Here is a 48,529-nt window from a genome sequence, read left to right on the forward strand (position 1 = left end):
ATCGACTCGGAGTGCTTGACGAAACGCCGGATGCGTGACCCGCATGTCCGGTGTTGTGAGAGGCCGTAGGGCGACCCTACGGTCTACTCGATCCCGAGGCGGATCCGCATCCATTGGCCCTTGACGACCACAAGATCACAGGAGTAGAATGAGACACGATCATGTGCGCGAAGGGGTTGTGTTTTGTGAGTGTTGTCGTTCGGAGCGGGAAGGTGACAACCGCATAGCCCATCCGAACGGCGTAACCATGCCCCTTGCATCACCCGAAAGTGACGAGGAGCTGTGAGGCACGCCCTTGCAGCTCTTTCTGTGTCCGGGGTTCGGCCTTCCCGCGCGCGGGCAGGCTTCCCTGTGACACGGCTCGTTTTCAGGCCGCGGGCAAGTACGCCCGCGGCCCTTTTTCATGCCCGCCTTGCGAAGGAGGAGGTCCCCCATGCACCAGCCCACCCTGACAGCCCTCGAGTTCCCCCGCATCCAGCAGGAGCTGGCCGCCCGGACGTCCTGCCGGCTCGGCGCCGAGCTGGCCCTCGCCGCCGGCCCGCTGCCCTCGCTCGAGGCCGCCCGCGCCGTCCAGCAGGAGACCACGGAGGCCCGCGCTCTGCTGGACGCCGGCCGCGCCATCCCCTTCGGCGGCATCCAGGACGTGCGCGGACCGGTCGAGCGGGCCGCCGCCGGAGGCGTCCTGACGGTCGAGCAGCTGACGGCTGTTGCCGACACGATCTACGGCTGCCGGACCCTGCACCGGTTCCTGACGCAGCACGCGGGGTCCGCCCCCCGCCTCGCCCGCTACGCCGAGCAGTTCGGCCAGTTCGATCCCATCGAGGAGGAGATCCGCCGTTGCATCGAGCGGGGGACGGTCTCCGACCGGGCGTCGAGGGCCCTGCGGGAGATCCGGGGCGAGATCGCCACGCTGGAGGGGCGCATCCAGGACCGGCTGCAGTCGCTGCTCAGGCAGCACCGGTCCCATCTGCAGGAGGCGCTGATCACCACCCGCAACGGCCGGTACGTCATCCCCATCAAGGCGAGCGCGCGGTCGCAGGTGCCCGGGACGGTGCACGGCGCCTCGGCCAGCGGCGCCACGCTCTTCGTCGAGCCCGAGGCCGTGGCGCGCCTCTCCGCCGAGCTGGAGACCTGGCGGGCGATGGAGGCGGCCGAGGTGGAGCAGGTGCTGACCAGGCTCTCGGGCCTGGTGGCCGAGCAGGCGGAGCGGCTGGCGGCGACGCTGGAAGCCGTGGCGCAACTGGACCTGATCGTCGCCCGGGGGAGGCTCAGCCAGGCCTGGGACGCCCGCCCGGTGCGCTGGAACGAGGCGGGGGAGGTGGACCTGATCGACGCCCGCCACCCGCTGCTGGGACCGCGGGCCATCGGCAACCGCATCCGCCTCAGCCCCGACCGCCGGATGCTCATCGTCACCGGCCCCAACACCGGCGGCAAGACGCTGCTGCTCAAGACCCTGGGGCTGCTGGTCGCCATCGCCCAGTCGGGGATGCACGTCCCGGTGGGGGAGGGGTCCACCCTCTGCTTCTTCGACCAGCTCTTCGCCGACATCGGCGACCAGCAATCGCTGGAACAGTCGCTCAGCACCTTCTCCGGGCACATCGCCAACGTGGCGCCGATGCTGGCCGTGGCCGACCGGCGGACGCTGGTGCTGCTGGACGAGCTGGGCTCCGGCACCGACCCCCACGAGGGGACGGCGCTGGGCATCGCGCTGCTGGAGGCCTTCCAGGCGAAGGGGGCCTACGTGCTGGTGACCACGCATCTGCGGGAGATCAAGGAGTTCGGCCGCACCACCCCGGGCTGCCAGATCGCCGGCATGGGCTTCGACGGCGAGAGCCTGAAGCCCACCTATCGGCTGGTCTACGGCACGCTGGGTGAGAGCCACGGCCTGGAGATCGCCGGCCGGGCGGGGCTGCCCGCGGCGGTGGTGCAGCGGGCTCGGGAGCTGCTCTATGGGCGCCCCGGGGGCGGGTCCGAATCCCCTGCGCGGGAGGTTCGGCCTGCATCGGCCGTCCTGGTAACGCCGGGGGCTCCGTCCGAAGCCTCCACCCCGATGCAGCCGACAACTCAGCTGGCACCCGCAACCGCAAGGCCGCCCAGGGCTCCGTCCGAAGCCTCCACCCCGATGCAGCCGGCAACTCAGCTGGCATCCATGACCGCAACGTCGTGGGACGTCCGGCGTGAAACGGCCGTATCGACGCCGCTCGGGCCAGACCCTACCGGCACCTCCCTGACGCGTGCTCCCGCGTCAATCCTGGTTGCCTCCCCCGCCATGACGTCGGCGCCCCCACCGGACGCTACGGCGAGCGCGGCACCATCCCCTGGGTCCGGCCCGCTGGTCCTGGAGGCCGTATCCCCTCGCCGCTGCCGGACCTGGGACGGCGAGGCGGAGCGGGAGGTCACCGTGGCGGAGTCGCTGCGGCGTGAGCTGCCCGACGGGCTTCTGCCGGGTGACCTGCCGGTCCTCCGGGGAGGGCAGATCGTCGCGGTCCGGCCCAGGCGCAACGCCCCGGCCTGGCGGGATGCGGACACCCAGCGGGAGACGCCTCTGGCGGCCAACGTCACCCGCCTGCTCATCCTGCTCTCCGCCCACAAGCCCGACTTTCACGCGTCCGTCCTCGCCCGGCACCTACTCTACGCCGAGTACCACGGGCTGGATGCGGCGGTGTGCATCACGAAGGCGGATATGGTCCAGCGGGGTCAGCTGGAGCGCTGGCTGGCGCCCTTCCGGAACGCCGGTGTGGAAACCCTGGCGGTCGACCTGACCAGCGACTCGGGGCTGGATGATCTCCGCCGCCTGCTGGTCGGAGGACAGACGGAGAGCGGGGTCCCGGCCATCCTGGCGAATCCGGGTGCGGGCAAGTCCACGCTCTACCAGCGGCTGGGCGCGGCTGAACCCAGACGGGCGAAGGGTCCCTCGTACGAGGCGCGGGCGGTGCGGCTGCCCGGGACCGGATGGGTGATCGACCTGCCGTCGCTGCGGGACCTGGGGATGTGGAAACCGGACCTCCACGCGGGCCTGCGGGACTTCCGCCCCTTCGCCGCCCGTTGCCTTTCGCCGGGCTGCCTGCACCGAAACGAGAAGGGATGCGCAGTCCGGGCCGCGACCGAGGACGGCGAACTGAATGCCCGCCGGTATCACTTGTATCTCCAGTTGCTGAAGGCCCTGGGGTGGGGGTAGGACGGGGGGCCAGGGAAATATGGGGAAAATCTCCTCGTAATTTTCACGAAATGCAGGGAGCTGCTCCCCCTATTCTGGCTGGAAGGCGGCTCCGAAGCTCCTCGGCACGGCACGCGGGCGACAATCGCCGTCGAAGGTTGTCTGCCCGTGTCGAGCCATGTCGCCGCTGCGGTCTTCCCGACGCTGCGCGCAGCAGCTGCCGGGGAGATATGGGGAGATTTTCCCTGTATCTCGTGAAAAATAGGGTTCCGTTTTCCCCCTATCGCGCGACGGACCGGCTGGTTGACAGACGGCCCGGGGCGGTCGACATAACGGCAGTACCGGCTCCCCCACGGCGACGGTGGGGGAGCCGGGCTTTTCCCGGCGCCGCGTTCGTCCCGACCGTGGGCGGGCCGCGAATGCCGTGGAGACTCCCTCCTGGGCCTGCGGCGTGGGTGCAGCGTTGCGCCGACGCCGCCCTGACGGCAGCGATGGAACGTTGCCTCCGATGCTGCCCCATCTGGAAGAGGACTTGTGTGAAACGCCCCCTCGGCGCGGCGGCGGAGCCACAGCGCTTCGCTTGATGCGACGCCACCGGCTCGACGAGGCTGGCGCAGCGCTTCGCCTGATGCTGCGCCACCGGCCCGGCGAGGGCTGGCGCAGCGCTTCGCCTGATGCTGCGCCACCGGCCCGGCGAGGCTGGCGCAGCGCTTCGCCTGATGCCGCGCCACCGGCCCGGCGAGGCGGGCGCAGCGTCTCCCCCGCCCCCGAAGGCAGAGGCGCCCTGACGTGGCCCCCGCCTCGGGGGCCGTCCTACCCCTGGCACCACGAAACGTTTGCCGAACCGGCGCCGCCGGGGTAAACTCAAAGGTAGACCTTATCTCCAATGGAATCGCTTCGAACGGGAGGGCCCCTATTGCAGGAACCCGGCTACATGCCGCTGAAGATTGCCGACCCGGCGCTGCTGTTCGAGGCGCTGGGCAAGACGCCCCTGGTGGGCATGACGCCTGACGAGATGGCCGACCTGCTGGCGGAGCTGGGGGAGCCCCGGTTCCGGGCCAGGCAGCTGTTCCAGTGGGTCTACCAGAAGGGCGTCAAGGACTTTGCTGCGATGACGAACCTGCCGGCCAGGCTGCGGGAGCGGCTGGCCGAGCGGACCATCCTCCGGCTCCTCGAGACCGAGACCGCCCAGTACGACCAGAAGACCAGCACCACCAAGTTCCTCTTCCGCCTGCACGACGGGTCGAAGGTGGAATCGGTGCTGATGCGGCAGTCGTGGGGCAACTCGGTCTGCATCACCACCCAGGTGGGCTGCCGGATGGGCTGCACCTTCTGCGCCTCCACCGTGGGCGGGCTGGTGCGGAACTTGACGGCGGGGGAGATCGTCGATCAGATTGTGATGATGCAGCGGGAGCTGCCGGAGGGCGAGCGGGTCAGCTCGGTGGTGCTGATGGGCTCCGGCGAGCCGCTCGAGAACTACGACCACGTGCTGAGGGCGATCCGCCTCATGCACGAGCCCGACGGCCTGAACATCGGCTACCGCCACATCACGATCTCCACGTCGGGCATCGTGCCCGGCATGCTGAAGCTGGCGGAGGAGGGGCTGCCCATCACCCTGGCGCTCTCCCTGCACGCACCCACCAACGAGCTGCGCCGGCAGCTGATGCCGGTGGCCCGCATCTGGCCCATCGAGGAGGTGCTCGCAGCCGCCCGGGCGTACGGCGAGAAGACCGGCAGACGGGTGACCTACGAGTACATCCTCATCGAAGAGGTCAACGACGGCCCGGAGGAGGCGGCGGCCCTCGCCCGCCTGCTGAAGGGCTCGCTGGCCCACGTGAACCTGATTCCCATGAACCCCGTGGACGAACGGCCGCAGTACCGGCGGCCGGGTCAGGAACGCGTCAACCGGTTCAAGGCGATCCTCGAGTCCAGCGGAGTTGCCACCACGGTGCGCCGGTCGATGGGCGGTGAGATCGACGCCGCCTGTGGCCAGCTGCGGAACCGTGCGCAGCGCAGGCAGCAGAGGAGATGAGACCACGGTGAGGCTGGTGTTCAGCGAGCGGACCGATCCCGGCAGAGTCAGGCCCAGCAACCAGGATGCCTACGTGTTCGACCCGCTCTGCGTTCCCGGCGGGGGCGCCCTGATGGCGGTCGCGGACGGGATGGGCGGCTACGACGGCGGCGAGGTGGCCTCACAACTGGCCATCACGACGCTGCGTAACCACGTGCTGCCCCGGGTCGAGGCGTGGGCCCGCGAGGGAACGATCGGCCAGGGCCTGACCGAGGCCATCCACGCGGCCAACCGGGCCATTCTGGACGCGCAGCTGACCCACGCCGAACTGGCCCAGATGGGCACGACCATCACCGCGGTCATCGCCGCGTCGGGACGCCTGTACGTCGGCCACGTGGGCGACAGCAAGGCGTTCCTGATCAGCGGCGAGCACGCCCGCCAGATCACCTCGGACCACAACGTCGCCGGGGAGCTGCTCCAGCGCGGCCACCTGACCCTCGAGGAGGCGGCCATCCACCCCCAGCGCCACGTGCTCACCCGCGCCCTCGGCGTGCGGGACGACCTCCGCGTGGACCAGCTGGAGCTGGAGTGGGCCCCGGGTGACATCCTGCTGCTCTGCACCGACGGGCTCTCGAGCCTGGTGAGCCTCCGCGAGATCCAGGAAGCAGCCAATCAGCATGACCCCGAGGCGCTGGCCGACTGGCTGGTCAGCCTGGCCAACAGCCGCGGGGGCCACGACAACATCACTGTGCTTGCCGCCAGGTGGGAGGGATAACTGCCCTTGATCGGCAGAGTACTCGGCAACCGCTACAGACTTGAAGAGCGCATCGGCGGCGGCGGTATGGCCCTGGTCTTCCGGGCGACCGATCTACAGCTGGGCCGGGAGGTGGCCGTCAAGATCCTGCGCGGCCAGTTCGGCGCAGACGACGAGTTCGTGCGCCGCTTCCGCCGGGAGGCGCAGAACGCTGCCAGCCTGTCGCACCCCAACATCGTGCAGACCTTCGATGTGGGCGAGGATGGCGACACGTACTATATTGTGATGGAACTGGTCACGGGCAGGACGCTCAAGGCGCTCATCCAGGAGCAGGGGCCGCTACCCGTGGCTGAAGCCGCGCGCATCGGCATCGCCATCGCCGATGCGCTGGCCCACGCCCACGCCCAGCGCATCGTCCACCGGGACATCAAGCCCCACAACATCCTGCTGGGGCAGGACGGGCGCGTGAAGGTCGCCGACTTCGGCATCGCCCGGGCCGTCACCACCGACACCGTCACCCGCACCGGGGCCATGATGGGCTCCGCGCACTACTTCAGCCCCGAGCAGGCCGACGGCCAGCCGGCCGGGGAGAAGTCCGACCTCTACTCGCTGGGCGTCGTCCTCTACGAGATGGTCACCGGCACCCTCCCGTTCCAGGGGGAGAGCCCCATCACGGTGGCGCTCAAGCACCTCAGGGAGCGCGTTCAGCCTCCCTCGCAGCTGAACCCCGAGGTGCCCGCCGAGATGGACGAGATCATCCTGCGGGCGATGGAGAAGGAGCCGGACGACCGGTTCGACAGCGCCGTGCAGATGCGGGACGCCCTGGCCGACTTCCTCCAGCTGCACCTGGCGGGGCAGTCGCACATCCAGAGCGGCGACTTCCCCACCATGGACGTGCGGGCGACCCGGGGCCGGCGGGCGACGGCGAAGCAGAAGCGCGACCCGGAGGCTGCCGCCCGGCGCGCACGGCGCCGCACCATCGTCATCGTGTCGCTCGTGCTCGTCGTGCTGCTCGGCGGGCTGGGGGCCGCCGGCTGGGCCCTCTGGAACTTCCTCGACGTGCCCGAGGTGCAGGTGCCGCCCATCGTGGGCGTGCACATCACCCAGGCGGAGGAGCTGCTGCGCGCGGCGAACCTGCAGCGCACCATCGTCTCCGAGCGCCACAGCGACCTCGAGCTCAACTACATCCTCGAGGCCCGCCCCGAGCCCGGCTCCATGGTGAAGCAGGGCGCCGTGATCGAGCTGGTCGTCTCCAAGGGGCCCGAGACCGTGGAGCTGCCCGACGTGGTCGGCATGCACATCGACCAGGCCCGGGCCACGCTGAAGTCCGAGCGGTTCGACGTCGACAAGGTGACGGAGGAGTACTCCAACCGGCCGGCCGGCGAGGTGATCTTCCAGGCGCCGGCGGCGCGGACGCCCCTGAAGGTCGGCTCGAAGGTGAACCTGACCGTCTCGCTGGGCCCGCTGAAGGTGCCCAAGGTGGTCGGCATGACCCGGGAGGATGCCGTGAAGGCGCTGACGGACGCGGGGCTGCAGCCCGGCACCGTCGACGAGCAGCCCAACGCCGCGCCGGCGGGCACGGTCCTGTCGACCGTCCCTGCCGAGGGGACGCAGGTGACGGCCGGCCAGCGCGTCGACCTGGTGGTCTCCTCCGGGCCTGAACTCCTGGGTACGACGTTCGTGCAGCCCCTGACGGTGCCCGTCGCACCCACGCAGACGGCCCGCTTCACCGTGGTCCTGGTGGACCAGATCGACGGCGAGGCGGAGCCCGAGGAGCGGGTCCTGGTGGACGAGGAGATGCAGGGCGGCCGGCAGGTCATCGTCTCCGACAAGTACTACGGCGATGCCTATCTGATTGTCTACGTCGATGGTGTGGAACGTGTGCGTGTACCGCTCAGGTGAAAGAGGTGGGGTCCTGGTGTGCCAGTAGGTCAGGTCATTCGCTCGCATTCCAACATCTACTACGTCCTGGTGGAAGGCAGGGAGGTCGAGTGCCGCCCGCGGGGCAAGTTCCGGCTCGACCAGACCCAGGTGCGGGCGGGCGATCAGGTGGAGGTGCGGCTTGAGCCCGACGGCGAGGGCCGCATCGAGAAGGTCCTGCCCCGCCGCAACTGCCTGGAGCGCCCCCCCGTGGCCAACGTGGACCAGTGCCTGGTGGTCTTCACCCTCGCGGAGCCCGAGGCGGATTACCTCTTCCTCGACCGGGTGCTGGTGCACGTGGAGCAGGCCGGGGTGGACGTGCTGATCCTGCTGAACAAGATCGACCTGGTGGAGCCGGAGGCCGTGGATGCCTTCGTGCGCACCTACCGCAACCTGGTGGGCTACCCGGTACTGCCGATCTCGGCCCAACAGGGGCTGGGGCTGGACGAGCTGCGCCCGCACCTGGTGGGCAGGATCTCGGTGCTGGCCGGCCATTCGGGCGTGGGCAAGTCCCGCCTGATCCGCGCCCTGGAGCCGGGGCGGGAGGACGTGCGGGTCGGCGAGGTGTCGGCCAAGTCCCGCAAGGGGCGCCACACCACCCGCCACGTGGAGCTGATCCCCCTCTCCAGCGGCGGGCTGGTGGCCGATGCGCCCGGATTCACCTACCTGGAGTTTCAGGACATCGACAAGTGGACCCTGCGGGACTACTTTCCCGAGTTCGTCCGCCGCCAGGCGGACTGCCGCTACGGCGACTGCCTGCACCGGAAGGAGCCGGACTGCGCCGTGCGGGATGCGGTGGAGGCGGGGGAAATCCCCGAGACCCGGTACAAGAATTACCTGCTGCTCCTGGAAGAAGTAGAGGCCATGAAGAGGTGGTAGTACCCGTGTTCGATCCCGCACGCGTGAAGGTCGCCCCGTCGCTGCTCTCCGCCGACTTCGCCGACCTGGGGGGCGAGCTGGCCGCCATCGCGGCCGCCGGGGCCGACTGGGCCCACCTGGACGTGATGGACGGCCACTTCGTGCCCAACATCACCTTCGGTCCCCCGGTCATCGCCAAGCTCCGGCCCCGGTCGCAGCTCTTCTTCGACGCCCACCTGATGATCCGCCAGCCCGAGCGCTACGTGGGCGACTTCGTGAAGGCGGGAGCGGACCTGATCACCGTCCACGCCGAGGCGTGCGACCACCTGCACCGGGTGCTGGGGCAGATCCGCGAGGCGGGCGTCAAGGCGGGGGTGGCCCTGAACCCCCACACCCCGGTGGGCGTGCTGGCCCACGTGCTGGACCTGGTGGACCTGATCCTGATCATGACCGTCAACCCCGGCTTCGGCGGCCAGCGGTTCATCGAGGCCTGCCTGCCGAAGATCAGCGAGGCGAGGGAGATGCTCGCCCGGGCCGGGCTGGAGGGCCGGGTGGAGATCCAGGTGGACGGCGGGGTCGACCCCGTCACCGCCCCGCGCTGCGTGGCCGCGGGCGCCACGGTGCTCGTGGCCGGCACGGCGGTGTTCGGGAAGGGCGACTACGCGCAGGCGATCGCGGCGCTGCGGGGGTAAGAGAGAGCAGCGGAGGTGGCAGCATGGCGGAAGCGAGCCAGTACGTGATTTTTCGCATGGATGATCAGCTGTACGGTGCCGATATCGCGGTCGTGCGCGAGGTGAGCTACCGCACGCCGGTCACCCGCCTCCCCAACGCCCCCCACTACGTGGAGGGGGTCATCGACCTGCGGGGCGAGGTGATGCCCATCATCGACCTGCGCAAGCGCCTGGGCCTGCCCGGCAGGCCGGCCGACGGGGACACCCGCATCATGGTGCTCAGCGCCGGCGGCATCACCGCCGCTGTGATCGTGGACGGGGTGGAGCAGGTGATCAGCATCGACGCCGACACCATCGCCCAGCCCGACTCGTCGGTCGCCGTCGCGGGGCAGGACTACGTCTACGGCGTGGCCCGCATGGACGGCCGGCTCGTGGTGCTCATCGACCTGTCGCGGCTCCTTTCCATCGCGGTCGCCTGACTTTCTGGCCTGACCCCCCGTTTCCGGAGGCAAGTTTTCACCCCGGGCTACGTATGTTGGGTGAAGAATGGGTTCGCCGGGACGAGGAGGGGTCACCGTGCGGATGGGGCTGGGGAGACGCAGGCCGCCGCCGAAGACGCTGGCGGGCTTCGCACTGATCCTCGTGGGGGTGTCGATCATACTCACGGCGCTGCCCGGCTTCGTTTACGCCGCGGTGATCGGGGTACTGATCGCCTACCTTGGCTACACGCTCATCGGCCGGTGAGCCTTCGGTCAGGAAGGGGGGCACCTGTGTGCGCATCACCGTCATCCGTCTGCCGCGACCCTTGGGGCGAATGTTAATGGCGATCATGCGAATGTTCTCGGGCAAGCGGGGGGAAGGCAGGGACGCCGCATAGCGTGCACTGGGCCACCCGCGGACCTTGCCCCGGCCGCGTCGACTTGCCGCTGCGCTGGCACCCCGGCGGACCGTTGCCGCCGGGGTCACTGCTTGGCTATAATAGGGAAGACTTGCCGCATGGAGGTTGTACACAGACATGGCTGACTATCTGGTGCGGGCGATCGGCGCCGGGGGGAACGTGCGCGCGTTTGCGGCCGTCACCACCGCGCTGGTGGACGAGGCCCGGCGCCGTCACGATACCTGGCCCACCGCCACCGCGGCCCTGGGCCGCGCCCTCACCGCCACCGCGCTGCTGGGGGCCATGCTCAAGGACCCCAACGAGTCGGTGACGCTGCGGGTGGCCGGCGACGGGCCGCTGCAGGGCATCATCTGCGACGCGGACGAGCAGGGCCAGGTGCGGGGTTACGTCAACCAGCCCCACGTGGACCTGGACCGCACGCCGCAGGGCAAGCTGAACGTGGGCGGGGCGGTGGGCTCCGGCATGCTCCACGTCACCCGCCAGCTGGCGCTGCAGGGCATCTACACCGGCTCCGCCGAGCTGGTCTCAGGCGAGATCGGCGAGGACCTGGCGTACTACCTCACCCGGTCGGAGCAGACGCCCTCGGCCGTCGGGCTGGGGGTGCGGGTCGACACCGACGGCTCGGTGGTCGCCGCCGGCGGCTACCTGCTGCAGCTCCTGCCGGCCACGCCCGACGCGGACCGGGACAGGCTGGAGGAGAACCTGGTGAAGCTGGGCTCGGTCAGCCTGGCGGTCGAGCGGGGGATGACGCCGGAGGAGATCCTGGCCGCCGTGCTGGAGGGCATCGAGTACCAGGTCCTCGAGCGGCGCGACCTGCACTTCGCCTGCCGCTGCAGCCGGGAGCGGGCCCTGGGCGCCATCGCGCTGCTGGACGACGCCGATCTCTCCGCCCTGGTGGAGGAGGACCACGGGGCGGAGCTCACCTGCCACTTCTGCAACGAGGTCTACCGCTTCACCGAGGAAGAGATCCGCGCCGTCCGCAAGGGCATGGAAACGCAGCAATGAGGCAAGAACCCGGCCACCGTTCAGGCGGCCGGGTTTGCTGGCACACGGTATGGAACGAGTACGGCAGGCTAGATCGCCCGCTGGACCTTACCGCTGCGCAGGCAGCGGGTGCAGACGGTGATCCGCATGACGCGGCCGTTCACCACCGCCCGGACGGTCTGGACGTTGGGCGACCAGGACCGCTTGGTCTTGTTCTCGGCATGGCTGACGTTGTTGCCACGCGCCACGCGCTTGGAGCAAACCTCGCAAAGGCGAGCCATGGTCTGACACCTCCTCGTGGCCAGGATCAACTTCTACCTCATCAAAGCACAATCCACATCATAGCACATTGGCCCCACCGGTGACAAGCGGCAGAGAAACCGGCAGACTTAGGGTCCTGGCAGGAGTTTTCGTCTCGTTGGACGAACTTAACGCCGCTGGAAGGGGGGAGCCCCGGTGGGTAAGGAAATCCATACCGAGCTGGGGCGCATCTACGTCGCCGATGACGTCATCGCCACCATGGCCGGCATCGCCACCACGGAGTGCTACGGCATCGTCGGCATGGCATCCTCCCGCCTCCAGGACGGCATCTCGGAGCTGCTGGGGCGCGAGAACCTGGCCCGGGGCGTCCTGGTCGAGGTCGACGGCGATTCGGTGGAGATCGACCTCTATATTGTGGTGGGGTATGGCACCCGCATCTCGGAGATCGGCAGGAACGTCACCGACAAGGTGCGGTACGTGGTGGAGAGCTACACCGGGCTGAAGGTGCGGGGAGTACACATCCACGTGCGCGGCGTCAAGCTCGGGAATGCCTGAGCTGATGCCTTTTCGGTTCCCGAAAACGAGCCCCGCTGCGGGTAGCTGCCGGGGATGAGGAGGCACCCTTTGTTGAGCATCCAGACCATCGACGGTAAGGCCCTGAAACAGATGATCCTCCACGCCGCCGCGCGGCTCGAGGCACAGAAGGACGCAGTCAACGCCCTCAACGTCTTCCCCGTTCCGGACGGCGACACCGGCACCAACATGTCGATGACGCTCAGCTCGGCCACCCGCGAGGTGGAGCGGGCGGGCGACCGCACCGTGGGCGAGGTGGCGGCGGCCCTTGCGCAGGGCTCGCTGATGGGCGCGCGCGGCAACTCCGGCGTGATCCTCTCGCAGCTGTTCCGCGGCTTCGCCAAGTACCTGGACGGCAAGACCACCGTCGACGGGCGGGAGCTGGCCCGTGCGCTCCAGGAAGGCGTCGACACCGCCTACAAGGCCGTGATGAAGCCCGTCGAGGGCACCATCCTCACCGTCGCCCGGGAGGCCGCGGCGGCGGCGCAGCAGGCCGGCCGGAAGAGCCCCGACGCCACCAGCGTGATGCGGGCTGCAGTCGAGGCGGCCGAGGAGGCGCTGGCGAAGACGCCCGAGCTCCTGCCCGTGCTGAAGAAGGCCGGCGTGGTCGACTCCGGCGGCAAGGGGCTCACGGTGATCTACCACGGCTACTACGAGGTCCTGTCCGGCAAGGCGTCCGACGTGGCGACCACGGCGGTGAAGGTGGAGCCGGCCGCGGAGGCCCCGGCCCCCGGGCGGCACGATACCTCCCCGGCGTCCCGGGTGGACTTCGCCGTGGACGAGGAGATCTCCGACATCCGCTTCCCCTACGACTGCGAGTTCTTCATCCGGCGGTACCGGGACGGCGGCCCGATCCCGATGGACAACCTCGCCCGGGAGCTGGAGCAGTGGGGCGACTCGGTCTACGTCGTGGGCAGCGAGGACCTGGCGAAGGTCCACGTCCACGCCTCCAACCCCGGTCCGGTGCTCTCGCTGGCCATCCAGTACGGCGACCTCATCGATATCGTCATCCACAACATGCGGGAGCAGCACGCGGACCTGCTGCGCAACGCCCAGCCGGCGCCGGCCGGGGCGCACGGCGGCGCTGCGGCGAACCCGAGCGGCAACCCGGGTGCGAACTCCGGGGCGAATCCTGGTGCAAGCGCCGGCGTCAACCCCACCGGTGCCACGTCGGCTCCGGCCGACTCGCCGGCCGAGGAGGAGCGCCCCACGGCCGTCGTGGCGGTTGCGGCGGGCGAGGGCATGGCCGAGATCTTCCGGTCCCTCGGCGTCAGCGCCGTGATCCAGGGCGGGCAGACGATGAACCCGTCCACGCAGGACCTGCTGGACGCCATCGAGCGCTGCCCCAGCCGGCAGGTGTTCGTCCTGCCCAACAACAAGAACATCATCCTCGCCGCCGAGCAGGCCGCGACGCTCACCCAGAAGAAGGTCTACGTGGTGCCGACCCGGTCGGTGCCCCAGGGCATCTCGGCGATGGTGGCCTGGATGCCCGACGAGGAGGACGGCGAGCGGCTGTTCAGCAGCATGAAGCAGGTCATCGAGGGCGTCCACACCGGCGAGATCACCTACGCCGTGCGCGACACGACTTACGGCGACCTGCAGATCAAGGAGGGCGACATCCTCGGCCTCTGGAACGGCAAGATCCACCTGACGGGCAAGGAGCCGGAGGGGGTGCTCGTCGACCTGCTCTCCGCCATGGTGGAGGAGGCGGGCGGCGAGGTGATCACGGTCTACTACGGCGAGGGTGTCGCGGCCGACCGGGCCGAGGCCGTGGGCGAGGAGCTGCGGCGGCGGTTCCCGGACCACGAGGTCGAGATCCAGTTCGGCGGCCAGCCGCTCTATTACTACGTTTTCTCGCTGGAATAGTACTTTGGGTTGTGAGCCGGGTGTGCGATAAGGCGCACCCGGCTCTCTGCGTGCTTCTGTGGGGCCGAGGAGAGGGTAACAACTCGGTAACATCTGCTCGTGTAAATGTGAATACAAGAACAAATATAAGGGGCGTGATTCGAGTGAGAAGAGTTACGGCACTGATGCTCTCCTTCATGCTGTTGTTGAGCATGCTGGGCAACGCCACGGCTGCGCCGGAACCCTTGACTGAATCCGCCCTTTGGCAGGTCATCCGGGAAACCTATCCAGACGTACTGGAGCGCATGAACCCTGATTTTGATCCTTATGTCAAGTTGTCTGATGAATATGCTGTCATCGCCTTCGAGGTAGAACCGGTGGACGCCCACAAACTCCCTTGGTTCTACTATCACCTGGCTGTGTTCCAGTTCGAAGGCCGGGAACTGGTGAGTGCCGTCGAACTCGAGAAGGGCCCGGAGGGTCCATCCACGCTGATCGCCACGGACCTGATTTCGGGAGCAGTGACGCGTGAGGTGATCCGGTGCCAGAAGGCCGTGAGCCCTCTTCCCGAACTCCAGAGCGAGATCGAGTCGCAGCCTCCGGAGATGTGTCAGGTCTGTGCCCGTTACGAAACGGGCGGCGGGTATATAGATGACACCTGTCTCTGGTTGTGCACTGCGGGCTGTGCCCTGCTCTCGGGACCTGCGGCGGCCGCCTGTATCCTGGCCTGCGGTGGGCTCTGTTGGGTTCCGTCCTGGAGTATTTGCGTCGAGTGGGAATGGGTGGAGTGTGGTTACCCCGAGTAAGCGATAGTGTCCGGTGATCCCATCTGCCATGCACAAGGGGCGGCCTGCAGCCGCCCCTTGTGTGCCGGGCGTTGCGCTCCCAATCGGAATTGTGGCGCCGTGGCCGAACCGCGCGTTGCGCTCACGGGTAGATAAGGTGAGGGGTGATCCCGCGATGGAGGAGACCGGTCTGATAAGGGCAGCGCAGCGACAGGATGTCTCAGCCATGGAAGCCCTCTACAGGCAGTATCGCACCATGGTGTACCAGACTGCGCTGATTCTGCTCAGGGACCCCCATCGGGCCGAGGATGTGGTCCAGGAGGCCTTCGTGCGGGCTTTCAGGTCGATCGACAGGTTCGACCCGGAACGGCCGTTCAGTCCCTGGCTGACTCGGATCGTCATCAACTGCTGCCGCAGTCTCCGCAAACGGGACAGACGGTGGATCCCATACGGCGATATGTCACCGGCCGTGACCATGGACGAAAGGTTTCACCACGCGGAGATCCATGCCGACGTCTGGCGTGCCCTGATCATGCTGCCTGAGCGCCAGCGGGAGATCCTGATGCTCCGCTACTTCCACGACTTCGCAATACCCGAGATCGGGCAGATCCTCGGCGTGCCCGCGGGTACTGTCAAGTCCCGCCTGCACCAGGCCCGACGGCGGCTCAAGGAACTCCTCTGCAACCTGCCGTCAACAGGGGAAGGAAAGGGGCGACTTATTAATGAATGACGCGGATTTCGACCAGGTGATTCGTGAGGGGTTCCGCTACGGCGTCCGCGGCTGTCTTCCACCAGACCGCTGGAGCCAGATCGCCGACGCGATCGCACGGGACCGCCGCGGAAACGACCGGTTGAGACGCTATCGGCCGTATATCATCCCGGGGGCCGCCGCCGCGCTTCTGCTTCTGAGTCTGCTCCTCCCGCCGGTGCGGGCGACGGCAGCTGAGGGTTTCAGGATGCTATGGAACACCCTTTGGGAGGGTCAGGTCGGCGGCCGGCCTGCCAGGGTCGTAACGCTTCCTGCGACGGAGACGGAGGCGGTTGCACCGGGCCCAGAAGACTCCGGTAAGCGGACGGACGTCACGCGGGTGGCGACCGGTGACCTTGACGAAGCCGCGGCCCTGGCCGGGTTCGCACCGCCCGCGGTCCACCAGGAAGGAGCGGTGATGCGGGAAGTCCGGGTGGCTGTCAGTCCGTTGTCGTCCGCCGGCGAGATGAGGGTAGTGGAAGTGGTGTACGACTGGAACGGGCAGCTATACACGCTCTCGGCCATGGCGGCCTTTCTCGCCGGTGAGGACGGGGGTCTGGCGCCGACACCGATCCCTATCCCACAGATGAACCTCTACTCGCCCCCAGGGGAGAAGGTCGGAGATGCCGAGGTCGTCGACCTTGGTGATGTGGAGGCGCTGTGTCTCCAGCGCGACTTTGGCAGCGGTCGGTCGCTGGTTCACTGCGATTGGACCATGGGTGCCGTCAGGGTGAGCCTGAACGGCCCTGATCTCCAGTCGGTGGTCCAGTTGGCCAGAACGGTTGTGATCCCGTAGCGACCGCGGGGGATGCTTGGGTTGCGCATACAGGGTGCCGCCAGCCGGATGTGCCAGAGCGCACCCGGCCCTGCGCGTCCCGGTGAACCAGGGGGCATACTCCTGTAGTCAGAATAGTGGTGACAAGGGGGTGTGGGGATGAGAGAGTCCACCTATCGAGTCGACCGCCGCACGCTGGCCGCCGACTGGCCGCTCCTGGTCCTCATGCTGCTCACCATCGGCGTGACCGCATGGGCCTTCCCGCGCCTGCCTGGCCAGTCGCCCGTTCACTGGGGGGTCAGCGGCACCGCTGACCGCTTTGCAGGCCCATGGTTCGTCGCACTCTGGTGGCCCGTCTTCGCCGCAGGGCTCTACCTGCTGCTGCTCTACCTGCCGCTGCTCGATCCCAAGCGGCAGAACTACGCCGACTTCGGGAGGACCTACAGCCTGATCCGGCAGGCGATACCGGGCCTCATCCTGGTGCTCCACCTTGCGCAGCTGGCGGAGGCCCTCGGCATGGGCGTCTCTACGGTCTCGGTGCTGCTGCTGGCGATATCGGCCCTCTTCCTGGGCCTGGGGCTCGCCATGTCCCGGTTCCGGCCCAACTACTTCGTCGGGATCCGCACGCCGTGGACCCTCGCCAGCGCGGAGGTCTGGCGGCGGACGCACCAGTTCACCGGCCGGGCCTGGGTGGCCCTGAGCCTCCTGCAGGCGGCGGCGGTGCTGCTCTTGCCGCTCCGCGTCCGGTTCCTTGCGTCGATGGCCGTGGCGGCGGTGATGGTGATCCTGCCGGTGGTCTACTCCTACCGGGTCTACCGCCAGGTGAACGGATGACCTGCCTGCGAGCCGCGCCGCCCCCCGTCCGCCCGGATCGCAGCGAGACACGAGCTCCCAGGCGCATGCGAACCCACACAGGGGTCGTCCCGGTGCTGCCCACGATGATCCGGGGCGGCCCCTTTGGCGTGCCTCGGTGCGCCTGCCTCGGGTCTGCTACGCGCCCGGAGTCCGGCGGATGAGGGCGTACGGACGCAGCCGGTACGCCTCGTAGGGCACCGTCCGTCCCGCCATCGCGTCCAGGACCCGCGCCCGGAAGTGCGGGCGGGTGACGAACTTGGCCAGGTTGGCCTCGCTGAGGCTGATGAACGCGACCTCGAGGGTCTCGGCGGATGTGGCGAGGCTGCCACCCACCGCGGCGCCGCGGAAGACCAGGTTGCAGACGCCGCCCCGGGATGTGGAGTAGGACACGCCTGCCAGCGCGTGGATCTCCGCCTCGATCCCGGTCTCCTCCCTGATTTCGCGCACCAGGGCCGCCACCGGCTCCTCGCCCTCCTCGACCTGCCCCCCCGGCAGCTCCCACGTGTCGCTGCGCCAGGCCGTCCGCACCAGGAGCACGCGGCCGTCCGGGTCGGTGATGTAGCCCGAGACCGCCAGGATGTGGCGTGGCGGTGCATACTGGCCGGTGGGCTGCAGGAAGTCCGCCCGGCGGTCGGTCACAAGCCGGTCCAGTTCGCGTGGGTCGTGCCGCAAGGTAGCCTCGGCCTGCTCGCACTCCTCCCGGTCTGCATAGGCCCAGATGGCGACGGCCTCATCCTGGCTCTCGGAAACCCACCGCCCGACCAGGGTGGCCCCATGCCTGAGCCGGTCGGGGAGAAGACACTCCTCGAAGTACCGGGTCAGCTGGTCCGCCATGCCGGGGCGGATGCGGTACGTCTCGCGGCGGTAGATCACGGCGCTCACCTCCCGGATGGGTATACCTATGAGACTGCGCGGGGACGGGCAGGCGTCGCGCCGGTAACGGCGCCGCGGCGCGGGGGGCCATCCCCCGTCCAACGTACAGGAAATGTTCGCCGCGACAGCGAACACGTCTCGGAGAGGTGAGTTGGGTGACGCCAGCCAGCGGCAGCGATTCAAAGGGCAAGCCCAAGGGCTACTTCGGCGATCCCCTGAACATGCCGGTCCAGTACCTGAAGGGCATCGGCCCCGCCAGGGCCAAGGACCTGGCCAAGCAGGGCATCGCCACCGTCCGCGACCTGATCGAACGCGTTCCCCGGGCCTACCGGGATTACTCCAGGTTCAAGCACATCGCCGAGGCGCAGAACGGCCAGCTGGAGTCGCTGATGGGCACCGTCGTGATGGTGCAGGACCAGCGGGTGCGGGGGCACCTCAACCTGACCAAGGTCTACATCTCCGACGGCTCCGGCACGGCCGCGGGGGTCTGGTTCAACCAGCCCTGGCAGGCCAAGCGCTTCCCCGTCGGCACCAAGGTCCTCTTCGCCGGCACCGTGGAGCGGCGCGGCGCCCAGATCCAGATCGTCAACCCCGAGTGGGAGATCATCGACGAGGAGTCGTCCTCGGACCCGCTGCACGCCGGCCGCATCGTGCCGGTCTATCCCCTCACCGGGTCGCTCAACCCCCGGGACGTGCGCCGGGCGGTCCACTTCGCCCTGCAGTCCGCCGTCCACCTGATGCCCGACACCCTGCCCCCGGCCGTCCGGGAGCGGCAGGGCCTGATGGCGATGCAGGAGGCCTGGCGGTCGATTCACTTCCCCGACTCCGAGGCCCAGAAGGAGCGGGCCCGCACCACCCTCGCCTTCGAGGAGCTGCTGGTGCTGCAGACCGGCCTGGCCCTCGTGCGCCGGCAGACGGTCGCGGAGCAGGTGGGCATCGCCCACGGGCCGGAGGGCGAGGTGACCCGCAGGTTCCGGGCGAGCCTGCCCTTCCGGCTGACCGCGGCGCAGGAGCGGGTGATCCGCCAGGTGGCGGCCGACATGGAGTCGCCCCGGCCCATGAACCGGCTGGTCCAGGGCGACGTGGGCTCCGGCAAGACGATGGTCGCCGTGGCCGCACTGGCCAAGGCCGTGGACTCCGGCCACCAGGGCGCCCTGATGGCGCCCACCGAGATCCTGGCCGAGCAGCACTACATCAACCTGCGCCGCATCTTCGCCCCTCTTGGGGTCGAGGTGGTCCTCCTGACCGGCAGCCTCACCAAGCGGGAGCGGGATGCCAACCTGGGGCTCCTGCAGATGGGCGCGGCGCAGATCGCCGTGGGCACCCACGCCCTCATCGAGGACCGGGTCGCCTTCCGGGACCTGAGCCTGGTCATCACCGACGAGCAGCACCGCTTCGGCGTGCGCCAGCGGGCCCGCCTGCAGCAGAAGGGCGAGGTGGTGCCGGACGTCCTGGTGATGACCGCCACGCCCATCCCCCGTACCCTGGCGCTCACCCTCTACGGCGACCTGGACGTCTCCGTCATCGACGAGCTGCCGCCCGGGCGGCGGCCGGTGGGCACCTACTGGCGGCCGGAGGCGTCCCGCAAGCAGGTCTACGATCATCTGATGCGCACCGAGGTGCCGGCGGGCCGGCAGGGTTACGTGGTCTGCCCGCTGGTGGAGGAGTCGGACAAGCTCCAGGCCCAGGCCGCCACGGAGTGGTACGAGCGGCTGCGGGCGGAGTACCCGGAGGTCCGCCTCGGCCTGCTCCACGGCCGGCTGCGGCCGGCGGAGAAGGAGGCGGTGATGGAGGCCTTCCGCCGGGGCGAGATCCAGGTGCTGGTGGCCACCACGGTGATCGAGGTCGGCGTGGACGTGCCCAACGCCTCGATGATGATCATCGAGGGGGCAGACCGCTTCGGCCTCTCGCAGCTGCACCAGCTGCGCGGCCGGGTGGGCCGCGGCAACCACCAGTCCTACTGCGTGCTGATCGCCGACCCCAAGAACGCCGAGGCCCGGGAGCGGCTGCAGATCATGCAGAAGTACAGCGACGGCTTCTCCCTGGCCGAGAAGGATCTGGAGCTCAGGGGGCCCGGCGAGTTCTTCGGCACCCGGCAGCACGGCATGCCCGACCTGAAGGTGGCCAACCCCATCGCCGACCTGCCCATCCTGGAGCGGGCGCGGGCAGAGGCCATGCGGATCGTGGAGGAGGACCCGCAGCTCCTGCGCCCCGAGCACCAGGCCCTGCGCGCGGCGGTCAAGGCCCGGCTGGGCGAGCAGTTCGGGTTTATCCTGGTCAGTTAAGGTCGAGCTTTATAAATGTCGCGGGTTCGGGTTACAAAGTTGAAGGGAGGCCGGCAGGTGGTGCGTCTAACCGGGTGTCGGCATTCGGCGGTGCTCCTGCTCGTCACGCTGTTGCTGGGACTGTTGCCGGGCACCGCCCGGGCCAACGCCGGGCCGCCCCGGATCGGGGGTGACACCGGCGGCCCGCTGCTGCCGGGGAAGAGCGACCAGGTCCACGTGCTCGGCGAGGTGCTCCGGTTCGACCTGCACCCCGACCTGGAGACGGCGTCCGTGACCGCCAGGTACACCCTGGAGAACCGGGGCCCGGCCCTGAAGGGTCAGCCCTTCGTCTTCGTGGTGCAGGACGCCGGCGACGGCGCCGACCTGACGGCCTCCTGGCAGGGCGAGCCCCTGGCGGTGGAGGCCGTGGACACGGCCGGGTTCACGGCGGACGAGCTGGCCCGGATGGCCGGCGCCTGGACGACTGTGAACGCCTGGATGGACCCCGTCACCGGCGAGCCGTACACCCCCGGCGAATTCTACGGCCGCGAGGCTTCCGCGCGTTACTTCCGCTTTGCGGTCGACCTGCCGGAGGGCGCCTCGGGCGAACTGACCGTCACCTACGAGCAGACCGCGGCCTGGGACCGGACGCGCTACGCGCTCCGGGTCCACCACTACCAGTACCTGCTCCTGCCCGCGGAGGGGTGGGCCTCCTTCGGCCCGCTGGAGATCCGGGTGGCGCCGGCGCCGGGAAGCCGCCTCTACTTCGCCGGCAACCTCGACTTCCGGCAGGAGGGCGGCGAGTACGTGGCCGCGTACCCGGGCCTGCCCGGGGAGAACCTGGCCTTCGCCGTGATGGACCGGTCTGGCCTCTTCCTCGGCCCCCGCACGGCCCCGTACTACTGGCTGGGCTTCGCGGGTGTGCTGGTCCTCGCGGCGGCCGTCGGCGCCGGGACCGGCTGGCTGGCCGGCCGGCTTCCCCACCAGGGCTGGGCGGTCCGCGCCGGCGTGGTGGGCGGGCTCCTGCCCGGCGGTGCCCTGATCGTATGGCTGGCCATGCACCTGCTGATGGCCATCCCCGCCCTGCGGGAGCAGTCGTACGGCCCGGCCTTCGCCGGCATCGGCCAGGGGCTGGTGGGCGCGATGCTGAGCGGTGCCGTCGCCGGCTGGACGGCGCGGCGGATGTGGCGGCACCGGCGGTCAGGAGCGGGTGCGGTGTAGCCCTGGCGGGGCTGCGGCGAACGAGTTTCTGATCTCACGAACTTTCCGGGCTCGCAAAGGGATCTTTGGTAGCGAGATGACCCGATGGGAGAGGGGAGGCTGGCGGATTGCGCCCGGCGTGGCTGGAGGAGTTGACGTTCAAGTACCGGAGCTCGATTGCCAATCTGTTTGTACTCCACTTCAACGTGAACGACTACGCAGGGCCCGACAACCGGCGGGTGCGGGACGTGGTGATCCAGGACTTCCTGGAGAACCCGGCGTACGCGCCCCAGGGCAAGCCCCGCCGCGTGGTGGCCATCTACAACCGGGCGGAGGGCATCACCTTCTCCCGGCCGGGGATGCGGGAGGAGTTCATCCGCATCCTGACCGGCGAGCGGATCCGGCCCGAGGACGACATCAAGCTCCCCATCGCGCCGGGGCAGGCCTTCGCCCTGCTCGACAAGCTGATCTACAGCGAGCCGAGCGCCGTGGTGATCGAACAGGCCGAGACCATCCTGCCGATGGAGGAGCTGGCCTCCATGGACCAGGAGGAGCTGCGGGCGCTCACCTTCGTGAAGAAGTGGGCGGGCGACGTGCGGCTCAACCGGATGGGCAGCCCGGTGGTGATGCTGGCCGGTTCGCTGGCCGAGCTCCACCCGCACCTGCGCCTCGCCTCGACGAAGATCGAGTCGATCATGGTGCCGCTGCCCGACCTCGAGGCCCGGCAGGCCTACATCGAGGCGATGGTCGAAAAGAGGCAGCTGCAGCTGGCCATCGAGCCCCGGGAACTGGCCAACGCCACGGCAGGGCTCTCCCGCATCCTCATCGAGGACATCGGCCTCCGGGCCGAGGCCACCGGCCAGCCGATCACCATCGACTTCGCCCGTGACCGCAAGGAGTCGCTGATCCGGGCCGAGTTCGGCGACGTGCTGGAGATCGCCGAGCCCCGGTTCGACTTCACCGCCCTCGGCGGCCTCACCGAGGCGAAGCTCTTCGCCGCCAGGAACATCGTGGCGCCCCTGCGCACCGGCAACTACCGGCGGGTGCCGCTGGGGGTGCTGCTCACCGGCCCCTCGGGCACCGGCAAGTCGGCCTTCTTCTACGCCCTGGTGGCCGAGGCCGGCGTGAACGGCGTGAAGCTCAACTTCGGCAAGATCCTCGGGCCGTACGTGGGGCTCTCCGAGCAGAACCTGGAGAAGGCCCTGCTGGGCATCGAATCGCTGGCCCCGTGCCTGGTCCTGATCGACGAGATCGACCAGCTGCTGCAGCGGGGGGGCGGCGGCGACTCGGGGGTGCAGCAGCGGCTCTTCGCCCGCATGCTGGACTTCATGTCCAACCCGCACAACCGGGGCCGGATCGTCTTCATCGCCGCGACCAACCGCCCCGACCTGATGGACCCCGCCCTCAAGCGGCCTGGCCGCTTCGACCGGAAGATCCCCTTCCTGCTGCCGGGCTGGGCCGAGCGGGTCGCCATCCTGCAGGCGGTGCACCGCCGGTACGGGATGACCGGGGAGCCCGACTGGGAGGAGGCGGCTCACAGGACGCACGGCTACACCGGCGCCGAGCTGGAGTCGGTGGTGCTGAAGGCCTGGGAGCTGGCCGAGGACGCCGGGCGGGGCGAGATCACGCAGGAGGACATCGACGGCGCCCTGGAGCGGATCCGCCCGTCCACCGCCCAGGTGGAGTTCATGAGCGACCTGGCGATCCTCGAGTGCGACGACAAGGATGTGTTGCCGCCCGAGTTCCGGGACCTGCTGGACGACCGGAAGGCCCTGGAGGAGCGGGTGCAGCGCTTTAAGTTGATGAACCTTCGTTAAGCAGTATGAAGGAGGATGAGTCTGATGGGCTTCTTCGCACGTTTGGGCCGGTTGATCCGCGGCTTCTTCTCTCTGTTCATCGGCGGCCTCGAGGAAAAGAACCCGAAGGCGATGCTGGAGGACCTCAAGAACCAGCTGAACGCCGCCAAGGTCCGGTACAACACGACCACGGCCAACATCATCGCGCGTGAGAAGGTCGCGGCGGCCAAGCTGAAGTCCGCCGAGAAGGAGCTGGAGGAGTGCCGCCGGCTGATCCAGGAGGCGAAGCGGCAGAACGACCGGGAGCTGGCTCTGCAGCTGCTCATCCAGGAGGAGCACCTGGAGGCCGCCTACAACACCGCCCTGGAGGCCTACAACTCCATCAAGGCCGAGGCGGACCACGCCCGCCAGGAGTTCGAGAACTTCCAGGCCGAGATGTTCCAGAAGATGAGCCAGATCGAGCAGCTGAAGGTCCAGGCCGACCTGGCCGACCTGAAGAAGGAGATGAACACGCTCCGCTCCAACTTCGCCACCGAGTCCGGCGCCGGCCGGATCAACGAGGGGCTGAAGCAGGCGGAGGAGCTGATCCAGAGCAAGCTGGCCAAGGAGGAGGCCATCGCCGAGCTGGGCAAGAACTCCATCGACTCCCGCATGCGCAGCCTCAAGACCTCGGCTGCGAAGAGCCGGGCGGAGGAGAAGCTGCGGGCGCTCTTCGGCGACGAGCCCGCCCAGACCGAGGAGGAGGGCCGGGTCGTCAAGGAGCGGACCCAGAACTAGCCCGCCGCCCGAGCGGACCTGACAGACGTGAACAGGGCGGTCCCGCCATCATGGTGGGACCGCCCTGTTCATCTGCCTCCGTCGCCCACGGGCCAGCTGTCCGGGGTGTGGTGTGGGGTCGGCGCTCGCCGGCGGCCTCGGGTCCACGGGCCTGCCGAGGTGGCTGAAGAACACCCGCTCGAGGGCGGCAGGGCATCTTCCGTCCACCACCCGCTGCGGTTCCTTGCCGCGGCCTTGCTGGCGGCCTGACGGGGGGTGCTGCACTCGACCACCGCCAATCCACGCTGGCCCGCGGCGGCCAGCGCCATGGGGGCCGGTCCCCACCACGGCGCGCCCGTCTTGTCCGAGGGGGTTGGTCCGCGCCTGTGCAGGGGGACACAGGATTCGATGTTGACAGACTCCCATGGCAGCCCCTACAATCGTCTCCAACGGGGATACCATAAAGTAGATCGGTATACTCGGAATTAGGGGAGGGTGTCAACTTGATCGGGGTGCTGCTTGCGGGGGGACTGACTGGCGTTCTGTTCGGCTTCGTGCTTCAGCGGGGGCGGTTCTGCATGACCAGCGGGTTCCGGGACCTCTACCTGACCCGCGACGCCACCCTGTTCAAGGCCTACGTGCTCTCGCTGGCGATCCAGTCCACGGGCATCTTCGCCCTGCACGCGGCGGGGATCATCAAGTTCGGCAACGACCCGTTCCAGTGGCTGGCGGCGTCGGTGGGCGGGCTGATCTTCGGCCTCTCGCTGATCCTCGCCGGCGGATGCGCCTCGGGCACCTACTACCGCATCGGCGAGGGGATGGTGGGATCGCTGGTCGCCGCCGTCTTCTACGGCATCGGCGCCCTGGCCTCCCGCGGCACGGGCGCCCTGGCTCCGCTCACGCAGCAGATCCAGGCGCCCACCGTCACGCTGAACGGGTCGACCAGCCTGTACGGCGCCCTGGGGGTGAGCCCCTGGATCCTGGTGGCGGCGCTCTGGGTGGTCTCGCTGGCCTTCCTGTTGGGCGCCCGGCGCACACCCGCCCCGGCCTGGCGGGCGCCGGTCGAGGAGAGCCGGTCGCGGCTGTGGCGGGCGGTCTTCGGCCGTGGCTGGTCCTGGCCGATCACCGGTGCGGCGGTCGGCGTAGTGGCGGTCATCGCCTGGCTGACCTCCATCAGTACCGGGCGGATGGCCGGCCTGGGCATCACCGGCGCCACCGCGGGGCTCCTGCGGTTCCTGGTGGCCTCCGGCGACGTCGGCGCCCTGGACTGGAACAGCTTCCTGGTGCTGGGCATCCCCGTGGGCAGCTTCATCGCCGCCCGGGCGGCCGGCGAGTTCCGGCTCAGGGCCCCCGGCCCGGCCCGCCTGCTGCAGCACATCGCGGGCGGCCTGGGGATGGGCTTCGGCGCCACCCTGGCCCGCGGCTGCAACATCGGCAATGGGCTTGTGGCCGTCTCCCAGTTCTCGCTCAACGGCTGGACGGCGACCCTGTTCACCATCCTGGGCACCTGGCTCGGGGCCTACCTCTTCCTGGTGCTGCCCGCCCGCAGGGCGGAGGCTGCGCAGGCCGGGGCGCCCGGACTGGTACACGGTGACTGAGAGGGGAGTGTTGCGCGATGGCGAAGGAAGTGTATCTTGACGTGCTGGGCGAGCCCTGCCCCTACCCGCTGGTGATGGCGAAGCAGAAGATCAACCTGGTGGAGCCGGGCGGCCGGCTGGTGATCGACTTCGACTGCAACCAGGCCACCGAGTCGCTGCCCCGGTGGGCGATGGGCGCCGGCCACGCCGTGGAGTCGTTCGTGAAGACGGGCCCGGCGCAGTGGCGGATCGTCATCCGCAAGCAGGGGAGCGCGCCGGAGCGCATCACCCCCGAGGACTACAGCTGCACGGTGCCCAGCGAGCGGTAGGGTGGGGGATCCCCCGGCGCGGAGGCGGCCTCTTTGCGGCGTGCCCTTCGCTCCGTCGGGGGGCCCGGCGGTCGCCCGTCGGCTCGCGGACGGTTTCCGGCGCCGTGTCGTCGTCGGGACCCGCGGCCTGTGGGCGTCCGCAACCGTTCGCAGCGCATGTTGCGGATTGAAAGCGGCCCCCGGTGATCCACCGCGATGCCCCGACAAGGGGGGCGAGGTGGACCGCCGGGGCCGCACGGTGTTTCGACTGAGGGCGAAGCAAACAGAACTGCCGCCCTTGCCTATTGCCCTCTGCAGCCGGTATGATGGGGAGTGGAAAGGGGAGTGACGCGTTTGATCCGCGCACCCGTCTGATGACTGACCCGTCATAGTGACCTCCTGTCCGCCGTGGAGCCTGAGGCTCGACGGCTGTTTGGCATTGCACGGCCGCGCGCTCCTCCGGTTCGCTCGTGTGCACCGCTGAACCCCACACGAGCGAAGAAGGAGAGAGTGTCGATGGCCGTGTTTCGCGCGCATTCCGCCGGTGTTCGAGTGTTTGAGAACCGTGACCTTGAGGCCTCCGACCGCATCGCCCGCCACCTCGGCCGGGGCGGCGTCGCCATCCTGGACGGCCCGTGGGAGAAGATCATCCGCCTCCGCCGGACCCTGGCCGCCAAGGGCGCCAGCCGTGAGGCGCTGCGCAACCTGATGCTGCGGGCCGACGCCGCCACCCCGCAGCCCGTGCCGGGGCTGCCGGCCCTCCTGCGGGACGGGCTGGTGGCGCTGGACGACGTGCTCTTCGCGCTCCGCTCGGCGGAGAACACCCACCCCGTGGAGGCGCTGGGCGGGTCGCTGATCACCGTCCACCCCGACGTGCTGGTCCCCCGGTCCCAGCCGCTGATCTGGCTGATCCGGCGGGCGCTGGAGCGCGTCCGGCCGGACCTGCCGCCGGCACCTGCCGTGCTCGACATGGGGTGCGGCTCCGGGGTCTGCGCGCTCCTGGCCGCCCAGGTGATGCCGGACGCTGCCGTTCTGGCGGCAGACCACCTGCCGGAGGCGCTGGCGTCGACGGCGGTGAACGCGGCCCGCTTCGCGGCGGAGGGGCGGATCCGCGCCGGCGCCGTGGCGACCGCCGAGCCAGGAGACCTGTACGAGACGCTGGGCGACCGGCGCTTCGACCTGATCATCTTCAACGCCCCCTGGGTGGTGGCGCCCGCCCGCAACCGCATGGAGACCGCCCTGAACGACGGCGGGCAGCGCACCATCCGGCGGTTTCTGGCCGGCGCACCGGCGCGCCTCAACCCCGGCGGCCGGGTCATCGTCGGCTACTCGGACCACTCCGGCCCCAGGGCCATCGCGAACCTGGAGCGGTTCATCGCCGAGGCCGGGCTGCGCATCCTGGGGCGCCTGTCGGACCGCATCAAGACCCACCGGAAGAAGCGGGCCTGGGAGGCCATCTACGCCTACGACCTCGCCGGCCGGGAGTAGGCCAGCCCCCGGGCGGGCAGACGGGGCGGGTGCGACCTGACCGGTGGGCAGGCGAGGAGGTGGGGGCACGACGCGGTCCAGGCCGCTGGCCCCCGGCACGCCGGAGGAATCTGCCCAAATTCTTTGAGAAGTGGGCAGGGTTGTACTGCCCCGGCGGCGAACTGCGTACCATGCCCAGAATCCTCCGAGAAGGGAGTCGGTGATGATGAGCGGGAAGAAGATCCTGATGCTCGTTGGCGACTTCGTCGAGGATTACGAGGTAATGGTGCCGTTCCAGGCGCTGCAGGCAGTCGGCCACACCGTGCACGCGGTCTGCCCCGGCAAGAAGGCGGGGGAGAAGGTGCGCACGGCCATCCACGACTTCGAGGGCGACCAGACTTACAGCGAGAAGCCGGGCCACAACTTCGCCCTGAACGCCACCTTCGATGAGATCAACCCCGAGTCCTACGACGCCCTGGTGGTCCCGGGCGGCCGTGCACCCGAGTACCTGCGCCTCAACGAGAAGGTGGTCGCCATGGTGCGCCACTTCGGCGAGGCGGGCAAGCCCATCGCCGCCATCTGCCACGGCGCGCAGCTGCTGGCGGCGGCCGGCATCCTGGAGGGGAAGGCCTGCGCCGCGTACTACGCCTGCGCCCCTGAGGTGAAGCTGGCCGGTGCCGAGTACGTCAACCTGGAGGTGGACCAGGCCCACACGGACGGGAACCTGGTTACCGCCCCCGCCTGGCCGGCGCACCCGGCCTGGATCGCCCAGTTCCTGAAGGTGCTGGGCACGCGGATCGAACTGTAGCCCGTCCACAACAGAGCCCTCCGCCCCGTTCCCTGGGGCGGAGGGCTTATCCGTGCTGTGGTCGCCGGCCCTGCGACGAGGGCTTCGTCTGGTTCCTCCGGGTTTCTCACACCAGCGGCACCAGCTCGGGCGGCACCGGCTCGTCGGCGACGTGGGCGGCGACGACGGCGGCGAAGAGATCCGGCCTGTCCAGGCACCAGGTGTGGCCGGCGCCGGGCACGACGTAGGCCCGGGCGCTCGGCAGGTTCCTGGCCAGATCCCGGGCGCAGGTCGTGAGCAGGCCGAGCTCACGCCCGCCCACCAGGGCGAGGAGCGGAACCGGGGCGGTCCGGAGCGCATCCGGCAGGCGGAACGCCATGTTCTCCGCCACCACGGCCTCGAGGCCCTCGGCGGTGGTCTGCAGGGTGTCCGCGCGGAACTGCGCCAGGTACTCCCGCGGGATGCCCAGCTGCCGGGCGTTGGCGCGGATCATCCACTCCCGGTGGGCCAGGGGGAAGGTGAGCCGCAGCAGGACCCGGTAGGGGCCGATGCCGGGGAGGGGGCGGGTGAGAGCGCCGGAGACGACCGCCCGCCCCACCAGGTGCGGGTGGCTCGCGATCAGGTGCAGGGCCGTCTGGGCGCCCAGCGACAGGCCGACGACGTGCACCGGGCCTCCGGCCGCGGTGCGGATCAACTCGGCCAGGGCCGCCACGGCGCCCGCGAACGAGAACCGCTCACAGGCCAGCCTGCCGTGGCCGGGCAGGTCGGGCACCAGGCAGCGGAAGCGGTCGCTGAGGCGGTCTACGACGGGCTCCCACATCCACCCGCTGACGCCGCCGCCGTGCAGGAAGAGGATCGGGGGCGCGGATGCCGGACCGGAGATGTGGCAGGGCAAGGACATGGCGGCTACTCCTTTGGCAGGTCGGCCGTGCAGTGGGCGCAGCGGACCGCCTTGATCGGCACGGTGGACAGGCAGTAGGGGCACTCCTTCGTCTTGGGCGGCTCGGCCGGCGGCGTGGGGCGCCAGCGGTTGACCTGGCGGACCAGCAGGAAGACGGCGAAGGCCACGATGACGAAGTTGATGACGGTGTTAAGGAACTGGCCGTAGGCGATGATCGGGGCGCCGGCCTCCCGGGCCGCAGCCAGCGACTCGTACGGGGTGCGGCTCAGGTTGATGTAAAGGTTGGAGAAGTCCACCCTGCCCACGATGAAGCCCAGGGGCGGCATCAGCACGTCGTTGACCAGGGAGGTGACGATCTGGTTGAACGCTGCGCCCACGACCACGCCGACGGCCAGGTCGAGCACGTTTCCCTTCAGGGCGAACCGCTTGAACTCTGCAAGCATCAGGAACCCCTCCCTCGTCAGAAGTATCGCTTCCGTGAAGACTCTGTTCGCAGATGTGACTTCTCATTCTGAGGTGTTCGCAGCTCGAACTTCCGGTGGTCTGAGACCGCCCCGATGCCGCCGCCCAAGCGAGTTGGTGTACAGCCCTTGTGACACAAACCCTCGAGGTGCTCTCAAGCGCCCGAGCCGCTTTCCAGCCCCCGAGCTGCTCTCAAGCTGCCGGAATGACATGCCTCAACCAACCCGGGGGGTCCTCGCGCCCTGGTGAGCCCACGAATCCCCGACGGCTTGAGACTGCTCTGAAACCGCCGCCCGAGCGAGTTTGCTGTACAGCCCTTGTGACCGAAACCCTCGAGTTGCTCTCAAGCCCCCGAGCCGCTTTCAAGCCCCCCGAGCTGTTCTCAAGCTGCCGGAATGACATGCCTCAACCAACCCGGGGGGTCCTCGCGCCCTGGTGGGCCCATGAATCCCCGACGGCTTTAGACTGCTCTGAAACCGCCGCCCAGGCGAGTCTGCTGTACAGCCCTTGTGGCACAAGCCCCCGAGCTGCTCTCAAGCTGCCGGAATGACATGCCTCAACCAACCCGGGGGTCCTCGCGCCCTGGTACGCCCACGAACCTCCGACGGTTTGAGACTGCCCCGAAGCCGCCGCCCAAGCGAGTTTGCTGTACAGCCCTTGTGACACAAGCCCCCGAGCAGCTCTCAAACCGCCGGAACTTCGTGCCTCAACCAACCCGGGGGGTCCTCGCGCCCTGGTATGCCCACGAACCTCCGACGGCTTGAGACTGCCCCGAAGCCGCCGCCCAAGCGAGTTTGCTGTACAGCCCTTGTGGCACAAGCCCCCGAGCCGCTCTCAAACCGCCGGAACTTCATGCCTCAACCAACCCGGGGGTCCTCGCGCCCTGGTGGGCCCAGAACCTTCAACGGTCTGAGACCGCCCCGAAGCAGCATCCCGCGGGGCTGCCGATCACAGCAGGAGGCTGTGGACGAACACAAACAGCAGCACCGTCGCCACCCACCCCGCCAGGGGCACCGCCAGCTCCAGGCCCGGCCAGACGAACGCAGCGCAGGCGAGGAGAGCACCAGTGATCACGAAGTTCCGCCCCATCCAGCGCAGCGGGCCCGGCTTCTGCGGACCGCCGATCGGCCCTTCGGCGGCGGGTTCCGTCGACTCCCCGGGACGCACATCCAGTGCAGGGCGCCGCAGCGCGGTGCGGAGCCGGAATGCGATGAGCCGCAGGGCGAAGACCAGCCGGTCGTCGACCACGTTGCCATACGCGGCGGCCGCGCGGTTGCCGAACTCGATCTCCAGCCGGGCATAGAGGAACCCCAGGAACATGATCTCGCCGCGGCGGGCGAACCTGTCGAGCAGCGGCTTGTCGCTCCTCACCTCGGCCAGCAGCGATTCGATCCGCTCGCGGACCAGCCTGCGCCAGTGCGGGCGGCGGGGACGGCGGCAGGCCATGGCGCTGCGCAGGTAATGCACCAGCAGCCAGTCCAGGTCCGCGGGCAGGTTGCCGTCCTCGTCCAGCGGCTCCAGCAGTTCGACCACCGCGCCGAAGGCCCCCCGCTCGTAGTACTCCCTGGCCAGCCGCCACACGGCGCCGCGCTGCCCGGGCAGGTCGCGCACGGCCCACCGCCAGGCTTCCACCGCCTGGGCGGTGCGCCCGTTCAGCTCGTGGCACGCACCCAACAGGTAGAGCAGGTCGGCGCGCTCGGCCTTGTGCTCCCGGCCGATACGTCTCACGGCGGCCTCCAGCGCCCCGGCCGCAATCGCCGGGTCGGACTTGCGCTGCAGGTCGTGGGCGAAATCGAAGAGGCCGGGCCGTCGCACGAGCGCCTCGACGGCGTGCCGCCAGGCGGCCTCCTGATCGCCATCCGCAAAGGCCGCCTGGGCCAGCCGGATGTGCGGGTCGGCGTCGGTGGGGTCGGCCAGGGCCGCTGCCCGCCAGGCGGCCACGGCGCGGGCCTGGTCACCTTCCTCCCGCCACCACTCGCCGGCCCACCAGAGCGCGAGGGCCCGCTTGGTATCCGGCAGTCCCGCAAGGTGCGCCTCCAGGGCGGGCAGGCCATCCGCTTTGACCGCCTCCCACAGCCCGCGCCGGGCCGGGCCGGCGTCGGGGTTGAGCTCCAGGGCCGTCCGGAAGCTGAGGCCCGCCTCGTGTGGGCGCCCGGCCTTGAGCAGGCACCTGCCGAGGACCCAGTGGAAGCCGGAGTCGCCGGGCCACCGGGAGACGGCGGCCTCGGCCGCCCGGATGGCCTCGTCGTGCTGCCCAAGGGCGGAGAGCGCCAGCGGCAGGCGGAAGTGGGTCCAGCGGGACAGCGGGTCGAGCTCCAGCGCGGCCCGGTGGTGCACCGCCGCCTCGGCGTACTCGCCGGTCAGCTCGGCGGCGTACCCCAGGTACGTGCGCCGCCAGGCCTCGTTCACCCGGCCCTCGATCCGGTTCATGAGGGCGGTGATCTCCGCCGGCTTCCCCTGCGCTTCCAGGACGTCTGCCAGCCGGTCGGCGTATCTGCGCACCTCTTCGGGACGCACGGCCGCGTCCACGGCCCGGCCCAGCCAGGCGATCTGCCCTTCGGGGTCGCCCTGCTTCTCTGCCATCTGGGCCAGGGCATCGAAGGCCTGCGGCGAGGGGGACGTGCCGACCACCTGCTGCAGCAGGTCCGCGGCCCCGGCCAGGTCGCCGGCCTCCAGGAGCAGGTGACCGAAGGCGAGCTGGTCCGGCGCCTCCTGCTTTCCCAGCTCCAGCGCCCGGCGTCCCCAGCGGATCGCCTGCGCGGCGTCGTGCGCCAGCCAGGCACGGGCCAGCGCCCCCAGGCCGGGGCCGTCTCCGGCCGCCTCGGCCTGCTCGCAGAGGCGCGTGAGCAGTTCTGCCGCCTCGCTCTCCCGGCCCAGCCGGGTGCGGGCCGTGGCAGCCAGCGGCCCGAACCGGCCGGGCTCGCCGAACCGCTGCAGGGCGCTGTCCGCTGCTTCGAGGGCTTCCGCATGCAGGCCCTGCTGGAGCAGCAGGTTCGCCAGGCGCTCCTGCAGGTCGGCCGACCGCGGGGTGAGCCGGCTCTCCCGCACGAGGGCCAGGGCCCGCTCAGCCTGGCCCAGCGCCTCGTAGCGGTCGGACAGCTCGCCCAGCAGGTAGTCCGAGTCCGGATCCTGACCCGCGGCCACCCGCAGGGCGCGCACCGCAGCACGCCGCTGCCCCAGGGCCCAGTGGGCGTGCGACCGGCGCCACCACGCCCAGGGATAGGTGCGCTGCCGACGCAGCGCCTGGCGGAGCGCCGCCAGGGCGCCCCGGGGGTCGTCGGTGAGGAGCAGCACCTCGCCTGCCTTCGCCATGTCCTCCGCAGTCGCCGCCGCGTGCTGCCACGCGGTCAGGGCGAGCTCCCGGGCCCGGGCGGCGTCGTGCTCCATCCAGAGCTTGGCCAGCTCGACCTGCCGCCACGGTTCCCCGCCGGGCAGCAGTCTGCGGGTCAGGTACTCCAGGACCGGCAGGGGCCGGTCCAGCTGCTGCCCGGCCAGGAAGGCCCAGTCCAGCGGGGCCTTCCAGTCGGGGTCGAGCTGCAGGGCGAGATCCAGCTGCCGGAGGCCCTCCTCGACCTCGCCCTCCAGCAGCAGGAAGCGGCCCAGGCGGCCCTGCAGGATGGCGTTCGTCGGGTGCTCGGCGGCGAGCCCGATGAGCAGGGCCCGCCCCTCGTCGCGCCGGCCGGTCATGCGGAGCGCCTCGGCCAAGTAGGGCCCGAACCGGAGGTCCTCCGGGAACTGGCGAGCCCCGTGCTCCGCCGCCGCCAGCGCCTCGGGCCACTTGCCCTCTGAGCCCAGGAGGACCGCCAGCGAGTACTGCAGGTCTGCGGAGGTCTCCAGCAGTGGGCTCGAGCGCAGGAGCGCGAGGGCCCGCCCGGGCTGGCCCGTCTCCTGGTAGAGATCGGCCAACCTGTCCACCAGGTGTGCCCCCTCCGGCTCCTGGGCGATGGCGATGCGCAGGCAGCGGGCGGCCGCCCGGTGCTGCCCCAGGGCCCAGTGGGCCTCGCCCCGCATCCACCAGGCCCACGGGTAGACGCGCTCCTGCCGGAGCACCTGTCGGAAGGCCGCCACCGCCTCCGCAGGGTGTCCCTGGCGGTGGCGCAGGTGGGCCAGGTCGGCGGCCAGCACAGGGGAGGGATCCATCTCGTACGCCGCCTCGAACAGCTCCTCGGCCCGCGCCATGTTGCCCGCCTGCGCCTCGGCCTGTCCCCAGCGCTGCAGGGGGGTCGCATTGTCCGGGTCGGCGATAGCCGCCTTGCGGAAGAGGCGGCAGGCCTCCGCAGGTGACTCCCCGCGCGCCGCAAGCCCGAGGATGACGAGCGCCTGGGCCTGCTGCCGGCCCGGCTGCTCCCGGACCAGGGTGACCGCCCGCTCCTCCTCGTCCATCCGCATCAGGTGCTGCGCAACCTCGAGCCGGATCTGCCGGTGATCGGGGAAGCTGGTCAGCACCCATTCGGCGGCCTCCAGGGCTTCCGCGCGCGCACCCAGGCGCGGCCAGGCGCGCAGGCGGAGGAACGCCCGGGAGACCGTCATCTCGCCCTGTTGGATCTCGGCGTAGAGCGCCCGGGCCTCGTCCAGACGGCCGGCCAGCAGGTGCTCCCAGCAGGCCTGCATCCGGCGGATGGCGGCATCCTCGTCCGGCGGCAGCACGTCCAGCAGGCCGGCCGACGCCGCCGGGACGAAGGCCAGGGCCCAGTAGTCGGAGTGGGCGTATACGTGGTCGAAGGCGGCCACCCGCAGGTGGCGCCGCTGGTAGGAGTTCGGGTCCTGGATGTAGAGCCACTGGTCGTCGTAGCCCACGCAGATGTGGACGTGCGCCCCGCCCGCCCACTCGAGCCCGAGGATGGGCGGCACGCCCCGGTCGACGAGCATCCGGACCCGGTCCGGCGTCGCCCGGAAGGCGCGGGCTACCCAGCCCTCCTGCTCCAGGTAGCGGAGGGCCCGGTAGAGCGGCGTGCCGGCGCTTCCGTCCATGATGGCGCTGCCCACGGCGCGCTGGTCGGCGGGCCGGCCGTAGTAGGCGAAGATCATCGCCAGACAGGCCGGGAAACAGTGGTTGTGTCCCTGGCGGAGGGGAGGGACGGGCAGGCGCCTGCCGGGCTCGTCCATCGCGCTCCGGATGCGGCGCACGGTGCGCCCGGCGCGGCGGCCGGGAAGCAGCGGTGCGACGCGGTCCAGGACGCGCTCGGCCAGGTCAGTCTGCCCCACCGCCCAGGCTGCCGAGCTCAGGTGCAGGAGGAGGCGGGGGTGATCGGGGAACCGGTCGCACGCCGCCTCCAGCGTGCGGATGACCTCCTCGGACCGCCCGAGGTGCTGCAGGCAGATGGCCTTCAAGTTGTAGGCCCGGGGCTCCTCGCCGTACACCTCCATGTAGGCTGTGGCGCCGGCGGCGCACTCCTCCCAGCGGTGCTCGTGGGCGAGGATGTTGAGGCGGACGAAGGCCACGGCCTGCTCGGCCTCCGGTCCGGCGCCGTCCGCCAGCGCGGCCGCGCGCTCCAGCGCCGCGGCGGCGCTCCGGAGCCGGCGGCGGGCCGCATAGGAGACGGCCAGGTAGCCCAAGGCCCGGGACCGGTCGGCCCGGGTCCAGCTCTCGGATTCGAGCCAGGGGGTGAGCAGCTCCTCGGTCTCCAGGTAGCGGCCGCGCTCGAGGTAGGTGGCCGCCAGGTAGAGCGTGACGTCGGCCGGGCAGGGTTCGGTGCGGGCCGCCCGCCGCACCAGGCGCATCTCCAGGCCGGGGTAGAGCGTCAGGTCGGCCACACGGGCGGCGATGAGCAGTTCGTCCGGGGTCTGGGCGGTGCGGGCGAGCTCGCTGAGCTGCCGTGCGCACGCAGCGTACTGGCGGGCCTTGAGCTGGGCGGAGCAGCTCTCGAATAAGGGTTGCATGAATATCCCCCAATACGGAAATATCACCCCTTAAGTGTACTATAAAATGGCGCAACTGAGCCAGCGACCACCCGGGGGGTCCGGACGGCGGAGAGCCATCGCCGAGTTCCGGCGATGGCTCTCCCGCGGTCATTCCTCTTGGGCCTGTGCCGGGGCGACCTGCCAGGCGGGGGTGTCTATGTAGTCGCGGTCGTCGATGGCGTTGAAGAGGCTGGGAAGTCGCCCATGGTCGCCGGTGACGGAGTTGCCGCCGCTCACCGACTTGCTCTGGCTGCCGAAGCCGATCAGCAGGTTGGTTCCGATCGAGAAGGCGGACGAGGACTCGATGCCGTTCACCTTGATCATATGGATGTGAAACTCGACGGTCACAGCGACCCCCCTCTCCTGTCACCATATGCCGGCGGCGCATAGTGTGGAGATAGCGGCGGGGGGCCGCCGCGCGTGGAGGTGGTGGCCGGTGGATCGTCTGCACATCGGAGCCGTGGAGGTCACCTCCGACTCGGGCATCGTCTCCGTGGGCCGGACCGTCGTCCGCCAGTCCGGGTCGTCCGGCAAGGGATCGCTGGCGGGCGGCGCGCTCACCGGCGACTTCGGGGTGGCGGTGCTGGGGTTCGGTGTCATCCTGGATGATGACGGCCTCGACGGGCCCGCCTGGGGCTCGGCAGGGGGCAGGGCCCCGGCCGGAGGGAGGGCCCCGGCATGATGTACGGTTTCGGCCCCGTGGTTCCAGCCTCGTCCTATGCGGCCCCGGTGATCAACATCTGGGCCTTCAAGATCAACGGTGTGGACTCGAACGGGGTCGTCGGCACGGGCATGACGGAGATCGGTTACGTCACCAGCAACAACAAGGGCAACTCGCTGGTGGAGCTGCTGGGCGACGCGTGCTACGGCGGGCTGTGGTATGGGCTCCTGAACGACTCGGACTGGGCGGACGGCACATACGCCAACTGGGCCGGATTCCAGAATGTGGGGTGACGGGTTTTGACGTTCCCGTCGTACTCACCACAGTACCAGTCCACCGCCATTAACGTCGGCCTGCTGGAGGTCAACGGCCTGAGCGGAGGCTCGGTCAACCAGGGCATGGCATCCGTGAGCGGGAATGGCGGGGGAAACGGGGGCGGGGGGAGCAGCAACCAGTTCATCGGCATCAACGGCGACTGGGCGTCGGCCTGGATTCACGTCGGGCTGATCTGGTCGGTGTCGGGCGCCGGGGCCCAGCCAGGGGCGGCGCCTTCCGGGCCGATCGGGCAGGCGGGCGAGGCGTTCCTTCCCGCTGCCGAGCAGCCCCCCACGCCTTTCGTGCAGTCCCCCCCGCCCGTCGTGCAGGTGCGCAGCGGCGACCCGTCGCAGCATGGTACCTTCCGGTTCCGGTGGGACCGCCAGGAGGCCGCCGCCCGCAGCGGAGAGCGGGCGAAGGAGGGGCGGTATGCGCGAACCCGGTCCGGGCCGTCCCGCTGAACCGGGGAGGTCGAGCGATGCCCGGCTGCCCGGTGAGATCGTACCTCCCCAGATGCGGGAACTGCTGGCACAGGTCGCCGCGGCGGTCCGGGCGCTCAACCGGCTTGCGACCGCCCTGGAGGAGTCGCTGGCCCGCCCTCCCGTGCACCTGCAGGTGGAGCGGCTGGAGGTGCAGACCCTGGCCTTCCACCTGGGCGACATCGACGTGGAGGAACTCCAGGGCGAGCTGAACATTGGAATCACGCACAGCGTGCGGCTGCAGCCACCCGTGCGGGGCGGGGATGGGGAGCAGGGCCCGCCGGCCGCTGACCCCCCAGGTGGGCGGGGCGCCGGCGGCGGACAGGCGCCGCGCGGGCGGGTGCACGACGGGTTCCCAGGCACTTCGGCGCAGGGCGGGCCCGCACCGGGCGGACCGGGGCCTGCCGCGCAGGCGCAGGATGGGCCGGCGTCTGGCGAGCGGGCGCAGGGGCAGCCTGTGCGAGGGACGCTGCGCAACAGCGTCGTCACCCGACGGCGCGCGCTGATGGACCCCGGCGCACCGCCGGCCCGTCCCGGGGCCTCGCCCACAGCCGGACCCGCGTTCCGTGGCCAGTGCACGTCGAGGGATGCCGTCGAGTCCGCTCCCAGGTCCAGTGCCACGTCGACTCCCGAGTGCACGCCCAAGCCGGCCGCCTCGTTGACGCCCAAGACCAGCTCCGAGTCCACCCCCAAGTCCACACCCGAGTCCACTCCCAAGGCCACCCCCAGTTCCGTGCCCGATCCCATCCGCAACTCCATTGCCGCTTTTGATCCCGGAAGCGAATCCCTGGGCCGCGTCCAGGTCTGGCCCCCGCCGATGTCCGAAGGGAGCGCTGCCGATGACGAAGGGACACCATGAGCCGCCCGCCCAGCGGGCCGGCCCGCCGGTCGATCTCGTCCGCCGGGGCGACCGCCTGGTGCTCCTGGCCTCGCTGCCGGGGGTGAAGCCCTCCGACCTGCGGGTCTCCATCGTGGGCGACCGGCAGGTCCTCCTGGAGGGAACCGTCGCCTACCGGCACCCCCTGCCCCGGGAGAACCTCTCCCTCAACGAGCGCACCTACGGCCCCTTCTCGCGCACCGTGCAGCTGCCGCTGCCGGTGGACGCGGGCGCCGTGGCCGTATCATTTCAGGACGGCGTGCTGGCCGTTGACATGCGCGTCCGGGCCGAGGCCGTCCGCCTGAGCTGGCAGTCCAAGGAGGTGTGGGGCGGTGACCGACCCCGTTGAGGCCGCACAGCGGATTGCGGAGCAGCTGGAGGCCCTGGGCGACGCCTTCGGCGAGGACTTCCGGCGGGAGGTGAGCCGGGCCGGGACCCGGAAGAAGGGCCCGTCCCGGGGGAGGGGGGACGGGCCGCGGGCCGCATCCGTCGCAGGCCCGCCGCTGGACATCTACGTGACGCCCCACGAGGTGGTGGTCGAGGCGGTCCTGCCCGGGCTGACGGATCCGCACCAGGTGACCGTCGGCCTGGCCGGCCCCACCGAGATGCTCATGGAGGCCTACCTGCCCGACCGACTGCCCGACGGCCTGTACATACAGCGGGAGCGGTTCGCGGGCTACTGCGCGCGCCTGGTGACGCTCCCGGTCTCGGTGCGGCCGGCGGCGGCGGTCCGGTATCAGGACGGCATCCTCGAACTCCGGTTCCCGCGGCTGAGCCCGGGAACGGGGAGCGAGGGCGTGGCGGTGCTGCACGTGCCCCGGCACGGCGGTTGAAGCCTGTACGGCGTTGGGGTAAACTGCACCCAGACGGAATCGCCTGGGGGGAGCCTGCCATGACCACACGCGCCACGTCCGACCTGCTGACGCTCTTCGCCGCGGCCGAGGGCGGCTGGGTGAGCGGCGAGGCCATCTCGCGCAGCCTCGGGGTCAGCCGGACCGCCGTCTGGAAGCAGGTGGAGGCGCTGCGGACGCTGGGCTACCTGGTGGAGGCCGCCCCCCGCAAGGGCTACCGGCTGATCGCCCGCCCCGACCTGATCACGCCGGAGGAGGTGCGCACCGGCCTCGCCACCCGGCGGTTGGGTCAGGTGATCGAATACCGGCCCGCGGTGGGCTCCACCAACGACCTGGCCAAGGAGCTGGCCCGGCAGGGGGCGCCCGAGGGGCTGCTGGTGCTGGCCGACCAGCAGACCGCCGGCAAGGGGCGCATGGGCCGGTCCTGGGCCACGCCGCCCGGGGCGGCCATCGCCATGTCGGTGGTGCTCAGGCCCGACCTGCCGCCCTACCTGGCGCCGCGCATCACGCTGGCGGCTGCGGTGGCCGTGGCGGAGGCGGTCCGGGATGCGACCGGCCTCGCCGCGGGGATCAAGTGGCCCAACGACGTCCAAATTGGCGGCCGGAAGCTCTGCGGCATCCTCACCGAGATGGAGGCCGAGATGGACCGGGTGGCCTTCGTGGTCGTGGGCATTGGCGTCAACGTCGGGCTCCGCAGGGAGCAGATGGATCCCGCCTTCCGCGATTCCGCCACTTCGCTGGCGCTCGAGGGGGCTTCCGGCACGCGCCGGGCCGCGCTCGTGCAGGCCATCCTGCTTCGGCTGGAGCAGGCCTACGACGACCTGCTGGCCGGGCGCTTCCCGCACGTGCTCGACCGCTGGCGCGCCCTCTCGGTCACCCTGGGGCGGCCGGTGCGCGTGCTCGGGGTGGACGGGCAGGTCGTGGTGGAGGGGGTCGCCGAGCAGGTGGACGAGGAGGGGGCCCTCCTCGTGCGGGACGACGGCGGCCGGGTACACCGGGTGTTCTCGGGGGAGGTCTCGCTGCGGCCGGCGTGAGCGGGAGTTGATCGGCCCGCTGACGCACGGAGCGTCTGGGTATCCCGTGGTGCCCGCACCAGGCGACCAGATCATAGACAGTGCCCGCTCTACGTGGATGTCATCTACCTGGCGACGCCGCTGGCAACGGGCCTCCTGGCCGCTGCCGTGGCCGCCGTCGCAGCCCTGCCGGGCGTTGCCCGCAGGCCTGACGTGGTCCTGCGCACGGGCTGACAGCCGGTCCCGCGGGGGCTGGTGCCTGGTCTCGGCTCTCCTGATGAATGGCGCTGTGATGCGTGGGGCCGTTATGCCTGGCGTTGCCTCCGCGCTCGGGTATACCGGGGACTGGAATAGATTGGATAGCGCGCCCTCCGGCAGGGAGGGATCGGCGGCCCGTGTGGCGAACCATTCGCTCACCGAAACGGGGAGGATCGCACCGGATGAGCTATCAGCCGCCGCCCAACGGGTTCCGGACCTTCGTGCTCCTCTGGGCCTCGCAGTCGGTTTCGGTCTTCGGCTCGGCCCTGACCCTGTTCGCGATCGACATCTGGCTGGTTCAGGTGGTCTACCCGCACCCGGAGCAGCAGCCGCAACTGGCCTGGTCGCTGGCCGCCGTCGGCCTGGCGATGGGGCTGGCGCAGCTGCTCACCACGCCCCTGGCGGGCGCGCTGGCCGACCGGCTGGACCGCAAGGGCCTGATGCTGGCCATGGATGTGGTGAACTGCCTGGTGATGGCCCTCTGCGCCTTCCTGGCGGTATCCGACCTGCTGCAGGTCTGGACGGTCCTGGCGGTGGCGGGTGTCTTCGGCGTTACCAACGCCATCCACCACTCGGCGTTCGACACCTCCTACGCCATGCTGGTCACCGACGAGCAGCTGCCCCGGGCGAACGGCATGATGCAGACGATCTGGGCGCTCTCGTCCGTGCTGTCGCCGGCGATCGCCGCGTCCCTGATCGCCCTGCCCGCCCTGGCGAGGCAGGGGCAGATTCCCGGCGCCGTGGGGATCTGCTGGCCGGGCTCGAGAACGGCGTCCCCCTGGCGCTGGTCGTCGATGCCGTCTCCTTCGCCCAGGCCGCGGCGGTGCTGGCCTTCCTGCGGATTCCGTCCCCCCGCAGCCTGGGGATGCGCCGGCAGCAGGCGCGGGCGTCGCTCTGGTCGGACGTCCGCTTCGGCGTCGACTACATCCGGCGGCGGCCGCCGCTGCTATGGCTTCTCGCCACCTTCGCGGTGGTCAACCTCTGCCTGCCGCTGGGGGTCTTCATGCCCCTGCTCGTCAAGGTGAACCTGGCCGCAGACTGGGCGGCCCGCGGGATGACCTACGAGACCGCCCTGGCGACCCTGAATACCATGATGGCGGCGGGCGGCCTGGCGGGTGGCGTCCTGGTCAGCATCTGGGGCGGGGCGCGGCGGAGGCGGGTGGTGGTCCTGCTGCTCACCATGGCGCTGGGCGGCGTCGCCCAGGTGGGGCTGGGGTTCATGCCCGGCCTCTACCTCGCCGGGGCAGCGGCCTTCCTCATCAGCTTCTGCGGACCCATGTCCAACGCCCACTCGCAGGCGATCTGGCAGGGTCAGGTGCCCCGCGAGGCGCAGGGGCGCGTCTTCGCCGTGCGGCGGGTGATGGCGCAGGGTCTGCACCCCCTGGGGCAGGTGCTGGCCGGGTGGCTGGCGGCGCGGCTCGACCCCGGCGTCGGCCTGGCGCTGCTGGGCGGCGTGATCACGCTGGTATCCGGTGCCCAGCTGCTGAACCAGCAGGTGATGCGCGTGGAGGACAGGGCCTACGTCGAGGGGCTCGCGAGTCGAGCCGAGGCGTGAACCGCCCCGTCCGGGGACGCCTCCCCACGGATACGCAAGAACAGTAAAGGATGAGTCAGTTTTGCAGTATGAACTCGTAATCTCCGATATGGACGGGACCCTGCTCCGCGATGACAAGACGATCTCGCCGCGCACCAAGGAGGCGATCCGGCGGTTCGAGGCGGCCGGCGGCCGCTTCTCCTTCGCCACCGGGCGCGGGGTGGAGGCCTCCCAGCGCTACTTCCGGGAGCTGCAGCTGACGACGCCGCTGGTGCTGCTCAACGGTTCGCTCCTCTACGACCCGGTGAACGACCGGGACCTCGTCGTCCGCTCCCTGACGCAGGACGTGGTCGCCGCGGCCTGGCCGCTGCTGGTGGAGGCGGGGCTGCACCTGATCGTCCACGGGACGCGCCGGGGGGTGGTGCGGCAGATGACCCCCACTATCGCCGAGCACCTGGAGCTCGACGGGATCACCGTGGACCTGCGGCCGGACCTCTCGCCCGCCACGGCCGGCACGGTGATGAAGATCCTGACCATCGGGGAGCCGGAGCAGCTGGACCGGGCCGAGGAGGCCATCCTGGCTGCCCGCCTGCCGGTGAAGCTGGTCCGATCCCATCACACCTATCTCGAGGTACTGCCGCCGGAGGGCGGCAAGGGGACCGGCGTCACGGCCCTGCTGGCGCACCTGGGCATCCCCCGGGAGCACTCGCTGGCGCTGGGCGACTACTTGAACGACCTCGACCTGCTCGCCGCCGCCGGCCTGGGCGTCGCCATGGCGAACGCGCACCCCGGGCTGAAGGCCGTCGCCCAGCGGGAGACGCTCACCAATATGGAGGACGGTGTGGCCGCGGTCCTGGACGCCCTGGTGGAGGGGCGTCCTGTCGGGCGGCCGATCAGCTGACGGTTGCACAACCCTGCCCCCATATGTTAACCTGTACGAAAGTGCAGGTTAACATATGGGGGTGCCTCTGCGTGCGTACGACACGGTTGCGGAACATGGCCCTGGCCGCGGTGATGGCGGCGCTGATCGCCGCCGTCGCCCCGGTGCGCCTCTTCCTGCCCGGCCTGCCTGCGGTGCCGGTGACGCTGCAGGTGCTGGTCGTCCTGCTGGCCGGCGGCCTGCTCCGCCCGGCCTGGGGCGCCGCCTCGATGGGGCTCTACCTGCTGCTGGGGGCCGCGGGGCTGCCCGTCTTCGCCGGCGGCAACGCGGGGCTGCACGTGCTGGTGGGGCCGACGGCGGGCTACCTCTTGAGCTACCCGCTGGCGGCCGCGCTGGTGGGGGCGCTGGCGCCGGTGGATGTGCGCAGTTCGCCGCTGCGGATCGCGGGCGCGATGCTGGCGGGCCTGGTCGTCATCTACGCCGGCGGCTCCGGCTGGGCATGGCTGGTGGGGGGCAAGGGGCTCACCGCAGTGCTGACCGGCTGGGTGCTGCCCTTCGTGCCCTTCGATCTGGGCAAGGTGGCCGTGGCGGCGCTGGGGGCCGCCGCGGTCCGGCGGGCGCTGGTGCGGGCCGGGTTGCTGCTTGTGTGACGCAAACATGGGGGGTCGCCGTGCAGGTCCTCCCGCAGTCCCAGGTCATCGCACGCAGGAGGCCATCGGCACTGCGCTGTCCGGCCGCACCCCTGGGAGGCCTTCGGGGGAAGGAACCTGGCCGCTTTCCAGGAAAACGGGCAAGAATGTGGCACCCACCGGTAACCTTTCCGGTGGGTGCTTCGTTGTAGAGGGTGCAGACGGATTCGTTCTCATATGGAGGTCATGTACTGTGAACAGAGTGATCAGACTGACTGTCGCCCTCGCCACGGTGATCGCCTGCTCGGTGGGCGTGGCCTACGCCGCCGGGCGCCCCGTGCCCGAGAACCTGCCGGAGGTCGCGCTGCAGAACACCACGGAGGCGCAACTGCCGGGAGACGCGGAGGCGCTGGAGGCGGCCCTGTCGGCGGAGGGGCCCGTGCGGTACAAGATCCTGGTGATCGACAGCCCGGAGGGGGAGGACCCCACCGACTACCTGGACCGGGTGGCCGCCGAGTGGGGCCTGCCCGGACCTGATACGCTGTACCTGATCATCTACACAGAGGACAACTTCAACATCCGCTTCTACATGGGCGCCGACTTCCGCGCCGCCGGGGTCGATGTGGAGGAGATGCTCACGCTGGTGCGCACCCACTACCTGGCCGGCAAGCGGGAGGGCGACGTGGCCGGGGCACTGGCCGACCTGATCGGCGCGGTGAACCGGCGGATGAGCGGCGACGAGACCTCGCCCGGGCGGTGACGGGCCGAGGGCACAGGGGAGGCGCCTCCGGACCAGTGCCAGGGGGCGCCTCCCCTGGCTGTGTGCGCCGGCCGCTGCTTCACCGCCACCCGGCCAGGTGGTAGACTGGGGGTGTTCCGCCGGCCACACTTCTTGGAGGGACCAGACGTGAACCTGCGCGCACGGCTTCGTGCCTACGTTGACGCCTACCCCCGCATGCTCTGGTTCCTGGCCATCGGCAGCTTCCTCAACTCCACCGGGGCCTCGTTCATCTGGCCCCTGACCACGATCTACATCCACGAGCACCTGGGCCGGTCGATGACCGTGGCCGGAACGGTGCTGCTGCTCCACTCCGCCGGCGCCATGCTGGGCCAGCTCGCGGGTGGCTGGGGCTACGATCGGATCGGCCCGCGCCCCGTCATGCTCGGCGGGCTGTTCGCCGCCACCGCGGTGACGGCAGTTCTGGGGCAGACGTCCTCCTGGCCCGTCTACGTGGCCTGCATGGTGCTCTACGGCATCGCGCTCGCACTGCCGCTCGCGCCGGTGGGCGCCATGCTGGCCAGGGTGTGGCCCGGCCAGGGGCGGCGCGCCTTCAACTTCAACTACGTGGCGAGCAACCTGGGCGTGGCCGCGGGAACCGCACTCGGCGGCGTGCTGGCGGATCGCTCCTTCGCGCTGGCCTTCGGCGGTGCGTCGGTCCTCTTCCTGCTTTACGGCCTCTTTGCTGCCGCCTTCATCCGGGAGGAGCGGGTCCGGGCCGGTGACGTCCGGGAGGGGGACGGCCGGGGGCGGGAGGCCGCGCCGGAGGGGCCCGTGCCCTGGCCGCCCATCATCGCGCTGTTCGTGGCTTACCTCTGCATCACCCTGGTCTACGGGCAGTGGCAGACGGGGAACTCGATCCGCACGCAGGAGCTGGGCTTCGGCCTCTCCGCCTTCTCGGTGCTCTGGACGCTGAACGGGGTCCTCATCTTCGCGGGCCAGCCGGTGCTCAGCCTGATCGTGCGCCGCATGCGCCGCCCCACCGCCCAGATGGTGGCGGGCGTCGCGCTCCTGGCCCTTGCCTTCGGGGTGCTTCTCACCTCCGACCGCTATGGCATCTTCGTGCTCTCGATGGTGCTGCTCACGTTTGGCGAGATGCTGGTCTGGCCGGTCATCCCCGCCACCGTCGCCCGCCTCTCGCCGCCGTCGAAGCGGGGGCGGCTGCAGGGGCTGATCCTGAGCGGGCAGACCGTCGGGCGGATGCTGGGTCCGCTGCTGGGCGGCATGCTCTACGACGCAGCGGGCTACACCGCGCAGATTTCGGTGATGACCGCCGGTCTGGCGGTGCCGCTGCTGGCGATCCTGTACTACGCCCGCACTCGGTGGGCCGACGAGGCCGCACAGGAGCAAATCGAGGCGTGATGACGCGACTGGGCCCCCGCTCGGAGGAGCAGGGGGCCGCTTCACTTGTGGCGCCGGGCCTCATCAGTAGCCCCAGCCGCGGTCGGGGAACTCCAGGCTCTCGATCACCAGTCGTCCGTCCTCGCCGGGCCGACCACGGCCCGCCCGCGTCAGTATACCCAGCCGTGGTCCAGGAACTCCAGGCTCTCGACGACCAGTCGCCCGTCCTCGCCGGTGCCGATCACCGCCCGACCGGTCCAGTAGGAGCCGCCCTCGTACTCCTGAACGGACGCCATGAACTCGATGGAACCATCCGGTCCGGGAGGGGCGGGCTCGATCCGGGGGCCGTACTCCGCCTCTACGATCCGCCCCACCCGCACCGGGCTCGGAACGTAGTGGACCCGCCCGACGTCCTGGTCCATGAAGGCTGCCCGCACTGCGGGATCGGGGATGTAGCCTTCGATCTGGTCGGCGAGGCCGTACCACCTGGCCACGAAGAGGGCGGTCAGCAGATCGGCCGCGGTGGTCGGGTAGGGGCCGGGGGTGACCTCCTGGCTGAGCTGCCAGGCCAGGTAGGGGAAGGCGGACTCGCTCGGGGCCCGCTCGATCACGTAGCGGGAGACGAAGGTGTAGCCGCTCAGGCTGCCCGTGATCTCGACGGCGCCGTCCGGCCGGATCCCGTAGCCCATGCCGAAGGCCAGGTTGGTCTTGGGATGCCAGCCCCAGGGCGAGACGAACTGGTCGCCCTCCATCCACTCGAAGGCGATGGCGTGCCACGCAGCGGGACTGCCCGTCTCCCTGATCAGCACCGGGCTGGCGATGCCGGGGATGGTGACGAGGTCCACGCGGCCCAGAACCGAATCAGGCAGCCAGTCTTGGATCGCCCTGAGGCGGTTGCCCCGGCTGTCCAGGATCCAGACCTCATCGGCGTGCCACTCGCCGAGCCGACCGATGATCGCCTCGGCCGCACCATCCCCGTTGAGGTCCACCTCCCGCACCGGCAGGCCGGCCTCCGCCGCCTGACGCAGCTGCTCGCTCCTGAACTGGGCGAGGGTGACGGGCTGGACGGGCGCGTACTCGTCAGCGGGCCAGGGCTCCGCGCCTGCCAGCATTGCCGCGCGGGACGGAGGCTCGGCGGGCTGCGCCTGCCCCCGCCGCTTGACGAAGGACTGGGCGGGGTCGGCGAAGTGGTCCACCCGTTCGTCCAGGATGCCCGTCATGTCGCCGATCCAGCCCTCGGGTGCGGGGCCGGGAGCGAACACGTAGACGGTCTGCTCCTGCCGGTTCAGGACCGTCAGCTGCCAGCAGGCGTCGTAGGTCGGACCCAGCGGGGAGTGGCACTCGGGCACCGCCTGCAGGTTGAACCAGACATCGGCATCGCCGCTTCGCTGCTTCCAGGCCAGGCCGTCCTCCGGTTCGGGCGGCAGGTAGCGGAGCAGGCCCGGTCCCTTGGGATCGCGGCGGAAGATGCCCTGGTCCGTGATGAACCAGGTGACGTACGGCTCGCCGTTGGAGGCGCCGATCAGCCTGGCTCCATCCCGGATGTAATGCTCCTCCACCGAGGTGAGGTCGGAGCGGAAGAAGTGATGCTGCGCACCGTCGCCGGGCAGCAACTGGACCGCAGGCGGATCGGTCTCCGCCGGGCTCAGCACCGCAGGTGCGGCTGGCGTGCCCGGTTCGGCCTCCAAGGGAGTTGGGCCCGGTTCTGCTTCGACAGGCACATCTGCGGGCCGGGTCGGCTCATTGACGGCAGGACTGCTGCCACAGGCGGACAAGAACAAGAGGGCGCCGAGAACAAGGAGCGCCAGGGGCTTGGCCTTCATGACGACTTGCCTCCAATCGGAGTCACACCCGACACTCTCAGCGGTTCACTAGTGTGACTGCTCAAGGTTCGCTGCTGTTCCCGATCGGACCTGGCGATGCTGGTGCACGGCCGCGCCAGATCCTACCATCGCGGCTTGATCTCGCACGATACCCTGGCCGGGCCAGGCCCTGCCGGCGACGCTTCATCTCGCACAACACCCGGGCCGCGCCAAGTCCTGCCGTCGTGGCTTGATTTCGCGCAATACCCGGGCTTCACCGTAACCCCGCGCGGTGGTAGACTGGGGATGTTCTTCACACCATGGAGGGACTGGCCTTGCACCTGTCTGCCCGCTTTACGTCCCTGGTTGACGCCTACCCGCGCCTGCTCTGGATGCTGGGCATCGGCAGCTTCCTGCATTCGGTGGGCTTCGCGTTCATCTGGCCCCTGACCACGATCTACATCCACGACCACATGGGACAGTCGATGACCGTGGCCGGCGTCGTGCTGCTCTTCCACTCCGCCGGGGCCGCCCTGGGGCAGCTGGCGGGCGGCTGGCTCACCGACCGCATCGGCGCCCGCCGGGTGATCCTGACCGGACTCACCCTGTCCGCACTGCTCATGGTGGTGCTCGGCCGCTACGAGTCCTGGCCCGTCTACGTGGCCGTCATGATCGCCTTCGGCATCACCTCTTCGCTGGCCGGACCGGCGATCAACGCCCTGGTGGCGCTGGCCTGGCCGAACGGCGGGCGGAGGGCCTTCAACTTCAACTACGTGGCCCACAACCTGGGGGTGGCCGTCGGAACGGTCGTCGGCGGGCTCCTGGCCGACATCTCCTTCTCCGTCGCCTTCTATGGCGCCGCCATCCTCTTTGGCCTGTTCGTGATCTTCGCGTTCGTGGCGATCCGACCTGCGGGGGCGGAACCGCACCGTGACCCGAGGGCGGTGGGGGCCGGCCCAGCGCAGGGCGACGGCGGGGGCCTCGCCGGAACCACGCCGGCGGCTCCCGAGTGGCCCGTTCCCTGGCTGCCCGTCGTGGCGCTCTTCGTGGCGTACCTCACCGTATGGCTGGTCTACATGCAGTGGCCGGTGGGCGTCTCCGTCCACATGCAGGCACTTGGATTCGATCTCTCCGTATACTCGCTGCTCTGGACCCTGAACGGCGCGCTGATCGTCGTCGGGCAGCCGCTCCTCTCGTGGGTGCTGCGGCGGGTGCGGCGGGCCGCCGCCCAGATGGTGCTGGGCCTGGCCCTGATCGCGGCCGCGCTCGCCCTGCTGCTCACCTCGTCCCGCTACGGGGTCTTCGTGGGTTCGATGGTGCTCCTCACCTTCGGCGAGATGCTGCTCTGGCCCGTCATCCCCGCCAGCGTGGCGCGCCTCTCCCCGCCTTCACGGCGTGGGACGCTGCAGGGGTTCATCCTCTCGGGCGCCACCTTTGGCCGCATGCTGGGCCCGCTCCTGGGCGGCATGCTCTACGACGCCTCCGGGTTCAACGTGCAGATCGCCGTGATGAGCGCAGGCCTCGTGGTCCCGCTGCTGGCGGTGCTCCTCTTCGACCGGACCCGGCCGGCGATGGTCCCCGCCGAGGGCGACTGAACGAACGATCCCCCGCCATTTGGGCGGGGGATTGCGCGGTGCGCCCAGCATGGGCGCTGACTTGTTGGTGAAAGTCCAACACGGGCGAGGTGGCACTAGCCCGTTAGCCAAAGGCAAGGGCTGCCCAGT

The 48,529-nt window shown here is 70.2% G+C and carries 43 protein-coding genes and 1 pseudogene; 37 read left to right on the forward strand and 7 right to left on the reverse strand.

The window, feature by feature from the left end:
* Nucleotides 1-433 precede the first annotated feature (433 nt).
* The 9 genes from J2Z79_RS15545 to hslO all read left to right on the forward strand — a co-directional run bounded on the left by J2Z79_RS15545 (nt 434) and on the right by hslO (nt 11,274).
* The gene (locus J2Z79_RS15545; RefSeq protein ID WP_209467817.1) at nt 434-3,178 is read left to right on the forward strand and encodes an endonuclease MutS2; all 2,745 of its coding nucleotides are present in this window, start codon (nt 434-436) and stop codon (nt 3,176-3,178) included.
* Between the two features lie 895 nt (nt 3,179-4,073).
* Nucleotides 4,074-5,189, forward strand: coding sequence for a dual-specificity RNA methyltransferase RlmN (rlmN, locus tag J2Z79_RS15550; RefSeq protein ID WP_245302860.1), 1,116 nt, complete (start codon nt 4,074-4,076; stop codon nt 5,187-5,189).
* Nucleotides 5,190-5,196: 7 nt separating this feature from the next.
* The gene (locus J2Z79_RS15555) at nt 5,197-5,943 is read left to right on the forward strand and encodes a Stp1/IreP family PP2C-type Ser/Thr phosphatase (RefSeq protein WP_209467818.1); all 747 of its coding nucleotides are present in this window, start codon (nt 5,197-5,199) and stop codon (nt 5,941-5,943) included.
* 6 nt (nt 5,944-5,949) lie between these two features.
* Complete coding sequence (pknB, locus tag J2Z79_RS15560) at nt 5,950-7,824, forward strand: Stk1 family PASTA domain-containing Ser/Thr kinase (RefSeq protein ID WP_209467819.1); 1,875 nt, start codon at nt 5,950-5,952, stop codon at nt 7,822-7,824.
* Nucleotides 7,825-7,842: 18 nt separating this feature from the next.
* Nucleotides 7,843-8,721, forward strand: a complete 879-nt coding sequence (gene rsgA / locus J2Z79_RS15565) for a ribosome small subunit-dependent GTPase A (RefSeq protein ID WP_209467820.1) — start codon at nt 7,843-7,845, stop codon at nt 8,719-8,721.
* Nucleotides 8,722-8,726: 5 nt separating this feature from the next.
* On the forward strand, nt 8,727-9,392 hold the full coding sequence (rpe, locus tag J2Z79_RS15570) for a ribulose-phosphate 3-epimerase (RefSeq protein WP_342589514.1): 666 nt from the start codon (nt 8,727-8,729) through the stop codon (nt 9,390-9,392).
* 23 nt (nt 9,393-9,415) lie between these two features.
* Nucleotides 9,416-9,850, forward strand: coding sequence for a chemotaxis protein CheW (locus J2Z79_RS15575; protein ID WP_209467821.1), 435 nt, complete (start codon nt 9,416-9,418; stop codon nt 9,848-9,850).
* 97 nt (nt 9,851-9,947) lie between these two features.
* A complete protein-coding gene (locus J2Z79_RS15580) occupies nt 9,948-10,115 on the forward strand; it encodes a hypothetical protein (RefSeq protein ID WP_209467822.1) in 168 nt (55 codons plus the stop codon).
* A 271-nt stretch (nt 10,116-10,386) separates the two neighbouring features.
* Nucleotides 10,387-11,274: an Hsp33 family molecular chaperone HslO gene (hslO, locus tag J2Z79_RS15585; protein ID WP_209467823.1), complete on the forward strand. Its 888-nt coding sequence runs from the start codon at nt 10,387-10,389 to the stop codon at nt 11,272-11,274.
* Between the two features lie 68 nt (nt 11,275-11,342).
* Here the strand turns inward: hslO and rpmB are convergent, their stop codons facing one another.
* The gene (rpmB, locus tag J2Z79_RS15590; RefSeq protein WP_209467824.1) at nt 11,343-11,534 is read right to left on the reverse strand and encodes a 50S ribosomal protein L28; all 192 of its coding nucleotides are present in this window, start codon (nt 11,532-11,534) and stop codon (nt 11,343-11,345) included.
* 175 nt (nt 11,535-11,709) lie between these two features.
* On the opposite strand from rpmB, the gene J2Z79_RS15595 reads away from it, so the two are divergent.
* The 6 genes from J2Z79_RS15595 to J2Z79_RS15620 all read left to right on the forward strand — a co-directional run bounded on the left by J2Z79_RS15595 (nt 11,710) and on the right by J2Z79_RS15620 (nt 17,074).
* On the forward strand, nt 11,710-12,069 hold the full coding sequence (locus J2Z79_RS15595) for an Asp23/Gls24 family envelope stress response protein (RefSeq protein WP_209467825.1): 360 nt from the start codon (nt 11,710-11,712) through the stop codon (nt 12,067-12,069).
* A gap of 72 nt (nt 12,070-12,141) precedes the next feature.
* Entirely contained in the window at nt 12,142-13,953 is a 1,812-nt protein-coding gene (locus J2Z79_RS15600) for a DAK2 domain-containing protein (RefSeq protein WP_209467826.1), read from the forward strand.
* Nucleotides 13,954-14,117: 164 nt separating this feature from the next.
* Nucleotides 14,118-14,738, forward strand: coding sequence for a hypothetical protein (locus tag J2Z79_RS15605; RefSeq protein WP_209467827.1), 621 nt, complete (start codon nt 14,118-14,120; stop codon nt 14,736-14,738).
* A gap of 205 nt (nt 14,739-14,943) precedes the next feature.
* Complete coding sequence (locus tag J2Z79_RS15610; RefSeq protein ID WP_209467828.1) at nt 14,944-15,447, forward strand: RNA polymerase sigma factor; 504 nt, start codon at nt 14,944-14,946, stop codon at nt 15,445-15,447.
* Complete coding sequence (locus tag J2Z79_RS15615; RefSeq protein WP_209467829.1) at nt 15,440-16,261, forward strand: hypothetical protein; 822 nt, start codon at nt 15,440-15,442, stop codon at nt 16,259-16,261. The genes J2Z79_RS15610 and J2Z79_RS15615 overlap by 8 nt, the downstream gene beginning before the upstream one ends.
* A 138-nt stretch (nt 16,262-16,399) precedes the next feature.
* A complete protein-coding gene (locus J2Z79_RS15620) occupies nt 16,400-17,074 on the forward strand; it encodes an SdpI family protein (protein ID WP_209467830.1) in 675 nt (224 codons plus the stop codon).
* 156 nt (nt 17,075-17,230) lie between these two features.
* On the opposite strand, the gene J2Z79_RS19010 is transcribed toward J2Z79_RS15620, so the two are convergent.
* Complete coding sequence (locus J2Z79_RS19010) at nt 17,231-17,968, reverse strand: NUDIX domain-containing protein (RefSeq protein WP_209467831.1); 738 nt, start codon at nt 17,966-17,968, stop codon at nt 17,231-17,233.
* 155 nt (nt 17,969-18,123) lie between these two features.
* Here J2Z79_RS19010 and recG point away from each other — a divergent pair, with 155 nt between their 5' ends.
* From recG to J2Z79_RS15665, 8 genes are all read left to right on the forward strand, one after another.
* Complete coding sequence (gene recG, locus J2Z79_RS15630; RefSeq protein ID WP_209467832.1) at nt 18,124-20,253, forward strand: ATP-dependent DNA helicase RecG; 2,130 nt, start codon at nt 18,124-18,126, stop codon at nt 20,251-20,253.
* Between the two features lie 57 nt (nt 20,254-20,310).
* Nucleotides 20,311-21,453, forward strand: coding sequence for a hypothetical protein (locus J2Z79_RS15635; RefSeq protein ID WP_209467833.1), 1,143 nt, complete (start codon nt 20,311-20,313; stop codon nt 21,451-21,453).
* A gap of 107 nt (nt 21,454-21,560) precedes the next feature.
* A complete protein-coding gene (locus J2Z79_RS15640; RefSeq protein WP_209467834.1) occupies nt 21,561-23,249 on the forward strand; it encodes an ATP-binding protein in 1,689 nt (562 codons plus the stop codon).
* A 24-nt stretch (nt 23,250-23,273) separates the two neighbouring features.
* Nucleotides 23,274-24,005 carry a PspA/IM30 family protein gene (locus tag J2Z79_RS15645; RefSeq protein WP_209467835.1) on the forward strand — a complete coding sequence of 244 codons (732 nt, stop codon included), beginning with the start codon at nt 23,274-23,276 and terminating at the stop codon, nt 24,003-24,005.
* A gap of 491 nt (nt 24,006-24,496) precedes the next feature.
* Complete coding sequence (locus J2Z79_RS15650) at nt 24,497-25,582, forward strand: YeeE/YedE family protein (RefSeq protein ID WP_342589516.1); 1,086 nt, start codon at nt 24,497-24,499, stop codon at nt 25,580-25,582.
* Between the two features lie 17 nt (nt 25,583-25,599).
* Entirely contained in the window at nt 25,600-25,890 is a 291-nt protein-coding gene (locus J2Z79_RS15655) for a sulfurtransferase TusA family protein (RefSeq protein WP_245302861.1), read from the forward strand.
* 495 nt (nt 25,891-26,385) lie between these two features.
* The gene (locus J2Z79_RS15660) at nt 26,386-27,357 is read left to right on the forward strand and encodes a methyltransferase (protein WP_209467837.1); all 972 of its coding nucleotides are present in this window, start codon (nt 26,386-26,388) and stop codon (nt 27,355-27,357) included.
* A gap of 205 nt (nt 27,358-27,562) precedes the next feature.
* On the forward strand, nt 27,563-28,144 hold the full coding sequence (locus tag J2Z79_RS15665; RefSeq protein ID WP_209467838.1) for a DJ-1/PfpI family protein: 582 nt from the start codon (nt 27,563-27,565) through the stop codon (nt 28,142-28,144).
* Between the two features lie 106 nt (nt 28,145-28,250).
* On the opposite strand, the gene J2Z79_RS15670 is transcribed toward J2Z79_RS15665, so the two are convergent.
* The 4 genes from J2Z79_RS15670 to J2Z79_RS15685 form a co-directional block, all read right to left on the reverse strand.
* Nucleotides 28,251-29,024: an alpha/beta fold hydrolase gene (locus J2Z79_RS15670; RefSeq protein ID WP_209467839.1), complete on the reverse strand. Its 774-nt coding sequence runs from the start codon at nt 29,022-29,024 to the stop codon at nt 28,251-28,253.
* 5 nt (nt 29,025-29,029) lie between these two features.
* On the reverse strand, nt 29,030-29,467 hold the full coding sequence (gene mscL / locus J2Z79_RS15675) for a large conductance mechanosensitive channel protein MscL (RefSeq protein WP_209467840.1): 438 nt from the start codon (nt 29,465-29,467) through the stop codon (nt 29,030-29,032).
* Nucleotides 29,468-30,434: 967 nt separating this feature from the next.
* The gene (locus J2Z79_RS19015; RefSeq protein WP_209467841.1) at nt 30,435-35,366 is read right to left on the reverse strand and encodes a tetratricopeptide repeat protein; all 4,932 of its coding nucleotides are present in this window, start codon (nt 35,364-35,366) and stop codon (nt 30,435-30,437) included.
* Nucleotides 35,367-35,495: 129 nt separating this feature from the next.
* Nucleotides 35,496-35,735: a spore germination protein gene (locus tag J2Z79_RS15685; protein WP_209467842.1), complete on the reverse strand. Its 240-nt coding sequence runs from the start codon at nt 35,733-35,735 to the stop codon at nt 35,496-35,498.
* 88 nt (nt 35,736-35,823) lie between these two features.
* Between J2Z79_RS15685 and J2Z79_RS15690 the strand changes: the two genes are divergently transcribed.
* The 13 genes and pseudogenes from J2Z79_RS15690 (at nt 35,824) to J2Z79_RS15750 (ending at nt 45,024) form a co-directional block, all read left to right on the forward strand.
* Nucleotides 35,824-36,069, forward strand: a complete 246-nt coding sequence (locus tag J2Z79_RS15690; protein ID WP_209467843.1) for a hypothetical protein — start codon at nt 35,824-35,826, stop codon at nt 36,067-36,069.
* Complete coding sequence (locus J2Z79_RS15695; protein WP_209467844.1) at nt 36,066-36,341, forward strand: hypothetical protein; 276 nt, start codon at nt 36,066-36,068, stop codon at nt 36,339-36,341. The genes J2Z79_RS15690 and J2Z79_RS15695 overlap by 4 nt, the downstream gene beginning before the upstream one ends.
* Before the next feature lie 6 nt (nt 36,342-36,347).
* Nucleotides 36,348-36,824 (forward strand): hypothetical protein, encoded by a 477-nt coding sequence (locus J2Z79_RS15700; protein WP_209467845.1) that lies wholly within the window; start codon nt 36,348-36,350, stop codon nt 36,822-36,824.
* Entirely contained in the window at nt 36,793-37,701 is a 909-nt protein-coding gene (locus J2Z79_RS15705) for a hypothetical protein (protein WP_209467846.1), read from the forward strand. The genes J2Z79_RS15700 and J2Z79_RS15705 overlap by 32 nt, the downstream gene beginning before the upstream one ends.
* Nucleotides 37,682-38,068, forward strand: a complete 387-nt coding sequence (locus tag J2Z79_RS15710; protein WP_209467847.1) for an Hsp20/alpha crystallin family protein — start codon at nt 37,682-37,684, stop codon at nt 38,066-38,068. The genes J2Z79_RS15705 and J2Z79_RS15710 overlap by 20 nt, the downstream gene beginning before the upstream one ends.
* The gene (locus tag J2Z79_RS15715; RefSeq protein WP_209467848.1) at nt 38,052-38,552 is read left to right on the forward strand and encodes an Hsp20/alpha crystallin family protein; all 501 of its coding nucleotides are present in this window, start codon (nt 38,052-38,054) and stop codon (nt 38,550-38,552) included. The genes J2Z79_RS15710 and J2Z79_RS15715 overlap by 17 nt, the downstream gene beginning before the upstream one ends.
* Nucleotides 38,553-38,611: 59 nt before the next feature.
* Nucleotides 38,612-39,604, forward strand: coding sequence for a biotin--[acetyl-CoA-carboxylase] ligase (locus J2Z79_RS15720; RefSeq protein ID WP_209467849.1), 993 nt, complete (start codon nt 38,612-38,614; stop codon nt 39,602-39,604).
* 419 nt (nt 39,605-40,023) lie between these two features.
* Nucleotides 40,024-40,533: pseudogene (locus J2Z79_RS19020) on the forward strand (MFS transporter); the annotation flags it as partial.
* A 131-nt stretch (nt 40,534-40,664) separates the two neighbouring features.
* Nucleotides 40,665-41,396 (forward strand): MFS transporter, encoded by a 732-nt coding sequence (locus tag J2Z79_RS19025; protein WP_342589515.1) that lies wholly within the window; start codon nt 40,665-40,667, stop codon nt 41,394-41,396.
* Nucleotides 41,397-41,457: 61 nt separating this feature from the next.
* On the forward strand, nt 41,458-42,276 hold the full coding sequence (locus J2Z79_RS15735) for a Cof-type HAD-IIB family hydrolase (RefSeq protein ID WP_209467851.1): 819 nt from the start codon (nt 41,458-41,460) through the stop codon (nt 42,274-42,276).
* Nucleotides 42,277-42,347: 71 nt separating this feature from the next.
* Nucleotides 42,348-42,905, forward strand: a complete 558-nt coding sequence (locus J2Z79_RS15740; RefSeq protein ID WP_209467852.1) for a biotin transporter BioY — start codon at nt 42,348-42,350, stop codon at nt 42,903-42,905.
* Nucleotides 42,906-43,137: 232 nt separating this feature from the next.
* Nucleotides 43,138-43,644: a hypothetical protein gene (locus J2Z79_RS15745; protein ID WP_209467853.1), complete on the forward strand. Its 507-nt coding sequence runs from the start codon at nt 43,138-43,140 to the stop codon at nt 43,642-43,644.
* Nucleotides 43,645-43,791: 147 nt separating this feature from the next.
* Nucleotides 43,792-45,024, forward strand: a complete 1,233-nt coding sequence (locus J2Z79_RS15750; RefSeq protein ID WP_209467854.1) for an MDR family MFS transporter — start codon at nt 43,792-43,794, stop codon at nt 45,022-45,024.
* 149 nt (nt 45,025-45,173) lie between these two features.
* On the opposite strand, the gene J2Z79_RS18625 is transcribed toward J2Z79_RS15750, so the two are convergent.
* Nucleotides 45,174-46,691 carry a hypothetical protein gene (locus tag J2Z79_RS18625; protein ID WP_245302862.1) on the reverse strand — a complete coding sequence of 506 codons (1,518 nt, stop codon included), beginning with the start codon at nt 46,689-46,691 and terminating at the stop codon, nt 45,174-45,176.
* A gap of 449 nt (nt 46,692-47,140) precedes the next feature.
* On the opposite strand from J2Z79_RS18625, the gene J2Z79_RS15760 reads away from it, so the two are divergent.
* On the forward strand, nt 47,141-48,400 hold the full coding sequence (locus J2Z79_RS15760) for an MFS transporter (RefSeq protein ID WP_209467855.1): 1,260 nt from the start codon (nt 47,141-47,143) through the stop codon (nt 48,398-48,400).
* Nucleotides 48,401-48,529 lie beyond the last annotated feature (129 nt).

Source organism: Symbiobacterium terraclitae (assembly GCF_017874315.1).
Taxonomy (GTDB): Bacteria; Bacillota; Sulfobacillia; order Symbiobacteriales; family Symbiobacteriaceae; genus Symbiobacterium; species Symbiobacterium terraclitae.

Excerpts from the sequence above, each read along its gene's own strand:
- J2Z79_RS15545 (WP_209467817.1), top strand. The coding sequence starts at position 434 with ATGCACCAGCCCACCCTGACAGCCCTCGAGTTCCCCCGCATCCAGCAG.
- J2Z79_RS15575 (WP_209467821.1), top strand. The coding sequence starts at position 9,416 with ATGGCGGAAGCGAGCCAGTACGTGATTTTTCGCATGGATGATCAGCTG.
- hslO (WP_209467823.1), top strand. The coding sequence starts at position 10,387 with ATGGCTGACTATCTGGTGCGGGCGATCGGCGCCGGGGGGAACGTGCGC.
- rpmB (WP_209467824.1), bottom strand. The coding sequence starts at position 11,534 with ATGGCTCGCCTTTGCGAGGTTTGCTCCAAGCGCGTGGCGCGTGGCAAC.
- J2Z79_RS15605 (WP_209467827.1), top strand. The coding sequence starts at position 14,118 with ATGCTCTCCTTCATGCTGTTGTTGAGCATGCTGGGCAACGCCACGGCT.
- J2Z79_RS15610 (WP_209467828.1), top strand. The coding sequence starts at position 14,944 with ATGGAAGCCCTCTACAGGCAGTATCGCACCATGGTGTACCAGACTGCG.
- J2Z79_RS15615 (WP_209467829.1), top strand. The coding sequence starts at position 15,440 with ATGAATGACGCGGATTTCGACCAGGTGATTCGTGAGGGGTTCCGCTAC.
- J2Z79_RS15620 (WP_209467830.1), top strand. The coding sequence starts at position 16,400 with ATGAGAGAGTCCACCTATCGAGTCGACCGCCGCACGCTGGCCGCCGAC.
- J2Z79_RS15645 (WP_209467835.1), top strand. The coding sequence starts at position 23,274 with ATGGGCTTCTTCGCACGTTTGGGCCGGTTGATCCGCGGCTTCTTCTCT.
- J2Z79_RS15655 (WP_245302861.1), top strand. The coding sequence starts at position 25,600 with ATGGCGAAGGAAGTGTATCTTGACGTGCTGGGCGAGCCCTGCCCCTAC.
- J2Z79_RS15660 (WP_209467837.1), top strand. The coding sequence starts at position 26,386 with ATGGCCGTGTTTCGCGCGCATTCCGCCGGTGTTCGAGTGTTTGAGAAC.
- J2Z79_RS15665 (WP_209467838.1), top strand. The coding sequence starts at position 27,563 with ATGAGCGGGAAGAAGATCCTGATGCTCGTTGGCGACTTCGTCGAGGAT.
- J2Z79_RS15670 (WP_209467839.1), bottom strand. The coding sequence starts at position 29,024 with ATGTCCTTGCCCTGCCACATCTCCGGTCCGGCATCCGCGCCCCCGATC.
- mscL (WP_209467840.1), bottom strand. The coding sequence starts at position 29,467 with ATGCTTGCAGAGTTCAAGCGGTTCGCCCTGAAGGGAAACGTGCTCGAC.
- J2Z79_RS19015 (WP_209467841.1), bottom strand. The coding sequence starts at position 35,366 with ATGCAACCCTTATTCGAGAGCTGCTCCGCCCAGCTCAAGGCCCGCCAG.
- J2Z79_RS15695 (WP_209467844.1), top strand. The coding sequence starts at position 36,066 with ATGATGTACGGTTTCGGCCCCGTGGTTCCAGCCTCGTCCTATGCGGCC.
- J2Z79_RS15705 (WP_209467846.1), top strand. The coding sequence starts at position 36,793 with ATGCGCGAACCCGGTCCGGGCCGTCCCGCTGAACCGGGGAGGTCGAGC.
- J2Z79_RS15710 (WP_209467847.1), top strand. The coding sequence starts at position 37,682 with ATGACGAAGGGACACCATGAGCCGCCCGCCCAGCGGGCCGGCCCGCCG.
- J2Z79_RS15720 (WP_209467849.1), top strand. The coding sequence starts at position 38,612 with ATGACCACACGCGCCACGTCCGACCTGCTGACGCTCTTCGCCGCGGCC.